At 55.0% G+C, this 57,671-nt stretch carries 54 protein-coding genes, 1 tRNA gene and 1 pseudogene (2 of these 56 only partly in view); 26 read left to right on the top strand and 30 right to left on the bottom strand.

What is annotated here, in order from left to right; all coding sequences use genetic code 11:
• From PGR09_RS01660 to PGR09_RS01650, 3 genes are all read right to left on the bottom strand, one after another.
• Positions 1-464 carry the 5' portion of a class II histone deacetylase gene (locus tag PGR09_RS01660; RefSeq protein ID WP_315709624.1) on the bottom strand. The gene continues 652 nt to the left of window position 1, outside the view, so 464 of the gene's 1,116 nt are visible here — the first part of the coding sequence; the start codon lies at positions 462-464; its stop codon lies beyond the left edge, outside the window.
• The gene (locus PGR09_RS01655; RefSeq protein WP_045393369.1) at positions 461-1,654 is read right to left on the bottom strand and encodes an MFS transporter; all 1,194 of its coding nucleotides are present in this window, start codon (positions 1,652-1,654) and stop codon (positions 461-463) included. The genes PGR09_RS01660 and PGR09_RS01655 overlap by 4 nt, the downstream gene beginning before the upstream one ends.
• 117 nt (positions 1,655-1,771) lie before the next feature.
• Complete coding sequence (locus PGR09_RS01650) at positions 1,772-2,455, bottom strand: helix-turn-helix transcriptional regulator (RefSeq protein WP_045393597.1); 684 nt, start codon at positions 2,453-2,455, stop codon at positions 1,772-1,774.
• A 426-nt stretch (positions 2,456-2,881) separates the two neighbouring features.
• Between PGR09_RS01650 and PGR09_RS01645 the strand changes: the two genes are divergently transcribed.
• The 5 genes from PGR09_RS01645 (at position 2,882) to PGR09_RS01625 (ending at position 7,878) form a co-directional block, all read left to right on the top strand.
• Positions 2,882-4,069, top strand: coding sequence for an anaerobic sulfatase maturase (locus PGR09_RS01645; protein WP_315709621.1), 1,188 nt, complete (start codon positions 2,882-2,884; stop codon positions 4,067-4,069).
• Between the two features lie 45 nt (positions 4,070-4,114).
• Positions 4,115-5,848: an arylsulfatase gene (locus PGR09_RS01640; RefSeq protein ID WP_315709619.1), complete on the top strand. Its 1,734-nt coding sequence runs from the start codon at positions 4,115-4,117 to the stop codon at positions 5,846-5,848.
• Positions 5,849-5,935: 87 nt separating this feature from the next.
• A complete protein-coding gene (locus tag PGR09_RS01635; protein WP_315709617.1) occupies positions 5,936-6,712 on the top strand; it encodes an SDR family NAD(P)-dependent oxidoreductase in 777 nt (258 codons plus the stop codon).
• 25 nt (positions 6,713-6,737) lie between these two features.
• A complete protein-coding gene (locus PGR09_RS01630; RefSeq protein ID WP_045393381.1) occupies positions 6,738-7,529 on the top strand; it encodes a MoaF C-terminal domain-containing protein in 792 nt (263 codons plus the stop codon).
• Between the two features lie 31 nt (positions 7,530-7,560).
• The gene (locus tag PGR09_RS01625; protein ID WP_315712903.1) at positions 7,561-7,878 is read left to right on the top strand and encodes a hypothetical protein; all 318 of its coding nucleotides are present in this window, start codon (positions 7,561-7,563) and stop codon (positions 7,876-7,878) included.
• A 44-nt stretch (positions 7,879-7,922) separates the two neighbouring features.
• Here PGR09_RS01625 and PGR09_RS01620 read toward each other — a convergent pair whose 3' ends face one another.
• The 3 genes from PGR09_RS01620 to PGR09_RS01610 form a co-directional block, all read right to left on the bottom strand.
• Positions 7,923-8,876 carry an aldo/keto reductase gene (locus tag PGR09_RS01620; protein ID WP_430915746.1) on the bottom strand — a complete coding sequence of 318 codons (954 nt, stop codon included), beginning with the start codon at positions 8,874-8,876 and terminating at the stop codon, positions 7,923-7,925.
• Between the two features lie 130 nt (positions 8,877-9,006).
• Positions 9,007-9,783, bottom strand: a complete 777-nt coding sequence (locus tag PGR09_RS01615; RefSeq protein ID WP_015367838.1) for an ABC transporter substrate-binding protein — start codon at positions 9,781-9,783, stop codon at positions 9,007-9,009.
• Between the two features lie 19 nt (positions 9,784-9,802).
• Complete coding sequence (locus tag PGR09_RS01610) at positions 9,803-10,981, bottom strand: M20 aminoacylase family protein (protein WP_315709611.1); 1,179 nt, start codon at positions 10,979-10,981, stop codon at positions 9,803-9,805.
• Between the two features lie 235 nt (positions 10,982-11,216).
• On the opposite strand from PGR09_RS01610, the gene PGR09_RS01605 reads away from it, so the two are divergent.
• On the top strand, positions 11,217-11,807 hold the full coding sequence (locus PGR09_RS01605; RefSeq protein ID WP_045393390.1) for a YSC84-related protein: 591 nt from the start codon (positions 11,217-11,219) through the stop codon (positions 11,805-11,807).
• A gap of 89 nt (positions 11,808-11,896) precedes the next feature.
• Here the strand turns inward: PGR09_RS01605 and PGR09_RS01600 are convergent, their stop codons facing one another.
• The 7 genes from PGR09_RS01600 to PGR09_RS01570 all read right to left on the bottom strand — a co-directional run bounded on the left by PGR09_RS01600 (position 11,897) and on the right by PGR09_RS01570 (position 16,946).
• Entirely contained in the window at positions 11,897-12,361 is a 465-nt protein-coding gene (locus PGR09_RS01600) for an RcnB family protein (RefSeq protein WP_045393392.1), read from the bottom strand.
• A 178-nt stretch (positions 12,362-12,539) separates the two neighbouring features.
• Entirely contained in the window at positions 12,540-12,965 is a 426-nt protein-coding gene (locus PGR09_RS01595; RefSeq protein ID WP_047068162.1) for a hypothetical protein, read from the bottom strand.
• A gap of 115 nt (positions 12,966-13,080) precedes the next feature.
• Positions 13,081-14,223 (bottom strand): HlyD family secretion protein, encoded by a 1,143-nt coding sequence (locus PGR09_RS01590; protein ID WP_213797377.1) that lies wholly within the window; start codon positions 14,221-14,223, stop codon positions 13,081-13,083.
• Positions 14,223-14,558, bottom strand: a complete 336-nt coding sequence (locus tag PGR09_RS01585; protein ID WP_045361908.1) for a DUF3302 domain-containing protein — start codon at positions 14,556-14,558, stop codon at positions 14,223-14,225. Before PGR09_RS01585 ends, PGR09_RS01590 begins: the two co-directional genes overlap by 1 nt.
• A 93-nt stretch (positions 14,559-14,651) precedes the next feature.
• Positions 14,652-15,293, bottom strand: coding sequence for a helix-turn-helix domain-containing protein (locus tag PGR09_RS01580; protein ID WP_430915836.1), 642 nt, complete (start codon positions 15,291-15,293; stop codon positions 14,652-14,654).
• 118 nt (positions 15,294-15,411) lie between these two features.
• On the bottom strand, positions 15,412-16,350 hold the full coding sequence (locus PGR09_RS01575) for a LysR substrate-binding domain-containing protein (protein ID WP_047049447.1): 939 nt from the start codon (positions 16,348-16,350) through the stop codon (positions 15,412-15,414).
• 101 nt (positions 16,351-16,451) lie between these two features.
• Positions 16,452-16,946: a DUF1097 domain-containing protein gene (locus tag PGR09_RS01570; protein WP_047049449.1), complete on the bottom strand. Its 495-nt coding sequence runs from the start codon at positions 16,944-16,946 to the stop codon at positions 16,452-16,454.
• A gap of 259 nt (positions 16,947-17,205) precedes the next feature.
• Between PGR09_RS01570 and PGR09_RS01565 the strand changes: the two genes are divergently transcribed.
• From PGR09_RS01565 to PGR09_RS01540, 6 genes are all read left to right on the top strand, one after another.
• Positions 17,206-17,811 (top strand): ankyrin repeat domain-containing protein, encoded by a 606-nt coding sequence (locus PGR09_RS01565; protein WP_316422892.1) that lies wholly within the window; start codon positions 17,206-17,208, stop codon positions 17,809-17,811.
• Positions 17,812-17,850: 39 nt separating this feature from the next.
• A complete protein-coding gene (locus PGR09_RS01560) occupies positions 17,851-18,714 on the top strand; it encodes a DUF2877 domain-containing protein (RefSeq protein WP_430915743.1) in 864 nt (287 codons plus the stop codon).
• On the top strand, positions 18,704-20,251 hold the full coding sequence (gene fdrA, locus PGR09_RS01555; RefSeq protein WP_430915742.1) for an acyl-CoA synthetase FdrA: 1,548 nt from the start codon (positions 18,704-18,706) through the stop codon (positions 20,249-20,251). The genes PGR09_RS01560 and fdrA overlap by 11 nt, the downstream gene beginning before the upstream one ends.
• Positions 20,251-21,669 carry a DUF1116 domain-containing protein gene (locus PGR09_RS01550; RefSeq protein ID WP_348874728.1) on the top strand — a complete coding sequence of 473 codons (1,419 nt, stop codon included), beginning with the start codon at positions 20,251-20,253 and terminating at the stop codon, positions 21,667-21,669. Before fdrA ends, PGR09_RS01550 begins: the two co-directional genes overlap by 1 nt.
• Before the next feature lie 127 nt (positions 21,670-21,796).
• Positions 21,797-22,747, top strand: coding sequence for a carbamate kinase family protein (locus PGR09_RS01545; RefSeq protein WP_045393418.1), 951 nt, complete (start codon positions 21,797-21,799; stop codon positions 22,745-22,747).
• A 17-nt stretch (positions 22,748-22,764) separates the two neighbouring features.
• Positions 22,765-24,153, top strand: coding sequence for an amidohydrolase family protein (locus tag PGR09_RS01540; protein ID WP_430915740.1), 1,389 nt, complete (start codon positions 22,765-22,767; stop codon positions 24,151-24,153).
• A gap of 58 nt (positions 24,154-24,211) precedes the next feature.
• Here PGR09_RS01540 and lysS read toward each other — a convergent pair whose 3' ends face one another.
• The 5 genes from lysS to cadC form a co-directional block, all read right to left on the bottom strand.
• Positions 24,212-25,729: a lysine--tRNA ligase gene (gene lysS, locus PGR09_RS01535; protein WP_015704650.1), complete on the bottom strand. Its 1,518-nt coding sequence runs from the start codon at positions 25,727-25,729 to the stop codon at positions 24,212-24,214.
• A 331-nt stretch (positions 25,730-26,060) separates the two neighbouring features.
• The gene (dtpD, locus tag PGR09_RS01530) at positions 26,061-27,536 is read right to left on the bottom strand and encodes a dipeptide permease DtpD (RefSeq protein ID WP_045393424.1); all 1,476 of its coding nucleotides are present in this window, start codon (positions 27,534-27,536) and stop codon (positions 26,061-26,063) included.
• Between the two features lie 60 nt (positions 27,537-27,596).
• Positions 27,597-29,744 carry a lysine decarboxylase CadA gene (cadA, locus tag PGR09_RS01525; protein ID WP_015367858.1) on the bottom strand — a complete coding sequence of 716 codons (2,148 nt, stop codon included), beginning with the start codon at positions 29,742-29,744 and terminating at the stop codon, positions 27,597-27,599.
• A gap of 82 nt (positions 29,745-29,826) precedes the next feature.
• Entirely contained in the window at positions 29,827-31,164 is a 1,338-nt protein-coding gene (gene cadB / locus PGR09_RS01520; RefSeq protein ID WP_045393427.1) for a cadaverine/lysine antiporter, read from the bottom strand.
• A gap of 365 nt (positions 31,165-31,529) precedes the next feature.
• Positions 31,530-33,056, bottom strand: a complete 1,527-nt coding sequence (gene cadC / locus PGR09_RS01515; RefSeq protein ID WP_047049462.1) for a lysine decarboxylation/transport transcriptional activator CadC — start codon at positions 33,054-33,056, stop codon at positions 31,530-31,532.
• Positions 33,057-33,262: 206 nt separating this feature from the next.
• On the opposite strand from cadC, the gene PGR09_RS01510 reads away from it, so the two are divergent.
• Entirely contained in the window at positions 33,263-34,369 is a 1,107-nt protein-coding gene (locus PGR09_RS01510; protein WP_045393433.1) for an alkene reductase, read from the top strand.
• 110 nt (positions 34,370-34,479) lie between these two features.
• On the opposite strand, the gene PGR09_RS01505 is transcribed toward PGR09_RS01510, so the two are convergent.
• The 3 genes from PGR09_RS01505 to PGR09_RS01495 form a co-directional block, all read right to left on the bottom strand.
• Positions 34,480-34,752: a DUF1471 domain-containing protein gene (locus PGR09_RS01505; protein WP_015367862.1), complete on the bottom strand. Its 273-nt coding sequence runs from the start codon at positions 34,750-34,752 to the stop codon at positions 34,480-34,482.
• 105 nt (positions 34,753-34,857) lie between these two features.
• The gene (locus tag PGR09_RS01500; RefSeq protein ID WP_032712783.1) at positions 34,858-35,778 is read right to left on the bottom strand and encodes a Kdo(2)-lipid IV(A) acyltransferase; all 921 of its coding nucleotides are present in this window, start codon (positions 35,776-35,778) and stop codon (positions 34,858-34,860) included.
• 287 nt (positions 35,779-36,065) lie between these two features.
• Entirely contained in the window at positions 36,066-36,902 is an 837-nt protein-coding gene (locus PGR09_RS01495; RefSeq protein ID WP_015367864.1) for an alpha/beta fold hydrolase, read from the bottom strand.
• Between the two features lie 625 nt (positions 36,903-37,527).
• Between PGR09_RS01495 and PGR09_RS01490 the strand changes: the two genes are divergently transcribed.
• Both PGR09_RS01490 and PGR09_RS01485 read left to right on the top strand, forming a co-directional pair.
• On the top strand, positions 37,528-38,394 hold the full coding sequence (locus tag PGR09_RS01490) for a GNAT family N-acetyltransferase (RefSeq protein ID WP_047076208.1): 867 nt from the start codon (positions 37,528-37,530) through the stop codon (positions 38,392-38,394).
• 118 nt (positions 38,395-38,512) lie between these two features.
• Positions 38,513-39,412 carry a LysR family transcriptional regulator gene (locus PGR09_RS01485; protein ID WP_015704636.1) on the top strand — a complete coding sequence of 300 codons (900 nt, stop codon included), beginning with the start codon at positions 38,513-38,515 and terminating at the stop codon, positions 39,410-39,412.
• On the opposite strand, the gene PGR09_RS01480 is transcribed toward PGR09_RS01485, so the two are convergent.
• From PGR09_RS01480 to PGR09_RS01455, 6 genes are all read right to left on the bottom strand, one after another.
• The gene (locus tag PGR09_RS01480) at positions 39,413-40,213 is read right to left on the bottom strand and encodes a substrate-binding domain-containing protein (protein ID WP_430915739.1); all 801 of its coding nucleotides are present in this window, start codon (positions 40,211-40,213) and stop codon (positions 39,413-39,415) included.
• A gap of 9 nt (positions 40,214-40,222) precedes the next feature.
• The gene (locus PGR09_RS01475; protein ID WP_047049470.1) at positions 40,223-41,530 is read right to left on the bottom strand and encodes an MFS transporter; all 1,308 of its coding nucleotides are present in this window, start codon (positions 41,528-41,530) and stop codon (positions 40,223-40,225) included.
• Between the two features lie 255 nt (positions 41,531-41,785).
• Positions 41,786-42,622 (bottom strand): 5-dehydro-4-deoxy-D-glucuronate isomerase, encoded by an 837-nt coding sequence (gene kduI / locus PGR09_RS01470; RefSeq protein WP_045393454.1) that lies wholly within the window; start codon positions 42,620-42,622, stop codon positions 41,786-41,788.
• 219 nt (positions 42,623-42,841) lie between these two features.
• Positions 42,842-43,840: a 2-keto-3-deoxygluconate transporter gene (gene kdgT, locus PGR09_RS01465; RefSeq protein ID WP_047049473.1), complete on the bottom strand. Its 999-nt coding sequence runs from the start codon at positions 43,838-43,840 to the stop codon at positions 42,842-42,844.
• Positions 43,841-44,242: 402 nt separating this feature from the next.
• Positions 44,243-44,644 (bottom strand): hydroxyisourate hydrolase, encoded by a 402-nt coding sequence (gene uraH, locus PGR09_RS01460; protein ID WP_047049475.1) that lies wholly within the window; start codon positions 44,642-44,644, stop codon positions 44,243-44,245.
• 160 nt (positions 44,645-44,804) lie between these two features.
• Positions 44,805-44,881, bottom strand: a tRNA-Arg gene (locus PGR09_RS01455).
• Positions 44,882-45,201: 320 nt separating this feature from the next.
• Between PGR09_RS01455 and folD the strand changes: the two genes are divergently transcribed.
• The 5 genes and pseudogenes from folD to PGR09_RS01430 all read left to right on the top strand — a co-directional run bounded on the left by folD (position 45,202) and on the right by PGR09_RS01430 (position 48,034).
• Entirely contained in the window at positions 45,202-46,068 is an 867-nt protein-coding gene (folD, locus tag PGR09_RS01450; protein ID WP_015367875.1) for a bifunctional methylenetetrahydrofolate dehydrogenase/methenyltetrahydrofolate cyclohydrolase FolD, read from the top strand.
• A gap of 1 nt (position 46,069) precedes the next feature.
• Positions 46,070-46,282 (top strand): ribosome-associated protein YbcJ, encoded by a 213-nt coding sequence (ybcJ, locus tag PGR09_RS01445; protein ID WP_015367876.1) that lies wholly within the window; start codon positions 46,070-46,072, stop codon positions 46,280-46,282.
• A gap of 118 nt (positions 46,283-46,400) precedes the next feature.
• Positions 46,401-46,767, top strand: a pseudogene (locus tag PGR09_RS01440) (metal-dependent hydrolase).
• A gap of 8 nt (positions 46,768-46,775) precedes the next feature.
• On the top strand, positions 46,776-47,207 hold the full coding sequence (locus tag PGR09_RS01435) for an STM0539 family protein (protein WP_430915738.1): 432 nt from the start codon (positions 46,776-46,778) through the stop codon (positions 47,205-47,207).
• Positions 47,204-48,034 carry a DUF2145 domain-containing protein gene (locus tag PGR09_RS01430; RefSeq protein ID WP_063415620.1) on the top strand — a complete coding sequence of 277 codons (831 nt, stop codon included), beginning with the start codon at positions 47,204-47,206 and terminating at the stop codon, positions 48,032-48,034. Before PGR09_RS01435 ends, PGR09_RS01430 begins: the two co-directional genes overlap by 4 nt.
• 45 nt (positions 48,035-48,079) lie before the next feature.
• On the opposite strand, the gene cysS is transcribed toward PGR09_RS01430, so the two are convergent.
• Entirely contained in the window at positions 48,080-49,465 is a 1,386-nt protein-coding gene (gene cysS, locus PGR09_RS01425) for a cysteine--tRNA ligase (protein ID WP_045393462.1), read from the bottom strand.
• A gap of 173 nt (positions 49,466-49,638) precedes the next feature.
• On the opposite strand from cysS, the gene ppiB reads away from it, so the two are divergent.
• The 6 genes from ppiB (at position 49,639) to mnmH (ending at position 54,152) form a co-directional block, all read left to right on the top strand.
• Positions 49,639-50,133, top strand: a complete 495-nt coding sequence (ppiB, locus tag PGR09_RS01420) for a peptidylprolyl isomerase B (RefSeq protein ID WP_015367878.1) — start codon at positions 49,639-49,641, stop codon at positions 50,131-50,133.
• A gap of 3 nt (positions 50,134-50,136) precedes the next feature.
• The gene (lpxH, locus tag PGR09_RS01415; protein WP_430915737.1) at positions 50,137-50,859 is read left to right on the top strand and encodes a UDP-2,3-diacylglucosamine diphosphatase; all 723 of its coding nucleotides are present in this window, start codon (positions 50,137-50,139) and stop codon (positions 50,857-50,859) included.
• 104 nt (positions 50,860-50,963) lie between these two features.
• Entirely contained in the window at positions 50,964-51,296 is a 333-nt protein-coding gene (locus PGR09_RS01410; protein WP_045393468.1) for a hypothetical protein, read from the top strand.
• Between the two features lie 96 nt (positions 51,297-51,392).
• Positions 51,393-51,902, top strand: a complete 510-nt coding sequence (gene purE, locus PGR09_RS01405) for a 5-(carboxyamino)imidazole ribonucleotide mutase (protein WP_047049486.1) — start codon at positions 51,393-51,395, stop codon at positions 51,900-51,902.
• Entirely contained in the window at positions 51,899-52,966 is a 1,068-nt protein-coding gene (gene purK, locus PGR09_RS01400; RefSeq protein WP_213292721.1) for a 5-(carboxyamino)imidazole ribonucleotide synthase, read from the top strand. Before purE ends, purK begins: the two co-directional genes overlap by 4 nt.
• Positions 52,967-53,075: 109 nt before the next feature.
• Positions 53,076-54,152, top strand: a complete 1,077-nt coding sequence (mnmH, locus tag PGR09_RS01395; RefSeq protein WP_320482305.1) for a tRNA 2-selenouridine(34) synthase MnmH — start codon at positions 53,076-53,078, stop codon at positions 54,150-54,152.
• 106 nt (positions 54,153-54,258) lie between these two features.
• Here the strand turns inward: mnmH and PGR09_RS01390 are convergent, their stop codons facing one another.
• Complete coding sequence (locus PGR09_RS01390) at positions 54,259-55,404, bottom strand: porin (protein WP_047049491.1); 1,146 nt, start codon at positions 55,402-55,404, stop codon at positions 54,259-54,261.
• 181 nt (positions 55,405-55,585) lie between these two features.
• Positions 55,586-57,671, bottom strand: partial view of a putative ABC transporter permease subunit YbbP gene (gene ybbP / locus PGR09_RS01385; protein ID WP_430915736.1) — the 3' portion only. Its footprint extends 329 nt past the window's final position; 2,086 of the gene's 2,415 nt are visible here — the last part of the coding sequence; its start codon lies beyond the right edge, outside the window — the gene reads right to left on this strand; its stop codon occupies positions 55,586-55,588.

The raw sequence follows: 57,671 nt of genomic DNA, 5'->3' as shown, positions 1-57,671 counted from the left end.
AAACAAAACCCCATCGACTGGTCCGGCAGGCAGTGGTGTCCGGGCGGCCGCGACAGCGAATAGGCGTTATCCAGTTCCCCCTTAAGCACCGCTTCCACGGCGGCACAGGCCAGTCCGGCGGAAAGGCAGGCGATTTCATAACTCCCCGGCCCCAGCGGCGCCTCTTTGCCGAGCATGCCGCCGCCGTTATCGCTGATTGCCTTAAAACGCTCAAGATAGCTATCAGGATGGATCCGCCGCAGGTCCTCAAGGCTCGCCGCCGCCGTGCTGCGTAGTTCCAGCTGCGGCGTCAGTCCGGAGACGTCCATCAGGTTTTTCATCCGCCGTTTGGTCTCCGGCGACTCGGCATGGCCGCCGCCGGCGGGCGGCTGTACCCAGCCACCGACCGGCAGCGTTACCGCGTGCAGGCCGGTACTGTGCCAGAAACAACGTTCATCAAAGAAGAAACCGGTTTTTCTTTTCACTCTATCCTCCCGTTGGCTAAACCTTTTCCGGCGGACGACGCCGCCGCAATCAAAATCAGAGACAGCAGCGCGCAGGCGCCTGCCGCCGCCAGCAGCGGATTGGCGCTGGCGAAATGTTGCAGTAAGGCCCCCGCGAGCGCCGGGCCGGCTGCCATTCCGCCGCCGATCACCAGATTGATGCTGTTCATCAACCGGCCGCTGTTATCGAGCGCGGCCACGCGAGCGAGGATAAAAGGCAGCACGAAAGTCCAGGTGAACTTAAACAGCAGCGCCGCGATGGCGTAACGCACCAGCAGCGGATGGCCCGTCAGTAACAGCACGCTGGCGATCAGCAGCGCGTATCCCAGCCACACCGCCAGCCGGTCCGGACGTTGGGTACCGCGTAGAGCCGCGCCGCCGGCGCCGATAATGCCGAACACCGTCGCCGCCGCCAGCACCAGACCGACCTCTGTCGGACTCAACCCCGCCCCGCTGCCGATGGTGCCGATAAAGGTCCATACCGCGCTGAGGCTGATATAGAAGGTGAGAACCGCGAGCACCGCCAGCGCCTTACGCCACGACGCTGCAGGTGGCTGGCGATGGGAAGCCGATTGCGCTTGAAAACGCGACGGGAAGGCGGAAACCAGCGGCAAACAGCAGAGCATGATGGCGGCGAGGAGCAGATAAACGACCTTCAGGCCAAAGGTCACGAACAGGCCGGGCAACACCAGCAGGCCAAGCATGCCTAATAGCAGCTGCCCCAGTACCCAGAATGCGTACACCCGCGATGGATTCGGCGTTCCCGCCGCGCAACTAATGCACAAAATCATTAGCGTGCCGCCCGCCAGGGAAGCAATAAAGCGTACCGCCAGCAGCGACGCATACTGGGTGACTACCGCCGAAGCAAGGTTAGCGAGCAGAAATACCGCGCAGGCGACGAGTGCCACCCGCCGCCAGTCGAGGCGGTTCATCCACCACCACGCCGGGAGCGTCGCCAGGCTCATCGCGCCGAGCTCCGCCGAAAATAGCCAGCCGATCTGTCCGGGTTTAAGGTGCCATTCGCTGGCCAGCTGCGCCGCCACCGCCGGCGCGGTCATTAAAATCCCCGGCGCAATGGCGGCGAAAATAACAATCGCCGCCAGCAAACGCAGCGACACCACCAGCCCGCCAGGCCGGGAAAGGCTATTTTCAGAAAGAGGTGTACTCGACATCGTAGGGCGTGCTCCAGTCAAAAAAGCCTCCCCCCGGACGGTTATCCAGGGAGTGATACCCACAGGCATCAGGAAAACGCCGTGCTGCCACGGCGCGCGCGGGATGCGATAGTCAGATTACAGATGCAGCGTACGCTGAGCGGCAGGCATCCAGGTTCGGGAAACGAGTTCAGTCCGGTTGACAACTTCAGTCTTGGCGAAAATATTGCGCAGATGGGTTTTCACCGTCGAGAGCGAGATATCCAGCTGGCGGGCAATCAGCTTGTTGCTGGCGCCTTCACGCACCATGCCGACGATTTCGCGCTCTTTGGCCGTCAGGATGGCAGGGAGTTGATCCTCTTCCTGCAGGAAATCGCGAATAGCCAGCTCCACCAGCGGTAGTACCGCCTGGGCCCGGAGGCGTTCCTCGCTGGAAAAAGGCACGTCGCGCATCAGCGAGATACCGGCAACGATCCGCCGTTCGCGGCGAATAAAGATTTCGGTCATGTCGCGTACGTTATTCGGCAACATAAATTCATGATAGTAGTGGCGGTTGCGGTCACAGAGTCGCGGCGTCATCGCTGCCATGGTCGTACTCTGGTGACTAAAGTGCGCCGGCAGGTGCGGATCCAACGGCTGGAAGCTTTCCAGATATTGTTGGTGTGTATTATCCGAAATATTATGCAATATATAGTTTTCAGGTTTTAAACGATTATTTACTCGATAAAAAACCGCTGAAGACAGTGGAATTAACTGTGAAATAGTCTGTAAACAACGGGCTATTATCGCATCATTACGACTGGCTTTTAATAAAGCAGACATGATATTTCCCCCCCGTCAAGGTGGTGGTGCGTAACACGCGGATTACCAGAGTAAGATGAAGCATACATTTCACATTTAAGTAACACAATCATTAACATGTTAACAATGTGATATCCATTACAAACTTTTCATCAATACATTGTTATTTAAAGCATTTAAAAATCACCCTGCTATCTGTTAACGTAGCGGCGTTAAAACATAAACAAAAGTTATTAACATCACGCGTTATTTTCCGGCAAGGATTAAAAACCCTTATATTGGCAGGTCCGATCTCATCCTTAAGAACGATAGTTTTTTGCATTTTTTCATTTATACCCTAAAAAGGATGTCGATAATTTAACGCCGCGGCTTAATCAACGGATTACGCCTGACTTGCTATTGCCCAAATATGCCGCCCCAGGCCAGCAATTAATAGAGGATAAGCCGATGCTGAATATCGCCGCCTTACGCCAGCAGCAAATTCCGCTGGCCGTCGAACCACGCTCATCGCTGCCGTTTCATATTCTGATGAAACCAATTGGCCCCGCCTGTAACCTCGCCTGCCGCTACTGCTACTACCCGCAGGATGAAACGCCGGTCAGGAAGATGGACGAAGCGCGGCTGGAGCAGTTTATCCACCGCTATATTGCCGCCCAGCCCGCCAGCGCGCGGGAAATCAACTTTGTCTGGCAGGGCGGCGAGCCGCTACTGGCCGGGCTACGTTTTTATAAAAAAGCGCTCGCCCTGCAGCAGCGTTACGCCCCTGACGGCGTAACCATCAGCAATAGCCTGCAGACCAACGGGACGCTTATCAACGACGCCTGGTGCCGGCTGTTTCGCGAACATCGCTTTATTATCGGCGTCAGCCTCGAAGGTAGCGAAGCGCTGCAAAACCACCATCGACCGGATAAACGCGGGCAGGCTTCCTGGCCGGCGGCGCTACGCGGTATCGCCCTGCTCCACCAGCATCAGGTGGAGTTTAATCTGCTGGTGGTGGTGCATAACGAGATGGCCGCCCACGCGGCGGCGATTTATGACCGGGTGGTCACGCTTGGCGCGCGCTATCTGCAGTTCCAGCCGCTAATGAGCGAAGGCGCCGCGCTGCGTGAGGGTTATCAGCTCAGCGCCGATAACTGGGGGCGTTTTATGGTCGGTATCTGGCGACAGTGGCAAAAGCGCTGCGATATGGGGCGGGTATTCGTCATCAATATCGAACAGGCGTGGGCGCAATATTTTACCCATACCAGCGGCAGCTGCGTGCATAGCGCCCGCTGCGGCAGCAATCTGGTGATGGAGTCTGACGGCCAGCTTTACGCCTGCGATCATCTGATCAACGCCGAACACCGTCTGGGCCGCCTTGACGAGCAGACGCTCGCCGCCGCGGTCGACGCATCCGTTCAGCTCCCTTTCGGCCAGCAAAAAAGCCTGCGCCGCGAATGTCAGACTTGCTCCGTAAAAATGGTCTGCCAGGGCGGCTGCCCCGCGCATCTCAACGCCGCTGGCAACAATCGGCTATGCGGCGGTTATTACCGATTCTTTAGCGAAATCCTCGCGCCATTACGTCCCTTTTCCCGCGACCTTAACGGCCTGAAAGCCTGGCGGGCCGCGTTTGTTGGGGCCGCGCATCCCGCGTAGCCCTTTGCCCTGATGGTTATCCCACTATGAACAGGAGAGTCAGTCGTGAACAAAAAAGCCATGGCCGCGGCGGTCAGCATGATCCTCGCCGGCGGCGCGCACGGCGCACAGAATGAGCATCCAAACGTCATCGTGATTATCGCCGATGATATGGGTTATTCCGATATTAGCCCCTTCGGCGGTGAGATCCCCACCCCCAACCTGCAGGCCATGGCGGAGCAAAGTATCCGCATGAGCCAGTATTACACCTCACCGATGTCGGCCCCGGCGCGTTCGATGCTGTTGACCGGCAACAGTAACCAGCAGGCCGGGATGGGCGGCATGTGGTGGTACGACAGCACCATTGGCAAAGAGGGTTACGAACTGCGGCTGACCGACCGCGTCACCACCATGGCCGAACGCTTTAAAGATGCCGGCTATAACACGCTGATGGCCGGCAAATGGCATCTCGGTTTTGTTCCCGGCGCCACGCCGAAGGACCGCGGTTTTAACCACTCCTTCGCCTTTATGGGCGGCGGCACCAGCCACTTTAACGATGCGATTCCGCTCGGAACCGTCGAGGCGTTCCACACTTACTATACCCGCGATGGCGAGCGCATCTCCCTGCCGGATGATTTTTACTCCAGCGAAGCTTATGCCCGCCAGATGAATAGCTGGATTAAAGCGACGCCGAAGGAGCAGCCGGTCTTCGCCTGGCTCGCCTTCACCGCCCCTCATGACCCCCTGCAGGCGCCGGATGAGTGGATCAAACGTTTTAAAGGCCAGTATGAGCAGGGTTACGCCGAGGTCTATCGCCAGCGCATCGCCCGTCTGAAAGCGTTGGGAATCATTCATGACGACACCCCGCTGCCGCATCTGGAGCTGGATAAAGAGTGGGAGGCGCTAACGCCAGAACAGCAGAAATATACGGCGAAAGTCATGCAGGTGTATGCGGCGATGATCGCCAATATGGACGCGCAAATCGGCACACTGATGGAGACGCTGAAACAAACCGGGCGCGATAAAAATACCCTGCTGGTATTTTTAACCGATAACGGCGCCAACCCGGCACAGGGTTTTTATTACGAATCTACCCCCGAATTCTGGAAGCAGTTCGATAACAGCTATGACAACGTGGGCCGCAAAGGATCATTTGTCTCCTACGGCCCCCACTGGGCCAACGTCAGCAACGCCCCCTACGCCAATTATCACAAAACCACCAGCGCCCAGGGCGGCATCAATACCGACTTTATGATCTCCGGTCCCGGCATTACCCGGCGCGGTAAAATCGACGCCTCAACCATGGCGGTGTACGACGTGGCGCCGACGCTATATGAATTCGCCGGTATCGATCCCAATAAATCGCTGGCGAAGAAACCCGTGTTGCCGATGATTGGCGTCAGCTTTAAGCGCTATCTGACCGGTGAAGTCCAGCAGCCGCCGCGCGGCAACTACGGGGTTGAACTGCATAATCAGGCAGCCTGGGTCGATGGTGAATGGAAGCTGCGGCGTTTAGTCAAGCTCGGACTCAACGCCGGCGACGCGCCGTGGCAGCTGTTTAATCTGCATGACGATCCGCTGGAGACGCATGACGTCGCGGCCCAACATGCCGACCGGGTCAAAGCCATGAGCGACGCCTACGAGGCATTTGCTAAGCGCACCATGGTTACCAAAGCGCAGGGCAAGATGATCGATTATGTCGGTATCGATAACAAAACCGGGCGTTATCTGGCGGTCGATCCGGCAACCATGAAGCCGGTGCCTGCGCCGCAGGCGATTCCTGTGAACGAGGGCCAATAAACAAACCCGGCTATCGTTCTTCCGGGCGATAGCCGGAAGTTGACTCGCTTTCTAAGGTAATCCTGAACCCACTACAGGAGAGAGCGGATGGCGAGAGTCGTGGTAATTACCGGCGGCGGAAGCGGGATTGGCGCCGCCTGCGCGCGGCTGATGACGGCAGCGGGCGATCGGGTGTTTATCACCGGACGGCGGCAACATCCACTGCGGACTCTCGCCGATGAGATAGGCGCCACGGCGCTGGTGGGCGATGCCGCCGACGGCGATGTCTGGCGGGAACGGCTGCTACCGGCAATTCTCGACCAAACCGGCGGTATCGATGTGCTCATCTGCAGCGCCGGCGGCATGGGCAATAGCGCCGCCGCCGACACCAGCGATCGCCAATGGCGAGAGGCGCTGGACGCGAACCTGAACAGCGCTTTCGTCAGCGTGCGCGCCTGCCTGCCTTCGCTTATCGCCAGCCGCGGCAATGTACTGTTCGTCGCCTCCATCGCTTCCCTTGCCGCCGGGCCGCAGGCCTGTGGCTACGTCACCGCCAAACACGCGTTAATCGGCCTGATGCGCTCCGTCGCCCGCGATTACGGCCCACAGGGCGTCCGCGCCAATGCCATCTGCCCCGGCTGGGTCACCACCCCGATGGCGGATGAAGAGATGATTCCGCTGATGCAGGAGGAAGGGTTGTCGCTTACCGAGGCCTATCAACGGGTGTGCCGCGACGTTCCGCTACGCCGCCCCGCCAGCCCCGATGAAATAGCGCAGGCCAGCCAATTTCTCTGCTCGCCGCAGGCCGCCATTATCAGCGGTGCGACGCTGGTCGCCGACGGCGGTTCCAGCATCGTCGATGTTCCAACGCTGGCGTTTACTTAACGCCCCACTCTACTCAGGAGCTCACATGACTTCAGAAGCCGTATTTATCCAGGTCGGCGCGCTGGCCGATGGTTTCGCCCCGCACGGCAACCTGCTGGCCACCGCCAGTCTGCCCGCAGGAGAACGCTTTACCTTTTATGCCGCCGGGAGCGAGCCGCAGCAGCTGATTATCGAAAATGACCAGACTCTGCTCTGGAACGGCAAACGCGCGCCCTGGCGGGCAACCGCCCTGCGCCCCGATATTCTGTTTATCGATTTTCTTGACCCGGAGCGCGATAACGCCAGTATCAGCGCGGTATGCAACCTGACGCAGCGCAACGCCACGCTGGTATACGGCCAGCTACCGGACGAAGCCGCCGCGCGGCTGGACGCCTTCAGCCGGGTAGAGCAAGGGTTGCCGCTGACCGCCGTCGAGGCGCGATTTGTCTTCGCCCGCCTGGATGCCCAGCCGGGGCCGCTGCCGGACTTTACCACCGCGCTGGTCGGCATGCGCAATCAGTACACCTATAGTCCGACCGAGCGTTATGAACACATCTATCTCAACGATAATTTTTACGCCTGGCAGTGTCTGGACGGCGTGGAAAAGGGGCTGGCGGATGTCGATCGCTGCCATTACGTACAGGTGGCGGAGGATCTCTATTTGTTCGTCTGGCGGGAGAAAATCATTCCCACGCTGGGGGCTATCTTGATCGATCTTCAGCAGATGCGCACCGATGGTAAGATCATGGGTTATCAGGGCAGTGATTTTGGCGCCTTGAGTAATTTCCCGGTCGGCGCGAGCGCGAAGATCCTCAACGTCACCCGCCATCAGGAATAATATTGCGTGGCCGGGAGAAGCACCCGGCGATATGGGAAGGGCCCATCCGGTTGAACGGGCCCTGCGGGCGCGGGTGCTTCGGCATCAGGCGCTGACGGAAATGCATGTTCAGGAGCAGAAACGGCGGGTGAGCCTGATGAGTAAAGGGGTCATGTGTCGCTACGCCGGGCAACATCCGCGGATAAGGAGCAGCTTTGCGCCGGATGGCGGCTGCGCCTTATCCGGCCTACCGTTCGTGCGGCCCGCCGTTAATTATTCACCACGCTGGCTGAAACTGCCGAGGTTGGGTGCCGCAAAATCCCCGGTGGCGCTACCGCTTACCGGGGCTACGCACTGTGCGATTTGGTAGCCCGGACAAGGCGCAACGCGCCGCCTCCGGGGTGAGGGACTGACTCAGGCGCTGGCGCTGTCGAGCCGCGCCAATTGTTCGCTGCTGAGGCTCAGCGCCGCCGCGTGGGCGAAACTTTCCACCTGCGCCAGGCTGGTGGCGCTGGCAATCGGCGCGGTAACGCCTTCCCGGCTCATCAGCCACGCCAACGCCACTTCGGCAGGCTTCGCGCGCTGTTCTTCCGCCACCGCGACCAGCGTGTCAATAATCCGCATTCCGCGTGGATTGAGATATTTAGCGATGCCGCTGCCGCGCTGGCTTTGCGCTAAATCGGACGGCTGGCGATACTTGCCGCTCAGGAAGCCGGAAGCCAGGCTGTAGTAGGTCACCACGCCTATATCGCGGCTTACGCAGAGATCGCGAAGCGCCCCTTCAAACGCGGAGCGGTGATAGAGGTTATATTCCGGCTGCAGCACCTGCCAGGCCGGAAGGCCGCCTTTACGCGCCACTTCCAGCGCCAATGACAGCTGTCCGGCGTCGAGGTTTGAAGCGCCAATCGCCCGCACCTTGCCGGCCTGCTGCACCGCCTGGAAAGCTTCTAACGTTTCATCGATCGGCGTTTCAGGATCCGGCCAGTGGGCGAAATAGAGGTCGACGTAATCCGTATTCAGGCGGCGCAACGAGTCGTCAATCGCCTGCTGGATCCAGGCTTTTTTCAATCCTTTATGGCCGGGTAGCCCCATATCAGAACCGACTTTGGTAAAGATTTTGACTTTATCGCGTATGCCGGGGCGCGCCTGTAGCCAGCGGCCAATAATGTTTTCGGATTCACCGCCCTGATTGCCTTCCGCCCAGCGGGAGTACACATCCGCCGTATCGATAGCATCAAAACCGTGGTCAACAAAAGCATCAAGAATGGCAAAACTGGTTTTCTCATCGATGGTCCAGCCAAAGACGTTGCCGCCAAATACTAATGGGGCGATGGAAAATCCGCTTTTGCCCAATGGACGTGTCATCATGCCGATTACTCCTTAGCTTATATTCTGTTTCCCTCAGATAACCGCAGGGGGTCTGAAGAGGATGTCGAGTGGATAATCAGAAAAGGAATCTTGCGGCGGGCAGTCCATGCCCGCAGGGTACACTCTGACATTATGTCCCGGAATAAACGTCAAAGCTAAAATATTTCCCGGCAAGTTTTTTGTAGGTGCCGTCGGCAAGCATTTTCGCAATCGCGCCATTTATCTCTTCGCGCAGCGCATCGTCGCCTTGACGCAGGCCAATCGCCGCCCCGGCGCCGAACAGTTTATTATCCTGCAGCTGTCCGCCAACAAAGGCGAAATCCTTGCCCTGCGGCTGCTGCAGGAAACTGTAATCGGCCATCATGCCGGAGAGCACCGCGCCATCGAGGCGGCCTGATTCAAGGTCGCGCACCACGCTATCGGCGCCCTGATAGGCGACAATGTTAATCCCCTGCGGCCGCCAGTACTGGTTCACATAAGTTTCCTGTGCCGACCCCTGTTCGACGCCGATGGTTTTCCCCTTCAGCTGTTCTGGCGTATTGCCTTTGAGGGTATTTTTACGCGCCACCAGAAATACCGGCCCGTTGTAGAGCTTATCGCTAAAGGCAATCTGCTCTTTACGCTTCTCGGTCATATACATCCCCGAAAGAATCGCATCGAACTTACGCGCTTTTAGCGCCGGGATAATGCCGTCAAAGTTGCTTTCCACCCACACGCACTTCGCCTGCAGCTGCTGGCAAATCGCGTTGCCTAAATCGATATCAAATCCCGCCAGCTTGCCCTGCGGATCTTTCCATTCAAACGGCGCAAAGGTCGGATCAACGCCAAAACGGATCTCTTTCGCCCCGGCGGCCAGCGCCGACGTCGACGCCATTAATGCCAAACATAACAACAGTGATTTTTTCATTCGAGATTTTCTCCTGGGATTAACGGCAGTGCGCTTGCACTAAACGCGCGAACAACGTCGCGCCGGTGCTGATAATGTCATCGTTAAAGTCATAACCGGGGTTATGCACCATGCAGCCGCCCTTCTCGCCTTTTTCACCGTTGCCCAGCAGGAAGTAGCAGCCCGGACGCTCGCGCAGCATAAAAGCGAAATCTTCGCTGGCGTTCATTGGCGATACCGACTCCAGCACCCCTTCGCGGCCAAAGACTTCCAGCGCCAGCGCCTGGGCGAAATCGGTCTCTTCATTACTGTTGGTTAATACCGGGTAAGAGTCGTAAATCTCGACGTCGCTGCTGGCGCCATAGCTTTTGGCGGTAAATTCGGTCAGCTCTTGAATACGCTTGATCAGCAGGTCGCGAATTTCCGGCTTCATCGCCCGCACGCTGAGCTCCATCACCACGTTCTCCGGAATCACATTCGAGGCGATGCCGGCCTGGAAAGTCCCCACGCTGACGACCGCCGTTTCACCCGGCGGCACGTTGCGCGCGACGATGCTTTGCAACGCCATCACCAGCGCCGCGCCGGCGACGATAGGATCGACGGTGCGTTCCGGATGGGCACCGTGGCCGCCGTAGCCGGTAATCGTGATTTTGACCGTGTCCGCCGAGGCCATAAAATTGCCGGCATAGAAGCCCAGCTTGCCAACCGGTAATCCCGGCATATTGTGCAGACCGAAGATGCGTTCGCAGGGGAACTGCTCAAACAGGCCATCTTTAATCATCAGATCCGCGCCGCCGATGGCTTCTTCCGCGGGCTGGAAAATCAGATGCACCGTGCCGTTAAACTGGCAGGCCGGCGAAGCGATATACTTCGCCGCCGCCAGTAAAATCGTGGTGTGGCCATCGTGGCCGCAGGCGTGCATTTTTCCAGGTACCGTACTGGCCCAGGGTAAATCGGTGGTTTCATAAATCGGTAATGCGTCCATATCGGCGCGCAGGCCAATAGTGCGCGGCGAGTCGCCTTTGCTCAGGCTGCCGACGACGCCGGTTTTACCGAGGCCGCGGGTCACCTGATAGCCCCATTCCGCCAGTTTGCCGGCAACCAGCTCGCTGGTATTAAACTCTTCCAGACTTAATTCCGGATTGGCATGTAAATAATGACGGATAGAAATCATTTCTTGTTCCGTGGCTTTAATTTCTGGAATTACACAATCAGACATGCCGTTCTCCGGGAATAGATTAAGAAGTTAACACGTTATCCTGGCTCAAAGTTTATGCAAGTAGCATTTCTAATTCCTGGAACGCCATTCGTCATATTTTTAATGCAGAAAAATCGCAGAACAAAAACCATTAAAACCGGCAAAATTTAAATATAAACGTTTATTTTCTGGGTTGGTCACCAACATTTAATCTACCATCCCCGCTTTGACTCAGTTTTAAATAAAATAAACAGCTATGAAATATCAATTACTTGTCGTTGCCTGCGCGCTGACGCTGGCAGGCTGCAGCGCTGAGGGCGACACCGCCAGCCAGCAACGCGCCAGCATTCAAAAGATGCGTACCAATACGCTCAGTAAACTCTATAGCCTGCGTCCGGAAGCACGCAGCGATATCCAGCATTCAAAGGGCTACGCGGTATTCGCCAGCAATAGCAGCAAAATATTCGTCTTCGGCTTCGGCAGCGGCTATGGTGTCGTGAAAAATAGCGCCACGGGCAAAGATACTTATATGAAAATGGCTCAGGGCGGCGCCGGTCTTGGTATGGGCGTGAAACAACAGCGCACCGTACTGGTATTTCACGACAAAGATGCGTTGAATACTTTCATTACTAAAGGCTATATGGTCGGCGCGGATGCCAACGCGGCAGCGAAATATGACGACAACGGCATCGCTCCGATAGGCGCATCGGCTAACGGCGTGGCGAAAGATACCTCTTCGCTGCCGTCAAAAGTCAACGTTTATGAAATCACCGAAAAAGGGTTGGCGGCGCAGGCGATGGTCAACGGTTATAAATACTGGCCGGATGACGAGCTGAATAAACGGTAATCCACTGCGGTCCATACAAGTTAGCATCAATAAGCCGGGTCAGACGTTAGCCTGACCCGGCGCTAATGCCATGCCGCAAGTATCATTATTTAATGACCAAGGGCGCCGCTTACCAGTATTGAGGTAATGATTCCGGTCGCCGCGGCGATCAGCACGTAATTGCCATCGATATAAGACCAGTGATGGCCCTCCGGCGGGCGCGGCAGACCACGCTCGTTCCAGTTACTGACGCGATATTCATCGCCGCGATAACGCTCCGGCGCCGGATGGCCTTTACGGAAATCGTTACCCCTCCAGGCGAAATGATCCTGTTCATGGCGCTCCTGGCGACGATCGTCATGACCGCTACGCTCCGGGCCGCGGTGGTCATTGTTGTCCTGATGGTTATCGCCAGGACCGCCCGGCTGGTGGCGTCCGTTTTGGTCACCCTGTTTCGGGCCATTCTGCCATACCTGCTGTTGCCCCGGACGATGGCCATCATTCGGGCCATCGGCAAAAGCCTGAGCGCTCAACACGCAGGATAAAATAACTGCCAGAGAAATAATCTTTTTCATAGTACACCTCCTGATATATTTCTTTTTTTACCCTGCAAATGTGGAGAAATAGTGATTAGCAAACTATCCAGGACTATTCCTGGCTAATTCAGGAGGGCAACAAAATTTAATTTCAGCGAGCGTCAGACGTAAAAAAGGCCGCTTGCGCGACCTTTTTTTGTTCTCAGCGAGTCAGTGATTACTCAGAGACTTTATTCTTTAACTCTTCAGCGCCTTGCTTGGTTTTATCCCAGCCTTTTTCGCTGACTTCTTTGGTTTTATCCCAACCTTTGCTGGCGCCTTCTTTAGTGGCATTCCAGCCTTTCTCAGTGCCTTCTTTGGTCTTATCCCAGCCCTTCTCGGCGCCTTCTTTGGTTTTATTCCAGGTTTTCTGCGTGCCTTCGCTTACCTGGCTGCCGACGCTATCGCTTTTCCCTTCAGCAGCGTGTTTGGACTTGAGCTTCAACTCTTCGCCCTGGTTCTGCGCCTGGTGCAGTTTTTCTTTTGCCGTGTTGGCATTTTCGTGGGCTGCGGCCACGGTATCATCGGTTGCATGTGTAGTGGTTGCCGCGAATACCGGAGAAGCGACCAGAATAGCGGATAGTGCAATCATTGCTTTTTTCATATTTTTCCTCTCTTAACGCGTGCTTTATGTTACGAGTCACATTCAGCATGGCATAAGCTTCTGCGCTTGGCATTAGGAAAAGTTCTTAAAACTGCCTTGCCGCTATTCCGTCATTTTAGTGATCGAGATAGAGATAGCTTTCCCAGCTTTTCATGCGGATGAGGATCTTTCTTATCAGCGACAGGTGCTCAAAATGCTGCGAATAGACGGCGGCTTCGACATCCGCCCCCTGCGGCAGCTGATAGTTTGCCAGACGGTCGTCAGTCACTTTTAATACCACCAGCGCTCGGCCGCGCGCCGCCAGATCGTTGGCCGTCAGCAACGTCCCCTGCCCCTGAAACTGGCTTTCGCCAATCGCCGGCAGCACTTCCGCTACCTGCGCTTTAAACACGGTTCCCGGAATAGAGGGGAACAGTAATTCAGCCTGCTCACCTTTTTGCAAACGCTGCAGCGCGTTCTGGCGGAATGCGGCGACGTATTCACGTGAATTCACATTATCCGTCGGCACAAACGTCATCACCGGCTTCAGCCCCAGCGCGGTGGACATCGTTCCCGGACGCAGGCCGACGGTACTGACGTAACCGTCAGACGGCGCGCGCACCACCGTGTTATCGAGCTTAAATTGCGCCTCGCGCAGTTGCGCCAGCAGCGAAGCGACTTTGGTGTTCTCACCGTGCACCACCGAATTGAGATCGTTACGCGCCTGTGCGACCTTTGCCCGGGCGGCGTCAACCGCCGCCTGCGTCGCTTTCCAGTTCTGGCGACGCGTATCGACCATCTGATCGGAAAAAGCCCCTTTATCATGACCGGCCTGGAAGCGGGCGTATTCACGCTGGGCCCGATCGCGCTCGGCGACCGCTTTGCTTAAATCAGCCTGCGCGCTGGTTAACCCCGCATCAAGCGACAACGCATCCTGGCTTGCCGCTTTCACCTGCGCGGTCAGGTCGTCGACTTTCGCCTGGAACGGGGTTGGGTCGATGGTGAAGAGGATGTCGCCTTCATGCAGTATCTGATTTGGTTTTACCGGCACGCTGGTAACTCGCCCGCGGGTTTGCGAAACAATGGGCACCGTGCGGTAAACCTGTTTCCCGACTTCGCTATAGGGGAAGTTATAATTCATACCGAGGATTAACATGCCAATCAGTATTACGCCGCCTAATACCGCCGTGGGAACCGTCCATTTATTTAATGGAATACGGAATACCTTAAATATCACGATACATAGTGCGGCATAACATAGCAGTAATAACGTCTCCATTATTTACCCTCCTGATTGACGGCGCTATTTTTCAGACGATTTAATTCCGCCTGCATCGCATCCAGACGCTGATGTAAATCGTGTTGTTCGGCGTTTAACTGTTGCATTCCCCAACCACGGTCTTCCCGCCACAGCGTGGCCCAGATCCACAAAAACGGCCACAGCACATGCAGTGTAAACAGGCTCACCCAGCCGGCGTAATGAATCGCATCCTGGTGCGGATGATTTCTTTTTTTGGCAATTTCATAGGGAATATCGTGGATCACGATAATTCCATAAAATAAAATCAGCACCACCGCAATCAGGATGGCTAAAGCAATATAATCCAGGGTCATAAAATAACTCCAGAATGTGTGACGTATTTCACATTCACTTTATACAGGCGTCAGCAAGCCCGGCATGATCGCCCTGACAACTGACCATATTAATCAGAATTTATCCGGTATTTTTCGGTCGATAGAAATCAGTTGACCTTTTTTCACCGTGATATAGCCGCCTTCTTTTAACGCGGCTAAAACCTGATAAACATAGCTGCGCGAAAGATTGGTCCGTTTAATAATAAAAGCGGACAGGCTTTCACGTTTTCCACAATCGATCTCGTTACGGTACAGATAACGCGATAGCATCGATTTTATGGTCTGAAAACCGGACAGGTTACCGCGCTCGTTGTGCGCATCGAGGGCAAAAATGCCCATGTAGGCCAGAATAGTCGTCAGCTCTTTCATATACTCCGGCGAAGAGTAAAAGAAGATACGCTCGAAATCCTCCACGCTGATTCTGGCGAAACGGCAGCGATCGAGGCATTGGTACAGCAGTTCTACCGCCGGGCAATAGTGCTCAAGCAGGCCAACCGGCATATGTTCGATCACGATCCCTAGCAGATTATCAGGCTCGCTTACGGCGAGAGTGATTTTCCCGGAAAGCAGAAAGTAAATAAACCCAGCCTGCGGCTGAAAACGCTCGCCAGGGGCCAATTCGATGCTTTCGCTACAGGCGGTCACATCCGGGAGATGCGCATTTAACTGCAGCTTCTGGTAGCAGGCATGAATACGACCAAAACTGCTGTTCAACTTCCCCGTATCCATTGCCGTACTTTCCCGTATCACCGACGTCATCAAATATATATAAGGCAAAGCGAGGGGAAAAGTCCACAGCTGGAGTTTTGGCGTAAAGATATGTGCAGCAAGACTATTTCGCCTCTCCGCGATGCAATAAATCAGCATATATCGCCGTTAAAATCCCGCCAGGGCGAAATTGCTTTTTAATCCACTGCGTCACCTGGCCGGTTGCGGCATGCTGTGTCGCCAGCAGCATGCCGGAATCCTGACGCGGGTTGTGGATCTGACGAATCACCAGCAGTTTCTCGGCTATCGCTTCGTTCACCATATAGTCCGGTAAAAAACCGATCCCCTCACCGAGGATCTGACACTGGCATTTAGTATTGAAGTCAGGAACCAGGATCGCTTCCTGGCCATGCAGCAGCCAACCGACCTTTTTATTGATCGTGCTGGCGGTGTCCTCAACCATGATATTGGGGTAAAGGCGCAGCTGGCTTTCCGAGATAGGCTCGGGCATAAACGCCAGCGGATGATCCGGGGCAATAGCAAACACCCAGCGGATCGCGCCGATCTCGGTATAATCGATACCGCCGCCGTCGAGCAGCGTGTCCGGCGCGCCGATGGCAATATTCGCCTGGTTATTGATGATCGAATCCCAGACGCCGTTGTACACCTCGGTGGTGACGGTTATCTGACAGGTGGGAAACTGTTTTTTCAGCACCTGCAGCAGGCGGGCGGTATGGCGAGGCGTGTATAGCAGTTGGTTAATGCAGATCCGCACCCGCGCTTCGATGCCTTGCGAGATAGTATCTATGCTGCGCTTTATCGCGTGGAAATCATTAAGCAGATCGGTGGCCTTGCGAAACAGATAGTAGCCGGATTCCGTCAGTTCAATGCTGCGGGTGTTGCGGGTAAACAGCACTACGTCCAGCCCGGCTTCCATCCGTTTGATGGTATAGCTGATGGCTGAGGTGGTTAACCCCAGCTCGTCGGCCGCCTTGCTGAAGCTGCCAAAACGCGCCGCGGTGGTGAATGCCAGCAGATTTTCTTCAGTAAAAATCGAGTTCATGCGCCCTTCCCGCTTCCGCTAAACCATACGTAAGCTGAATGTATTGGTTACTGTGGCGAGGGGCAATCATTTTTGAACAATGCTTAACACCCGTAGTGAATTCAGGCTCGCTCCTTACTGGTCGCCTCGCTGAGTTTGCGCCCGCTATATTCTGAAATAAAGCCGACGCAGTTGCCCGCCAGAAATCCCAACAGAGTCACCGTCCAGTTCAGACCGGTGGCGAAAAAGAGCGTCATGCCGAGGAAGCCGCCGGGAATAAACGAGGTTAGCGTGAAACGCCCCTGCCAGACGATGACTGCCGAAAATGGCACCGTGGTAATGACACTTGCCCAGAACCCCGACATACCGCTGGCCGAGGCGAGAGCGCCGGCGGCCAGCGCCGCCAGCCACGCCCACACCGCCCCGGAATAGTTAACGCACAGGCTTTTCACAAAACCGCTTTTACCGCCCCCTGCCGCATAGAAACTACAGAACGCGACGAAGCCGATGGTTCCCAATAATTCCCAACCGTGCTGCAGCCCGACGTGCGAGGAAATTAGCTGCCAAACGCCTGCGCAAATACCGACGGTGATCCCCGTAGCGGTGAGTCCGTTCATCTCTTTCCCCTCTGAAAAAAGATCGATGATATTGCTTTCTGACGGCAACTATATCGAAAGAAAACCCGATTGCGTTAAAGGACAAAGGCATAAAAGAAGTAAACATTGCTCTGCCGCACAGTCTGCATCAATTATTGAAATTTATTCAATAATCCCCCGGATTATGGCGAATAAAATTTAAGCGGGTTCTTTTATCTATTTCTGGTTGCTATGCTCAAGCCATCAAGAAAGTCTCAGCCGCAACAACAGGAGCAAGGTGATGGCGACGGAAAATATTATTGCTGACTATCTTTTGGCTGCAGAGCAGGGAAATATCGCGAAATTAAAAGCCTGCTTAGCAAGCGGCATCGATATTAATGCCAGTAATCGCCAGGGGCGAACCGCCATTACCCTCGCCAGCCTGAATAAACATTATGCTTGTGTTTCTATTCTTATTGCCGCTGGCGTAGATATTAATAAGCAGGACCAGACCTGTTTTAACCCGTTTTTAATCAGCTGTCTGAATAACGACGCCGAACTACTGCGCTTAATTTTGCCGGCAAATCCCGACCTCGAACGATTAACGCGTTTCGGCGGCGTTGGTCTGACGCCGGCCTGTGAAAAAGGCCATCTTGAAATCGTGAAAATATTGCTGACGGAAACGGATATTAACGTGAACCACACCAATTTCGTCGGCTGGACGCCGCTGCTGGAAGCGATTGTCTTAAACGACGGCGGCGCGACGCAGCAGGAGATCGTCAAACTGCTGCTGGATCACGGCGCCAACCCGCATATGACCGATAAGTATGGTAAATCGCCGCTGGAGCTGGCATGGGATAAGGGATTCAGTGAAATCGCCCACCTGCTGGTCGCCGTCGGAGCCTGAGGAAGGAGAATCGCCATTAACACCTCCTCGCGGTGGTGTGTGCAAGCGCTAACTGCGGATACCCGCTTTCTCGCACAGCGCGGCGGTGGACGGGTCGGGCAGGTTTTCACCCATGCGGTAAACCTGCTCACCCCGGGCAAACCAGGGCTTCTGACGCTGCTGTGCGAAACCTCTGACAATGCGCCCAATAGCTGTAGGTTAGCACTCACCCACTTTGACAACCTGTTCCGGCCAGGGGAAAGCGTCCGGTTTACCGATTCAGGAATTTACATTGGCGATAATAAATGGATAGACATCCACCGGTGTAAGCGCTGGCAAACGCCGCGAGCGGTATTAAACGCGGCAACATTTAACCTGATAGCCTGGCGACGATGGCACAACATTATCGTTACGCAGTTACATGAGGATGATACGTTATTTCTCTATCGCGGCGACAATCCCTTTTATCACGCAATGAGTCGTGAATTACAGCAGCGACGGGAAATATTATTTAAAGCACTTCACGAAAATAAAAATATCGGCGCCGCTGTGGCGAACATGATCGGATTAGGCATTGGCCTGACGCCATCGGCGGATGATTATTTGCTAGGTCTAAGCGTTATTTTATTCATAAAGGGACACCCGGCTAACCAATACCGGAATGCTTTTATAACCGCGCTGCAGAGCGCCCAACAAAATACTACGCCGCTCAGCGCGATTACGCTGGAGGCGGCGATTAATCAGCATTATCGAGAAAGTATCGCCGTGTTGATTAACCTGATGGTTAATCAACCGACAACCTTTTCTATTGAGGCTATTGCCAATATTAAAAATATTGGCTCAAGTTCCGGCAGCGACATGCTATTGGGTATGGCGGATGCCTGCGCGCTGAGCCAAACGTATGGAGGGAATAATGTCAGTTAAAATAGTGGTGAAGAAGAATACCTATTTTGATTCGGTCTCATTAATGTCGATTTCCACCCGCGCTAATAAGCTCGATGGCGTAGAGCAGGCATTTGTGGCGATGGCGACGGAAATGAACAAAGGGGTGCTGAATAACCTGGGGCTGCTGACGCCGGAGCTGGAAGCGGCGAAAAACGGCGACCTGATGATCGTCATCAACGTCAAAGACGGCGCCGATAGCGAACAGATACTCAGTGAAATAGAAGCGCTGTTCAGCAAAAAGGCCGAAAGCGGCCAGCACGAAGCGCGCTACGCCACCCTCGCCAGCGCCAAAAAACATCTTCCGCAAAGTAACCTCGCGATTATTTCGGTCAACGGTCTGTTTGCCGCTCGCGAAGCGCGTCAGGCGCTGCAAAACGATCTTAACGTGATGTTGTTTTCCGATAACGTCTCTATTGACGACGAACTGGCGCTGAAACAGCTGGCCCACGAAAAGGGATTGTTGATGATGGGGCCAGACTGCGGCACCGCCATTATTAACGGCGCGGCGCTGTGCTTCGGTAACGCGGTTCGCCGCGGCAACATCGGCATTATCGGCGCCTCCGGCACCGGTAGCCAGGAGCTGAGCGTCCGTATCCATGATTTCGGCGGCGGGATCTCGCAGCTAATCGGTACCGGCGGTCGCGATCTGAGTGAGAAAATCGGCGGCCTGATGATGCTCGACGCCATTCAGATGCTGGAAGCCGATCCGCAAACGGAAATTATCGTCCTTGTTTCCAAACCGCCGGCGCCGACGGTGGCGAAAAAAGTGCTCGAACGCGCCCGCGCCTGCCGTAAACCGGTGGTGGCGTGCTTCCTCGGCCGCGCCGAGCCCCCCGCCGATGAGCAAGGTCTGCAGTTCGCCCGCGGCACCAAAGAAGCGGCGCTGAAGGCCGTTCTGCTGAGCGGTATTAAGCAAGAGAACCTCGATCTGCATCCGCTAAATCAAGCGCTTATCGCCGAAGTGCGCGCGCAGCTCACGCCGCAGCAGAAATACATTCGCGGCCTGTTCTGCGGCGGTACCCTGTGCGATGAAACCATGTTCGCGGTACTGGAAAAACACGCGGATGTTTATAGCAACATTCAGCCGGATCCGGCTTATCGCCTGAGCGATATCAATCGCAGCATCAAACACACCTTCCTCGATTTCGGCGATGACGATTTCACCAACGGTAAGCCGCACCCGATGATCGACCCGACCAACCGTATCAGCCGCCTGCTGCAGGAAGCGCGCGATCCCGAAGTGGCGGTCATCGTCATGGACTTCGTGCTGGGCTTCGGGGCGCATGAAGATCCGGTGGGTTCGACGATCGCGGCGATCGAAGAGGCCAAAGCCATTGCCGCCGCCGATGGCCGCCCATTGACGATCCTCGCTTACGTGTTAGGCACCGACATCGATACGCCGTCGCTGGAGCAACAGCGCCAGATGCTGCTTGACGCTGGCGTCATTCTGGCCAGCAGCAGCACCAATACCGGTTTGCTGGCGCGTGAATTTATCTGCAAAGGGGAGCAAGCCTGATGAGCCAGTCGCTATTTAACCAGCCGTTGAACGTGATTAACGTCGGTATCGCCATGTTCAGCGACGATTTGAAAAAGCAGCATACCGCCGTCACCCAGCTCGACTGGACGCCGCCGGGCCAGGGCAATTTGCAGCTGGTTGAGGCGCTGGATCGCATCGCCGGCTCGCCGCTGGCCGATAAAATCGCCGCCGCCAACCAGCAGGCGCTGGAGCGTATTATTCAATCGCACCCGGTGCTGATCGGTTTTGATCAGGCCATTAACGTCGTGCCGGGCATGACGCCAAAAACCATTCTGCATGCTGGCCCGCCGGTGGAATGGCAAAACATGTGCGGCGCCATGAAAGGCGCGGTCACCGGCGCGCTGGTCTTTGAAGGGCTGGCGAAAGATCTGGATGAAGCGGCCGAGCTTGCCGCCTCCGGTGAAATTACCTTCTCACCCTGTCACGAACACGACTGCGTGGGTTCGATGGCGGGCGTGACGTCGGCGTCGATGTTCATGCATATCGTCGAGAACAAAACCTACGGCAATATCGCTTATACCAACATGAGCGAGCAGATGGCGAAGATCCTGCGCATGGGGGCTAACGATAAGAGCGTGATCGATCGTCTGAACTGGATGCGCGACGTCCAGGGCCCCATGCTGCGCGACGCCATGAAGATCATCGGCGAAATCGATCTGCGCTTAATGCTGGCGCAGGCGCTGCACATGGGCGATGAGTGCCATAACCGCAACAACGCCGGTACCACCCTGCTGATTCAGGCGCTCACGCCGGGGATTATTCAGGCCGGTTATCCGGTAGAGCAGCAGCGCGAGGTGTTCGAATTTGTCGCCAGCAGCGATTACTTCTCCGGCCCGACGTGGATGGCGATGTGTAAAGCGGCGATGGACGCGGCCCACGGCATTGAATACAGCACCGTGGTCACCACCATGGCGCGCAACGGCGTCGAGTTCGGACTGCGGGTCAGCGGCCTGCCGGGACAGTGGTTTACCGGCCCGGCGCAGCAGGTGATAGGTCCGATGTTTGCCGGTTTTAAACCGGAAGACTCCGGCCTTGATATCGGCGACAGCGCAATTACCGAAACCTATGGCATCGGTGGTTTCGCCATGGCGACGGCGCCGGCTATCGTCGCGCTGGTCGGCGGAACGGTAGAAGAAGCGGTCGATTTCTCGCGCCAGATGCGTGAAATCACCCTTGGCGAAAATCCGAACGTCACCATTCCGCTGCTCGGCTTTATGGGGATCCCGACCGCTATCGACATCACCCGCGTCGGCAGCAGCGGTATTTTACCGGTGATCAACACCGCTATCGCCCATAAAGACGCCGGGATCGGCATGATCGGCGCCGGGATTGTCCACCCGCCGTTCGCCTGTTTCGAAAAAGCGGTCCTCAGCTGGTGCGATCGTTACGACGTTTAACGTTGTAGCCCGGGCGAGGCGTTTGCGCCGACCCCGGGAAATCCCCGGCAGCCCTACGCCTGGCCGGGCGACTACCACGACCACACAATAACAATAACTACATCACCTTCTGTAGCGGAAGTCAGATATGAAAGAACTCATCGTCGTTGCCATTGGCGGCAACAGCATTATCAAAGATAACGCCAGCCAGTCGATCGAGCATCAGGCCGAGGCGGTCAAAGCGGTGGCCAGTACGGTGCTGGAGATGCTGGCATCGGACTATAACGTGGTACTAACCCACGGTAACGGCCCGCAGGTTGGGCTGGATTTACGCCGCTCGGAGATAGCCCACGAGCGTGAAGGTCTGCCGCTGACGCCGCTGGCCAACTGCGTCGCCGATACCCAGGGCGGCATCGGCTACCTCATTCAGCAGGCGTTGAATAACCGCCTCGCCCAGCGCGGCGAGCAAAAGGCGGTTACCGTCGTCACGCAGGTTGAAGTCGATAAAAACGATCCCGGCTTTACCCATCCGACTAAGCCTATAGGCGCGTTCTTCAGCGAAAACCAGCGCGATGAACTGCAGCAGGCGCATCCTGAGTGGCGCTTTGTGGAAGATTCGGGCCGTGGCTATCGCCGGGTAGTCGCCTCGCCGGAGCCGAAACGCATTGTCGAAGCAGAAGCCATCAAGGCGCTGACCCGGCAAGGCTTTGTGGTGATCGGCGCCGGCGGCGGCGGGATCCCGGTGGTGCGCAGCCCGCAGGGCGACTACCAGAGCGTGGATGCGGTGATCGACAAAGATCTCTCAACCGCCCTGCTGGCCCGCGAAATTGATGCTGATATTCTGGTGATCACCACCGGGGTGGAGAAAGTGTGCGTTAATTTCGGCAAGCCTGATCAGCAGGCGTTAGGTCGCGTCGGCATCAGCGAGATGAGCCGCTATATGCAAGAAGGACATTTCCCGGCTGGCAGCATGCTGCCAAAAATCGTCGCCAGCCTCGCGTTCCTGCAACACGGCGGCAAGCGGGTGATCATCACTACGCCGGAATGTTTGCCAGCCGCGCTACGCGGCGAAACGGGAACCCATATTGTGCATGACTGACACAAAAGGAAAAAAGAATGAATAAAGACAACAGCCGTCGCGAATTTCTTACCCAAAGCGGCAAGATGGTTACCGCCGCCGCCCTGCTGGCGGCGGGCGCGCCTGCGGCGTATGCCGTCGGAGGCCAGCCGTCCGCGGCCGCCTGCGATAATAAAGGCGCGGCCAGGGTCGCCGATAAGCACTACTACCTTGATAACGTCCTGCTGGAAAGCGGCTTCGAATATGAAAACGGCGTAGTGGTTCACACCCGGACCGAGCTGCAAACGCTGGAAATAAAAGACGGCAAAATCGTCGCCCTGCGCAGCAATCTGAGCCACCCGGACGCCACGCTGCCGCGCTACGATGCGGGCGGTAAACTGATGTTGCCTACCATGCGCGACATGCATATCCATCTGGACAAAACGTTTTACGGCGGCCCGTGGCGCTCGCTGAACCGCCCGGCGGGCACCACCATTCAGGATATGATCAAGCTTGAGCAGAAACTGCTGCCGGAACTCCAGCCTTATACGCAGGCGCACGCCGAGAAGCTTATCGACCTGATTCAATCCAAAGGCTCCACTATCGCCCGCAGCCACTGCAATATTGAGCCGGTGTCCGGGCTGAAGAACCTGGAGAATCTGCAGGAAGTGCTGGCGCGGCGTAAGCCAGGCTTCGATTGCGAAATCGTCGCTTTTCCGCAGCACGGGCTGCTGCTGTCGAAATCGGAATCACTGGTTCGCGAAGCGATGCGGGCCGGCGCCGACTACGTAGGCGGCCTCGACCCGACTAACGTCGATGGCGCGATGGAGAAATCGCTCGATACCATGTTCCAGATTGCGCTGGATTACGACAAAGGGGTGGATATTCATCTGCATGAAACCAGCCCGGCGGGCGTGGCGGCGGTGAACTATATGGTGGAAACCGTGGAGAAGACGCCGGCGCTGAAAGGCAAGCTGACCATCAGCCACGCTTTCGCGCTGGCGACGCTCAATGAACAGCAGGTCGATGCCATCGCGAGCCGCATGGCGGCGCAGCAGATCACCATCGCCTCCACCGTGCCGATCGGCACTCTGCACATGCCGCTCAAGCAACTGCGCGAAAAAGGCGTCTTCGTGATGACCGGTACCGATAGCGTGATTGACCACTGGTCGCCGTACGGGCTGGGCGACATGCTGGAGAAAGCCAATCTTTACGCGCAGCTGTATATCCGCCCCAATGAGCAGACCCTGTCGCGCGCGCTGGCCATCGCCACCGGCGACGTGCTGCCGCTGAATGACAAAGGCGAGCGCGTATGGCCAAAAGCGCAGGACGACGCCAGCTTTGTGCTGGTCGATGCCTCCTGCTCCGCCGAAGCCGTGGCGCGAATTTCGCCGCGCACCGCCACCTTCCATAACGGTAAGATGGTCTGGGGCAGCGTCGGCGCCTGATGCCAGCGTTATGTAAAAAACCCCGGCAAGCCGGGGTTATGTCATTTACCAGACGCGATTACTTCTGCGGACGCATGGCCGGGAACAGAATAACGTCGCGGATGGTGTGGCTGTTGGTGAACAGCATCACCATGCGGTCGATACCGATACCCAGACCGGCGGTCGGCGGCAGGCCGTACTCCAGCGCGGTAACGTAGTCTTCGTCATAGAACATCGCTTCGTCGTCGCCCGCCGCTTTGGCGTTGACCTGATCCTGGAAACGCTGCGCCTGATCTTCCGCATCGTTCAGCTCGCTGAAACCGTTACCGATTTCACGGCCGCCGATGAAGAACTCGAAGCGGTCGGTAATTTCCGGGTTCACGTCGTTGCGGCGCGCCAGCGGAGAAACTTCCGCCGGATATTCGGTGATGAAGGTCGGCTGGATCAGATGCGCTTCCGCCACTTCATCGAAGATCTCCGTGACGATACGTCCCAGACCCCAGCTTTTCTCTACCTGAATACCGATAGATTCCGCCAGCGCTTTCGCCGCGTCGAAGTTATCCAGATCCGCCATATTGGTTTCCGGGCGGTGTTTCTTGATAGCTTCACGCATGGTCAGTTTTTCAAACGGCTTGCCGAAGTCAAACACCTGGTCGCCATACGGCACTTCGGTTTTGCCCAGCACCGTCTGCGCCAGAGTGCGGAACAGCGACTCGGTCAGTTCGATCAGGTCTTTGTAATCCGCATACGCCATATACAGTTCCATCATGGTGAACTCTGGGTTATGGCGTACGGAGATCCCTTCGTTACGGAAGTTACGGTTGATTTCGAACACGCGTTCGAAGCCGCCGACTACCAGACGTTTCAGATACAGTTCCGGCGCGATGCGCAGGTACATATCCAGATCCAGCGCGTTGTGATGGGTGATGAATGGACGGGCGGAAGCGCCGCCAGGGATCACCTGCATCATCGGGGTTTCGACTTCCATAAAGCCGCGGGCAACCATGAACTGACGCATGGTGGCAAGGATCTGCGAACGGATACGGAACGTATGACGCGACTCTTCGTTGGCGATCAGATCCAGATAACGCTGGCGATAGCGGACTTCCTGATCCTGCAGGCCGTGGAATTTATCCGGCAGCGGGCGCAGGGCTTTGGTCAGCAGACGCAGTTCGGTGCAGTGAATGGAGAGTTCGCCGGTTTGCGTTTTGAACAGCTTGCCGCGGGCGGCAATGATGTCGCCGAGATCCCATTTTTTAAACTGTTCGTTATAGACGCCTTCCGGCAGGTCATCGCGCGCGACGTACAGCTGAATACGGCCGCCGACGTCCTGAAGGGTAACGAAAGAGGCTTTACCCATGATGCGGCGGGTCATCATACGGCCAGCAACAGAGACTTCAACGTTCAGGGAAGCGAGTTCATCGTTATCCTTCGCATCGAATTCAGCGTGCAATTGGTCAGAGGTATGATCGCGACGGAAATCGTTCGGGAAAGCGACGCCCTGCTCACGCAGCGCAGCCAATTTTTCGCGACGAGTTTTCAGTTCATTATTAAGGTCAATTGCCTCATCGGCACCTTGTGCTTGTTGTTCAGACATGTTGGTTCCTCATAACCCTGCTTTCAAACTAGCTTCGATAAATTGAACCAGGTCACCATTCAGCGCGGCCTGTCTCTGGTAACACACCAGAGAACAATCTTAACGACTCTGGATTCACTACAAGCTGATCTCACTCAGCTATGGCTTCACTAACGGTATTTTTTATCGTTGGCCTCCGCGCCTGCCAGAATATCCACCTCCTGTTCACTTGGCTGTGCAACGAACGACTTCGCGCTCCGCTGTTGATGTAATCCCCCCGGTCGCGCTGCGCTTACCGGGGCTACGAATCGCGGCCCGGATAAGGCGTTTACGCCACGAGCCGGGATGAGCATCAGGCGCCGCCGCCGGGAACTTCACCCGCAGCCGCACGGCGTTTGCCCACGCTACAGGCCGCGGCAAAGGCGATAACGACAATCACCGCCACGCAGCCGATGGTCCATTCGCCCATCTGCGAGAAGAAATGCTGATAGGCGGCAATCGCCGTGTCGCTGATTTGCGACTCGGTAGTTTGCTGCGCCACCACCCCGGCCAGCCAGTTGGCGACCGCGCCGGTGGCCAGCATATAAATGCCGGTCAATACGCCGGTGACGCCGGGCATGTTCAGACGGGTTATCTGCGCCATCGCCACCGGATCAATAAACAGCTCGGCAAAGCCCATCATCGCCAGCCCGGCGACCATCATGCCCATCGAGGCCTGACCGTCAGCCGCGCCGTGGCGGGCATTCAGCGCCAGCAGCATAAATCCGCCGCCCATCAGCAGCAGGCCGAATGCGAATTTCAGCCACACTTTTAACACCGAGCGGGTTCGCCCTTCCGGGCGGATCAGCCACGCCAGGATCACGCCTGCCGCCATCACCGCTACCGCATTAACCGACTGGAACAGCGCGGTCGGCACTTCAATATTGAACAGTCGACGATCAACAAAGTGGTCGATAAACAGGCTAATTGAGCTTCCGCCCTGCTGCGCCAGCACCCAGAACAGTGTCCCGGTCAACATCAGTAGAACGATTTGCCACAGCGCGCGGCGATGCTGCGGTGATTTGATCATGATCCGCGCCACCATTTGCGCGGCGAACAGGCAGACAATCGCCAGCAGATAACCGGACCAGTTGTTTTCCAACAGCAAGGTGAAGAACACCGGCGCCAGGCACAGCATCACCACCAGCCAGCCCCAGGTCGGCAGCGCGAATTTCACCGCGCACAGCGCCTGTTTATCGACGCCGCGGGTGTCGCGGAAATAGCGGCTACCGCTTAAGAAAATCATCAGGCCGATGAACATGCCGATCCCCGCCAGCGCAAAGCCGATATGCCAGCCGTACCACTGCGCCGCCAGACCGCAGGCAATCGGCGCGGCGATCGAACCGACGTTACCGGCGGCATACAGCAGCGAGAAACCGCCATCGCGACGATGGTCGTCAGCGGCGTACAGTTCGCCGAGCAGACAGCTGATATTGGATTTGAACAGGCCATAGCCGCAGATAATGATCGCCAGCGCCAGATAGAGGCTCCAGGTGGAATCAGATTCGACGCCCAGCACCACGTGGCCGAGGGTCATTAACAACGCCCCGGCTATCACCGCCGTGCGGTTGCCGAGCAGGCGGTCGGCAAGCCAGCCGCCGAGAATGGGGGTTACGTAAACTAAAGATGCGTAGGCGCTGAACAGACTGATGGCGTGGCTATCGTCAAAGCCAAGTTGGTGGGTGAGATAAAGGATGAGTAAGGCGCGCATGCCGTAAAAGCTGAAGTACTCCCAGATCTGGATCGCTACGATGTAGTAAATCGCGCGCGGCTGTGAGGGTGTTTTCATAGGTTCTCCTTGCAGCGTGAAAAAAGGGAAGTGGCAAGCCACTTCCCTTGTGTGCGTCTATTACTTGTTGTTTTCTTCTTTCAGCACTTTAACGGTGTAACGACCATCCGCCTGACGGTATGCGCCGTGGATATCGGTTTCGAAGCCCGGGTAGTGAGCGCCGATTTCGCACAGCATCTGCAGGAACTCCAGTACCGGGCGGCTTTCTTCGGTGATCATTTCACCAGGCATAACCAGCGGAACTCCCGGAGGATACGGCAGGATCATGTTGGCGTTGACGCGGCCTACCATCTCTTCGAGGTAAACCTCTTCAGTCTGACCGTGCAGCTCTTTCTGGAACGCGGCATACGGGGTCATCACCATGGATGGCAGCACTTCGAATGCGCGGAACATCAGGTCCGGCAGGTTGTGATGCTCAACCAGTTTATGAATGTTCTGCGCCAGGTCCTGAATACGCATGTTTTCATAGAATTCAGGATCTTCACGGTACAGCGACGGCAGCATGTTTTTCACCCGCAGGTTCAGGTCGAACGCACGTTTGAAGTCGGTCAGCGCGCGCAGCAGGCTCAGCGCTTTTGTCTTATCGATACCGATGCTGAACAGGAACAGCAGGTTGTACGGACCGGTTTTCTCAACCACGATGCCGTGTTCGTCGAGATATTTCGCCACGATGCTTGCCGGAATACCGAAATCATCCATGGTGCCGTCTTTCTTCATCCCCGGAGTCAGCAACGTGACTTTGATCGGGTCGAGGTACATATGTTCGTTATCGATGTTTTTGAAACCGTGCCATGCGCTATCGGAGCGCAGCGGCCAGCATTCAGCGCCATCGATATGTTCCGGCTGCCATACATCGAAGAACCAGCCTTCAGACTCGCCTTTCAGACGTTTGATCTCTTTACGGAACTTGATAGAACGTTCGATAGAACCGTCGATCAGGCGTTTACCGGCGTTACCGCGCATCATCGCCGCCGCGGTTTCGGTGGAAGCCACGATACCGTAGTGCGGAGAAGTGGTGGTGTGCATCATGTAGGCTTCGTTGAAGGTTTCTTCGTTAACGTCGCCTTTCACGTGGATCATCGAAGCCTGGGAGAATGCCGCCAGCAGTTTATGCGTGGACTGGGTTTCGTAGATCACTTTCCCTTCAACGCGGCCGCCGCTCATCCCGCATTTGCCTTCATAGATCGGCGAGAAGTTGGTGTAAGGCACCCATGCGGAGTCAAAGTGGATGGATTTCACATCCAGGGTTTTCTTGATGAAGTCGGTGTTATACAGCAGACCATCATAGGTTGAGTTGGTGATAACCGCGTGTACCGGCCAGGTCGCATTCGGCGTCTCTTTCACACGCTTGGCGATAGTCGCGTGCTGGAACTCGCTCTGCGGGATACCGCCGAGGATACCGTAGGCGTTACGGGTCGGACGGAAGTAGATCGGCGTAATGTCGCTCATCATCATCAGGTGAGTCAGCGATTTATGGCAGTTACGGTCAATCAGTACGGTGCTGCCGGCAGGCGCGGAGTACATACCGACGATTTTGTTAGCGGTAGATGTACCGTTGGTCACCATGTAGCTGCGTTCGGCGTTGAAAACGCGAGCGATATACTCTTCCGCTTCTTTATGCGGGCCGCTATGGTCGAGCAGTGAACCCAGTTCAGAAACCGAAATGGAGATATCGGATTTCATGGTGTTGGAACCAAAGAAATCATAGAAGATGCTGCCTACCGGGCTTTTCTGGAACGCGGTACCGCCCATATGGCCTGGGGTACAGAAGGTGTATTTGCCTTCACGTACATATTTGAACAGCGCTTTGGTCAGCGGCGGCAGAATGGTGTCGATGTATTCGTCAGTGTTCTGTTTGATTTTGTTCGCGATATCTTCAGCGGCGCCCAGCGCATATTCGAAGAAGCGAACCTGCATGCGAAGATCGTTCAGGCTAACGTCCAGGGTGGAGTAGGTGTTAGCGAAAGCGTACAGCGGCATGTACTCGTTCATTTTGCTGATTTCTTCGCACAGTTCGAGATTGTATTTATCCCAGTCGAAGATCACGCCGCACAGACGAGAGTTGTTTTCGATAAGTTTTAATAAGTCGTCACGGTCGTTCGGGTAGACAATACGGAAGTCCAGGCGTTCGAGAGCACGATGCAGTTCACGGATGGGTTCTTCTTTGAAGTAAACACCCATGTGATTCATGATTGCAATAACGTTCATAGTCAAATCTCCAGATGTAGAAAGCCCCTCCCGTCACGATGTGACAGGTGATGGAAGGAGCCTCAGGAAAACGGTTTACTGATTAGTGCGCGTTAGCGGGGCTGTTGTTATCCGCTGCGTTGTTCTGCTGGCGCTGGTGCATTTTGCGACCGTAGAACATCAGGATAATCAGGCTAACGATGAAGGTGCCGGCCAGTTCGAAGGAGCTTGCGCCCATCAGCGCGATGAAGCAGAACACGCAACCCAGTACCGAGCAAATCAGGCTAACGAAGTTGCGAATGTTGATGCCTTCGAAACGAATCAGGTCAACACAGGAGTAGAAGTAAGGCAGCATGGTCAGCAGTACCGCGATACCGGTCAGCTCGCCGAACAGGTCAGATGCTTTACCACCGGCGGAGTTCATCAGGGTAATCAGCACCATCAGCGCGGTCATTTTCACCGCCGCCAGCAGCAGGCCTTTTTTCGGGATACCGTTGCTATCGACTTCGCCATACACTTTCGGGAAGTTACCGTCGTTGGCGGCACGTACACCGGCCTGGCCAACCAGCATCATCCACGAGCCCAGAGAAGTCAGGCAAGCGAAGGCGGTGAAAGCGGAAACCATCGGAGCAGCCCAGCCGCCGAGAATGGTAGAGGCGCTAATTGCGAACGGCGCGCCGGACGCAGCCATCTGAGAAGCAGGATACATACCGGCGATAACCTGAGTCGCGGCGATATAGACGATACCGGCCATCGCAGTACCCAGCATGGTTGCCAGCGGTACGGTACGTTTCGGGTTTTTCACCATCCCGGTACTTACTGCGGCGGATTCTACGCCAACGAAGGCCCACAGGCAGAGCAGGATACTTTTAATAACCGCGTGGCTATCAGTGGTGCTGGAGGTGTTCCAGTTCGCCTGATAGGTTGCCGCGTCAAACCAGTGCCAGCCGACGACCGCAGTCATCACCACCGGAATAAGCACCAGTACCAGACCAATGGTGGTCAGACGGCTTACCCAGGTCCCGCCGAGCATATTAACGAAAGTAAAGATCCACACGATGGCAATACAGGCAATACCTGCTGGCACCGGGTTATTTAAAATTGGGAAGAACGTAGAGAGATAAGAGACGGCGGTAATACCGATTGCCAGGTTACCAATCCAGTTTGCATGATAATAAAGGACGCCGGTCTGGAAACCGAAGGCCGGAGAAATTTCCCCTGCGTACGCAATTGGACCACCCTGCTGCGGGTTCTTGGTCGCCAGTCGGGCATAAACATAAGCCAAAGACATCGCGCCAATAATAGAAATTACCCAACCCCAAATGGCAATACCACCGATGCTGGCGAGGTTCGCAGGTAATAGTGCAATACCGCTCCCCATCATATTACCGGCGACTACGCCGGTACAGGCAAATAGCCCGATCTTCTTGGCAGAACTCATGGTTGTTTTTCTCCTAAGTTTATTTGGGAGGTACAGATCATGATATAGAACCATTTATTGACCCGACCAACTGCCAACAAGATTACTGATTCGTACGAGATAAATCCTAAAGATAAAGTGAAATAACTACAAACATCAGACAAATGATATTTTGACCTTTTTCGATTAACATATAAACATGACATGTTGATATCAAAAAAATATAAACATCGCCTACTTACAAAGAGTTAGAGGAACTCATTGGTGTTGAAATTGTGTTACCAGGCAGGAAAATAACGCTTATTTCAGGTAACAATCAGAGTGCTCATGAGATACATAAATTTAACCTCATCATACTCAAAACCATGAGCATGATGAGGGTTTACTTATTCTGAAGCGAGGAAATTATCGAGATACGGTACTACGCGGGTGACGGAGGTCTGGAATACTCCATTTTCAATCCAGTACAAGGTGTTTTCGCCAGGGCGTAAATTAAACGCCGTCAGGTAGGCATCGGCAGCTTCGCGGTTCTGTCCTTTCATCTCATAGACTTTACCGAGCAGCACATAATTCATCCACGACATTTCTAAATCAATGCCCGTGTTGATAGCGCTGTACGCTTCATCTATTTTCCCTTTGCCTAACATATCTACCGTTTTTATCTGGTAGAAGATCGCCATATCTTTAATGCCGGGCATTTCACCTACTTTCCCAACCTCGGCATACAGCGTCGCTAATTGTTTTTCATCCAACGGCTGCTGCGAATGACGTAATACATCCACCAGCGCTTTTTCGGCGTAAGCATAAATAAAGTCCGGCGATTGTTTAATGACGTCATCAAGTATATCGCTGGCTTTACCGAGTGAATCGACATCGCCTTTCATTAATAGCTGATGGGCCTGATAAAGACGGGTTAACGAAGGGCTTTGCGCGGGTTGATACTGTTTCAGCATCGCTTTCATGCGATCCGGCCACGGCTGCATTAGCGCGGTTGATAGACTATCCAGCAGGTCATTCTGGATGGTGAGCTGGTTATCCATGGTAATAAAGTAGCGTTTATCGAGCATCGTCGAGCCGTCGGCGTTATCGACCAGTTTCACCGACATAAAGCACTGCTGGGCGCGATAGTGGCGCTGATTAACGAATTCGATGGTCAACGTTTTACCCGAACTGCTGGGTTCGTTGATGTTGTAGTTGGTTTTATCATGGACCATAAAGGTCGAGAAGGTATTGAGCGAAGTAGTAATCAGGCTGCCCAGCCCAACGGCATAAGCATGCTGCGACGCCCAGTTGTTGCATGAACTGCCGTTTACCAGGTGTATGTCGATATCGCGCGGGTTTAGCAGCAGGCGAGTTTTGGTTTCCGGCGGCCGCGATTCTATCGACGACAAGGCGACTAACGCGACGCAACTGCCCAACGCCAGCAGAAACAGCGTCCACACCCAGAAGGTGGTGATCCGTTTACGTTTTTCCGGCACTGCCGGCGCCGCTGGCGCGACAGATGGAGAAGAGATAGTCGGTGGCGACGTTTCAGGAACGGAGACAGGGGCCGCTGGCGGTACGACCGGCGCCAACTCTTCGCCCTCTTCCGTACACCAAATTACCGGGACCGTTAGCTTGTAACCGCGTTTTGGCACCGTCGCAATATATTCCATGCTGCCGTCATCGCCGTCTTTCAGCGATTTACGCAATTCGGAAATACTCTGGGTGACGACATGGCTGGTCACCACGTTGCGCGTCCAGACGTTATCGATAAGCTCGTCCCGGCTGAGTACCTCGCCAGGATGTTGAGCAAAGTAGACCAGAAGATCGATTAAACGCGGTTCGAGAGTAAGCTGACGTCCGTTCCGGCTAATTTGGTTTACAGAAGGAGTAACGAGCCATTCCCCAACGCGAACAACAGGTTGTTGCATAAAAAAAACCCCAGGACGAAAAGGGAAAGGCGCGATAATACCACATTTCGCCTACCTAATTATGCGGGTGGTCAATACCCCACACGTTTGGCATAAGCTACTCCCTTTATATACAAATTAGTTAACAGTCTATGAACATCGTTGTCATTTAATCCAAAATAGCCAGGGTCTATGCTGCGTCCATCAAGTCGTTAAGGAGACGCATTATGTTATTCGACCACTATTCCTTGCAGGCCCTGCCGTTAAACAACCGTATCGTGATGCCGCCGATGACGCGTTCCCGCGCCGGGGCCGGCGATGTCGCTACCGAACAGATGGCGGAGTATTACGCCCAACGCGCCAGCGCCGGTTTAATTATCAGCGAAGGCACGCAGATTAGCCAACAGGGACAGGGTTATGCCTGGACGCCGGGCATCTATAATGAAGCGCAGATCGCCGGCTGGAAAAAAGTCACCGCTGCGGTACACCAGGCGGGAGGCAAAATTTTTGCCCAGCTCTGGCACGTAGGGCGTGTCTCCCACACCGTCCTGCAGCCGGGTAATGCCGCACCGGTTTCCTCATCTGCTATTCAGGCTGAAGGGGTGAAGGTCTTTGTCGATGTCGAAGGCCGCGGTCCGGAAAATGGCGTCGGTGAAATGGTGCAGCACTCAATGCCGCGCGCCCTGACTCGCGCAGAGATCCCGGCGATTATCGAACAATATGCGCAGGCCGCGCGCAACGCTATTGCCGCCGGCTTCGATGGCGTTGAGCTCCACGGTGCAAATGGCTATCTGATTAATCAGTTTATTGATTCTCGAGAAAACCAGCGCACCGATGAGTATGGCGGTTCGTTAACCAATCGCCTGCGTTTCCTGAAAGAAGTGGCGCAGGCCGTTGCCGATGCGATTGGTAAAGAGAAACTGGGTATCCGCCTGGCGCCGCTGACCACCTTAATGGGGTCGAAAGACGATACGCCGGAAGCCACTTATCTGGCGGCGGCCAGCGTCCTTAATGATATCGGCATCGCCTATATTCATATCGCCGAAGCCGACTGGGATGATGCGCCGGTGATGCCCGCCGCCTTTAAAGAAGCGCTGCGTCAGGTGTTCCGAGGCACGATGATTTATTCAGGGAAATACACCGTAGAACGAGCCGAAGAGGCGCTGGCCAAAGGCTGGGCCGACCTGATTGGTTTTGGCCGTCCGTTTATCGCCAACCCGGATCTGCCCTATCGCCTGCAGCACAACCTGCCGCTGAACCAGCCAATCAGAGAGCAGTTTTTCGGCGGTGGTAAAGAGGGCTACCTCGACTATCCCACCGTCGATGCGAAGTAAACGGAGCAAATCGCTTCCTGGAACTTAAATAAAAAACCCGGCAGCGCTGTGGCGTGCCGGGTTAAAAATAAGACTCTCGACGTTTATGTATAATTAATCAATGTGATTAATTATTTATACACTTCCGCCGTTGCTTCAAAGTTCGGCCCGTGTTCGCGCGCCGCGGTAATAATATAATATTTACCGCCCTTCTCATCTGCCAGCTTAGAAAGCTGATCGTGAAGATCAGAAGGTGAAGAGAATTGCCCGCCAGACGGTCCCACAGAAATACTGCCCACGTGAGTCAGTTTGAAATGCGAGGCTTCTTCTTTAGTAATTAATTGCGCTGCCGAGGCGCCAAAGGCAACTGCTGAAAGAGCTAAAGCGACTAATACCTTTTTCATCCTACATTCTCCTTGGATTAGAGCCTTAATTGAGGCTCTTTCAGTATAGACACAAGATTAATAAGCGCGCTATTTATCAGATTATTTTTTTACCATCTGCCACGCTTAGTAACGCGACGGTACCCCTTCCGGACGGGTCTTAAAACGACGGTGCAGCCACATGTACTGTTCCGGCGCCATCAGGATACATTGCTCAATAATTTTGTTCATCCATCTGGCGGTGGTTTCCGGAGAATCCAGCGGCGGTGTCGCCTCAGGCTGCAGCGCAATCAGCTCATACCCGGCGCCGTTGGGCTTTCTTCGCGGAACAAAGGGAACGATAGTGGCTTTTGACATTCTCGCCAGCATCCAGGTGCCGGTGGTGGTCGCAGCATTATCAACATTGAAAAAGGGAACAAATACGCTGCTGGCGCGACCATAATCATGATCCGGAGCGTACCAGAGGATTTCTCCCTCTTTCAGTGACTTAACCATGCCTTTCAAGTTTTTACGATCCAGCATCGTCTTGTTAGAACGCAGTCGTCCCCAGGTTTGCAGCCAGTCGATCAGCGGATTATCGTTTGGCCGGTAAACGCCAATCCCCGGCGTGAACATGCCAAACATCCGCGCGCCGAGTTCCAGGGTCAGAAAGTGAATGCCAATTAGCAAAATACCCTGCTTCTGTTCCTGCAGTTCAACGACTTCATTGACGCCGCTGGTCTCGGTCCAGCGCTCGACGCGATGGGTTGGCCAGAACCATGCCATGCCGGTTTCCATCAACCCCATGCCCAAAGATTCAAAATTCTTAACCAACATTTCATGACGCTGCGCCGGGCTGAGGTGAGGAAAGCAGAGCTCAAGATTGCGCTGCGCAATACGTACCCTTCCGCGCAAAAAATGCATAGATAAACGCCCCAGACCATGGCCCAGACGATAGATCAGCGGATAAGGAAGTTGTACCACCAGCCACAATAAGCCAATGCCCAGCCATGCCGGCCAGTAACGCGGGTGTAATAATGAAAGAGAGAATTTGGGTAAATGCGACATCTGACTATTGCTCTTCAGGATCCTTGATTTACATGCCTGCGGGAGGCCTCAGTCCGAATTTGCGGATAAGGTACCCGATCCACAACATTTAGTTTTTTCCTATTCGTGCGGTAATACGCATTCAAGCGTAGACTATAACCTGTACGCTGCCCTGGTATTAAACCAACTGTGTAACAAATTTATTATTAATTTTTTCGTACAGTGGCACGCAAGCTAAAGTTTGCGTTATTCATCTTCAACAATAAATAAATAGCCTCCGAAGAAACGTCCCCGAAGGCTAAATATCGTTATGAACGAATGAAAGCCAGCAGATCGGCGTTAATCACATCCGCATGTGACGTGTGCATACCATGCGGTAAGCCCGGATAAATTTTCAGCTCGCTATTCGCTAAGAGTTTATCCTGCAAAATGGCGGCATTCTTATAAGGAACAACCTGGTCGTCGTCGCCCTGCATCACCAGCACCGGCACCGTAATCGCTTTCAGATCGTCGGTCTGATCGGTTTCAGAGAAGGCCTTAATCCCTTCATAATGGGCTTTCGCGCTACCGGTCATCCCCTGACGCCACCAGTTTTGAATGGTACCTTGCGAAACCTCTGCGCCATCTCGGTTAAAACCGTAGAACGGGCCACTGGCAACATCGAGATAGAACTGTGAGCGATTAGCAGCAAGCGCCTTGCGGAAACCGTCAAATACTTCGATGGGCGTACCGCCGGGGTTATTGTCGGTTTTCACCATTAACGGCGGTACGGAACTGATTAATACCGCTTTGGCTACCCTGCCCTGCGGCTGGCCATATTTAGCCACATAGCGCGCGACCTGACCGCCGCCGGTTGAATGACCAACGTGAACAGCGTTATGCAAATCCAGACTTTCGACCACAGCAGAAGCATCGGCCGCATAGTGATCCATATCATGGCCTTCGCTTACCTGGTCGGAACGCCCATGGCCGCGGCGGTCGATAGCGATGACGCGAAACCCTTGCGCGAGGAAAAACAGCATCTGGTTATCCCAGTCATCAGCGCTTAACGGCCAGCCATGGTGGAACACAATAGGCTGAGCCTCTTTCGGACCCCAGTCTTTAAAATAAATATTAACGCCATCTTTAGTTGTTACGAATGCCATATCACGAACTCCTCTATTGAAAATATGACAACTTCTCATTAACATTCAATTGGTTACATTCAGCGCTGATATGATGTTTTTCCCTTACTTGCGAAAAACCTCAATGGCAACGGTGCCACAAAGTGTAGAAGATGATGGCTCATTTAGCTCATCCCTCAGCAATTTAATATCATCGCAGAAGCTAAAATACGCCTTGTGCCGTTGAGAGTTAGTTCATATTACCTATTGATTAAATATGCCTTTTCGATATCTTTTATTTTATAGATAAATATCAGCGCGTTATGCCAAAAATAAATAATTAAAATATTTTTATCTTATACTTACGCTCTGCTGTAAATTTCTCTCAAATAGATTTCTTCAGATTATTCCCCGAGAAAAAAGAATAAACCAAATGCCCCACACGCTCATTTTTAAACCACTGCGTTTACGCCTTACTTACCTTATCCACGCAGAATGTTTGCTGTTAATTGTGAGCCAGGCAACGTCCTGAGCGATACCCTTCCTCCAATGCTGTACAAACTGCAGAAAACCGCCATACTCAGGCACAAAACCTGTGATTTTCAAGGGGTAAAATTTGCCTGTAGCAATCCCGGATAGCAAAACGAATAAGAAAGGAATGACTGCGATGCACTACAAATTGGTTAAGCAACTCAAAGATGATAATACATTAAGAAAAAGCTTTATTGATTTAGCCATCAAAACGTTCGATCTATCCTTTGACGCCTGGTATCAGCAGGGATACTGGAGCGAATCCTATATCCCTTACGCTTTCGTTGATAAGAATAAAGTTATCGCCAACGCCTCCGCGAATATTATTGATCTGGTCTGGCAAGGCCAACCCCGACGCTATATTCAAATAGGTACGGTAATGACCAATATTGATTACCGTAATAAAGGGCTTGCCGGACAGTTGATACAACATATCCTTGATGACTGGCGTGACAAAGCGGATGCTTTTTTCCTGTTCGCCAACTCTACTACCGTCGACTTCTATCCCAAATTTGGCTTTACGCGGACCGACGAATATCAATATGTGGCGCCCGTTTCGCCGACTCCCGGCGACTTCCGTAAACTGGATATGGATAGTGCGCAGGATATCGCCCTGCTTAAGCACTACTACCAGAAATCCAACCCCTTTTCACAGCTACGAGTGGAGAATAACTTCGGTCTGCTGATGTTTTACTGTTCGGCGTTTATGAAGCATTTTGTCTACTACTCGGAGAAAAACCAGGCCGTCGCCATTGCGATGCAAAGCGCCCATGAGCTTATCTGCTTTGATATTTTTTGCGATGCCGGACAATCCATGGCGACCATTATCAATGAACTCGCCCAGCCGCAATCGCAACAGGCGGTGCTAGGTTTTACGCCGAAGGAAGCGCGCCTGGGCGAGTACGAAAAAATAGACGGCGACGATATGTTGTTTATCTATGCGACTAAAGAGAACATCTTCCACGACAACAAATTGATGTTCCCGCTGCTGGCGCACGCCTGATGCCGGGCCGCAGGTCATCTATTTAACCTGCGGCTGGTCGGCGTTGTTTCTTCCTGGAAAACCAAATAAACAGTACAATTGATTGTTGTTTTTTTGTTAAATCCAGGAGAAGCGCCACTTGCCCCTTTTTGACCTGCAGGATCTCTACGCCTTTTTAGCCCTCAGCGAGCACGGCAGCTTTCGCTACGCCGCCGAGGCGATTTGCATTTCGCAATCGGCGTTAAGCAGGCGAATTGAGAAGCTGGAAACCGCTTTAGGGGTGAGATTGTTTGAAAGAACCACTCGCCGGGTGACCCTCACGCAAACCGGCAGAGCTTTCGCCCCAAAGGCGCAGCATCTGCTTTCCGAATTCGAAGATGCCCTGGACGGTATTAGCGACCGCGCCGCCTTCGGCAACGGGCTGGTGACGGTTGCCTGTGTCCCCTCAGCCGCCAACTATTTTATGCCGCAGGTTATCAGCCAATTCCGTCTGCGTTTTCCCAAAGCGCGGATCAAGGTCATTGATACCAGCGCCGGAAATGTTTATAGCGCCGTGCAGAATCACCAGGCGGATTTCGGCCTGAGTTTTCTCTCCGAAATCGCGTCCGAGGTGGTATTTACGCCGCTGGTCCATGAACGCTACCTGGCGGTTTGCCGACGAGACGATCCGCTGGCGCAGCGTAACAGCCTCAGCTGGCAAGAATTTTTTAACCACGATTACATCTGGCTTGATAAGATCTCCGGCAATCGCCACCTGCTGGACGGCGCCCTGAGCGACGTAGGGCCACGACGCACTGCAGTTTGTGAAACCCGCCATGTGACGACCATGCTGGGTATGGTTGATGCCGGCCTCGGTATTGCGGCCATCCCGGCGATGGCGCTGCCGGCCTATGCACACCACGCGTTAGCCAGTATTCCGCTAGTGGAACCAGAGGTGAAAAGGCAGGTGGGGCTGATAAAAAAAGCGGGCAGAGCATTACCTCCTCTGGCCGCCGAACTCGAAAAAGCCATTACCGATTTTTACCATCCCACCGCATAATTAGCCCTCTTCCGGTAATTCGCAGGCGTTGGAGGGTAAAGGATCCATGCCTGTGCGACGGATTTCCGCCTGCGCCGGGACTGAAGCCAGATAGCACAGCAACTGCTTCGCCTGCGACTGCGCGGATGAATCGGCAACTACGGCGCCCGCGAAGCGGGTAACGTATTGCACTTCATCCGGCAAACGGCCAACGAACGTCACGCCGCTGACCGGCAACAGTTCGCTAACCTGCTGAAACCCTATCGCGTAGTCCCCTTTTGCCACCAGCGAAGCAACGGGGATTTTTTCGATCATTTTTGCTTTGGGGCTCGCCTGCGCGGCAATATCCAGTTTGCTGAACAGCTCCTTTTCAACATAGCGCCCACTGGCGCTATCCGAATAGGCGATGGATTTCGCCTGCAGCAATGTTTGTTTCAACGCGGCGACGCTGCTGATATCCGGTACCGGGGCCCCTTTTGGCACGACGGCGCCAATACGTGAATCCGCCAGTTCAATACGCGACCCCGGCATCACTTTGCCCTGCTTCTGCAGATCATCCAGGGCGTATCCCACCATAATCACCACATCCGCCTTTTGCCCTGCCGCCAGGCGGTTCGGTATCGCCTCCGCGGATTTCCCCATCGAGGGCCCATGAATGATATGCAAGGTATTGCCGCTTTTTTGCTGATAGTCGGGCGCCAGTTTATCCAACGCCGCGGAGAAGCCGCCGGAGATCATCACCGTGATCTCCTGCGCGGCGGCAACTTGCGCATAGCCGCAGGTAAATACCAGTAACGAGAAAACCCATGATTTACGTTGCATATTCACCTCTTAACCCAAAGAATTTTGCGTTTTCAATGCCTGCCGGGAAACGCGTTGATAGAGATACAGCGTCGCTAATAGCGCGCAGATTGCCGCAAAACTCATCCAGTAGCCGGGCGCAGCCTTATCCCCGGTAACTTTAATTAACGCGGTGGACATCGCCGGCGTGAAACCGCCAAACAGCGCGGTAGCCAGGCTGTAAGCCAGAGAAAAACCAGCAACCCTGACCGACTTAGGCATAATTTCCGTCAGCGCCGGGATCATCGCGCCGTTATAGATGCCGTAAATGAAGGAGAGCCACAGCAGCACGGACAACATCATGGCGAAGTCCGGCATGCGGGCCAGCAGCGATAACGCAGGCCAACTGGTGAAAATGGCCAGCAGCGTCATGCTGACCAATACCGGTTTACGACCAAACCTATCGGAAAGCATGCCGCCGATAGGCAGCCAGATGAAATTAGAGATCGCCACCAACAGCGTGACCAGCAGGCTATCCGAGGCGCTTAATAACAGCACGTTTTTGCCAAAGGTTGGCGCGTAGACCGTGATCAAATAGAACGCGGTAGTGGTCATCGCCACCATTAACATCCCCGCAATCACCACCCGCCAGTTTGCCAGCAGAATAGTCAGCGATTGTCCCAGGGTCGGATGTTCCTTACGCTCCGTATACTCCGCGGTTTCATTCAGGTTGCGGCGTAAAAAGAAGATAAAAGGCACGATCAGGCAGCCAATCGCGAACGGAATACGCCATCCCCACTGATGCAGACTCGACTCACTGAGCAGCATATTGAGCAGATAGCCCAGTGAAGCGGCCACCATAATGGACACCTGCTGACTGGCGGATTGCCAGCTGGTATAAAACCCTTTACGCCCCGGCGTCGCCATTTCAGCGAGGTAAACCGAGACGCCGCCCAGTTCCGCACCGGCAGAAAAGCCCTGCAACAGTCGGCCGCACAGCACCAGCGCCGGCGCCCACAAACCGATAGTCTGATAACCTGGCACCAGCACGATCAGGATGGTCCCCATCGCCATAATCGACAGCGTGCCGATTAAACCTTTACGTCTGCCAACCTTGTCAATCCAGGCGCCTAACACCACCGCGCCAACGGGCCGCATCAAGAACCCGGCGCCGAAAACGGCGAAGGTCATCATTAATGAGGCGAATTCATTTTCGGAAGGAAAAAAAGTATGGGCGATATAGGTGGCGTAAAAACCAAATAAAAAGAAGTCAAACTGCTCAAGAAAATTCCCTGAGGTCACCTGCAGGATCACTTTGGCCCTGGCGCGAAACACTGAAGTAGCGGCAGTTGCGGACATCACACTCTCCCTGATTAACTGAATAGTTAACTCTCATTAACATTTAGATAACCGTAAGAGTGCGGGAAGTTGTAGCCAGGAATAAGCGCATTTTGCGCATCTATTGATGCGTCTGACACATTAATAAAGCCTGCGAGTTAAGCGACATCAACAATGACGGGGCGATGGGTCTCCCCCTCCGCCCCGCCTCTATACGCTGATAGTGTGAACTCCGCTGCATTTCCCCCCAAGGCAATCCGGGCTTGAGGGGGAGTTTTAACGAAGATCGCGTACGGCGACGTGATCCATATCGTCGAAGACCTGGTTCTCGCCGACCATCCCCCAGATGAAGGTATAAGCGCGGGTACCCACCCCTGAGTGAATCGACCAGCTTGGCGAAATCACCGCCTGCTCGTTATGCATCACAATATGACGGGTCTCCTGCGGCTGCCCCATCATGTGGAAGACGCAGGCGTCCTCATCCATGTTGAAATAGAAATAGACCTCCATCCGCCGCTCATGGGTATGGCAAGGCATGGTGTTCCACAGGTTGCCCGGCGCCAGTTCGGTCAGGCCCATGCTGAGCTGACAGGTTTCCAGTACATCCGGTACGAAATACTTATTGATGGTGCGGCGGTTACTGGTCAGGTTGTCACCCAACGTCACCGGCGCTACATCGGCAGGGGTGACTTTTTTCGTCGGATAAGTGGTATGCGCCGGGGCGCAGTTGTAGTAAAACTTCGCCGGTTTTGCATGGTCGACGCTGGTAAATACCACCTCTTTCGCCCCCTTACCGACGTACAGCGCCTCACGGTGGCCGATTTCATAGCATTGGCCATCAACGGTAATACAGCCCGGGCCGCCGATATTAATCACCCCTAACTCACGGCGTTCGAGGAAATAGCTTACCCCGAGCTGTTTGCCGACTTCGCCGCCCACCGACACGCCGCGCTGCACCGGCATGACGCCGCCAACAATAATGCGGTCAATATGGCTGTACACCATGGTGTATTCGTCAGCCACAAACACTTTTTCAACTAAAAATTCATTACGCAGCCCCTGGGTATCCAGAGTTTTCGCATGCGCGCTGTGGATACTTTGTCTTACGTCCACGTTCGCCTCCAGGCAGATACTTGAATGATAAAGCCCTCCTGCGGAGGGCAGAGATTAATGACAAACCTCATGCAATCATTGAGCTTGCAAATTGCACCAGGCAAATAACAAGGAAAATCAATTTATTGATTTTCGGCTGATAACCACAAAGAAGGAAAAACCACGCTTTTTTCCTTCTTTGTCAGCAGTCTGAGCCCTCCTGCGGAGGGCGAGAATAGATTAGTGATTCGCCGATGGCGCCACGCTGGCGCCAGGCGTTTTCACCACCTGCGCGTTGCCAAAACGTCTGGCGTACAGGGCGGTAATAATGGGCACTAAAATCGCGGTGACGATGACGCTTGCCGCGACCAGCGCCGTCGCCGAAGCGGCCACCGGTTCAAAGGCCGGATTAATCTGCGCGATGATCACCGGGTTCGCGACCGCCGCGCCCGCTGCGGAAGAGGCCGCGACGCCAGCCGTCCCGTTGCCGCCGCCGATAACCCGGTCAGCAATAATCAGTGGGATACCGGTAATGATGATGACCGCCACGCCAAGCACGATTCCCAGCAGTCCGGTATCCAGAATCACGCTCAGGTTGATAGTGTTGCCCAGCGCAAAACCAAAGAACGGAATCAGCACCGGGGTGGCTTTGCTAAAGAAAGCCCGGAAGTCGTGGTCGAGGTTACCTAAGGCAAAACCCACCAGGAATGGCAGCACCGCGCCGATAAAATGGTGCGGCTCGAAGGAAGCCAGCCCGGCGGAGCCAAGGATCACCATGGTCATCAGCGGCCCAGACTCCAGCGACATCAATACAAACGCGCCGGACTCTTCTTTACTGCCGTACTGATTCATCAGGCTGGCATACAGACCGCCGTTGGTCATATCCATTGCCGAGACAATAGCCAGCACCGACAGTCCGGCAAAGAAACCGGTCTGGACGCCATTTTCCGGAATGACCATCGCGGCGATAAAGGCCACAATCCAGGCGACGGCAATTTTGGTGATCACTAACGTGCCGGACTTACGTAATACGGTACCGGTGGCGCGCAAATCGATTGATGCGCCGATACAGAAAAACCACACCGCCAGGATTGGCACCGTCCCACCAATCATGCCTTTAGTGAATGAACCAAAGTAATTACCGGTATCCGGCGCCAGGGTATTAAGCACCGCGCCAAGCAGCAATGGGACCAGCATCATGCCGCCAGGGATACGTTCAATGGTTGCTTTGATTTTCATGTTTTATCCTCATCTCCACCCCACCTGAACGGCAAGGATGTGACTTATTCTTTCAATAGCGTTTGAAAAAATTCTTTCTGTTCATTGCATTACGAACAGATGAGAAAAGTCAGGAGTCTCAGGGTTGTGCGCACCACACTGATACCATGCCGTTATCATTGATCATGTGAAATAATGATTCAACGAAAACAAAACAGTGTTTTAGTTACCGTCATCACATATCAAAAAGAAATCGAACGAAGGATCGTTTATTGAAAACAAAAGGGAGGTGTAGCCACGACGTTGCGGCAATCAAGGGCGGGATGAAATGTTAGATAGATGTTTTAGTGAATTCGGTGACATGCGCCGGGCAAAGCAAGACACGACGGTCTTCGCTTTGCCCGGCCAGGAAAAGTGCGTGGATCAACTACCGCGGTAGGTTGAGTAGCCAAACTGGCTCAACAACAGCGGGATATGTAGCTTTTGGTTCTGTTCGGTTACGCTGAAAATAACCGGAATGACGGGAAAGAAGGTGCTCATATTATGACTTTTAAAGTAGTCACCGGTTTTGAAGGTCACTTTATACACCCCAGGTTCCATATTATCGGCCTGCGGATAGAGCGACTTGATACGGCCATCGGCATCCGTTTTACCGCTGGCGATATGCTGCCAGCCGCTGCCCTGCTGCTTATCGAGCTCAATCTGCACCCCTTGAGAAGGCAGACCGGTCTGCTGATTGAGAATATGTACGCTTAGTGTCCCTTCCGGCGCCGCAAGCGCGCTGAAGCTCAACAATGAAATAACGGAAGCGATAATTAACTTCATGAGCGATGACCTTATTAAGCAAGTGAATGTGTCATCACTATAGTCAGCGCGCTGGGAAATAAAATTAAACTTTTCGTTATTAATTAACGGGTAATAGCCGCGCGGATCTACGCCAAAGTCTTGTGTTGGATGGAGGAATAGAACGTAAGAGAAGCGATAATGGCACGCCCTACAGGATTCGAACCTGTGACCTACGGCTTAGAAGGCCGTTGCTCTATCCAGCTGAGCTAAGGGCGCACTGAGAAGCGGGAGCTTCGGGAGGTGCAATCGCGTGAAATTATACGGTCAACCTCCGGTGAGTCAATGCATTTTGCCGGGAAAAGACAGTAGCATAGCGAGCTTGTCGATTATTAACGCGATGTCTGGTTAAGGATTGTTCGCCCAACTCGTTGGCGACTCGTCCATTACGTCGCTATAGCGCGGGAAAATAGCCTGTTTTCCTCCGCCCCGCGGCGGAAAACCGATAAAAACGCAAACGATAACTGACAGCAGGGCTGGCTTCTGACAAAATATCCACATCCCCCTTTCGTAAAGTGACAGATGGAATCCTCTCTCTGATGGCAGCAAAAATTATTGACGGTAAAACGATTGCGCAGCAGGTGCGCTCTGAGGTCGCGGAAAAAGTGAAGGCGCGCGTAGCGGCCGGAAAACGCGCCCCCGGGCTCGCCGTTGTGCTGGTCGGCAGCAACCCTGCATCGCAGATTTATGTCGGCAGCAAACGCAAGGCATGTGAAGAGGTGGGCTTCGTCTCCCGCTCTTACGATCTCCCGGAAACCACCAGCGAAGCCGAGCTGCTGGAACTTATCGACACGCTTAATGCCGATAACACTATCGACGGCATTCTGGTGCAGCTGCCGCTGCCTGCCGGCATCGACAATGTTAAAGTCCTTGAGCGCATTGCCCCGGACAAAGACGTCGACGGCTTCCATCCGTACAACGTTGGTCGCCTGTGTCAACGTGCGCCGCGTCTGCGTCCTTGTACGCCGCGCGGCATTGTTACCCTGCTTGAGCGCTACAATATCGATACTTATGGCCTCAACGCGGTGGTGATTGGCGCTTCTAACATCGTCGGCCGTCCGATGAGCATGGAGCTGCTGCTGGCGGGCTGCACTACTACCGTCACCCACCGCTTTACCAAAAACCTGCGCCACCACGTCGAAAATGCCGATCTGCTGATTGTCGCGGTCGGTAAACCGGGCTTTATTCCGGGTGAATGGATTAAAGAAGGCGCCATCGTGGTGGACGTCGGCATTAACCGTCTGGAAAGCGGCAAAGTGGTCGGCGACGTGGTGTTTGAAGACGCGGCGGAACGCGCCTCCTACATTACGCCCGTGCCGGGCGGCGTCGGCCCGATGACCGTAGCGACCCTCATTCAGAATACGCTGCAGGCGTGCGAAGAGTATCACGACATTCAGGAGGCCTAAGATGGCGAATTTTTCTCTGGGCAAACACCCGCATGTTGAACTGTGCGACCTGCTGAAGCTGGAAGGCTGGAGCGAAAGCGGCGCGCAGGCCAAAATCTTCATCGCCGAAGGGCTGGTGAAAGTCGACGGCGCGGTGGAAACCCGCAAACGCTGTAAAATCGTCGCCGGGCAAACGGTGACCTTTGACGGTCAAAGCATTACCGTTATCGCCTAATCCTTTCTGGCGCCGGTCCCGGCGCCAGCGCTCTCCCGCAGGAAAATCAGAATAATGCGGGGATGTAATCCTCAAATACCCTACTGATAATAGGCTTTTATTTGTAGAATATAAGCCAATGCCAACCATCATCACTGATGCCGCCGTTCCGCTGTGTCTGGGGTTAGGGCTGGGATGCAAAATCATTCCCCCTCGCCTGCTGCTGGCTGGCGTGGCGTTGGGCATTTCTTAGTATCTGCCTCTTATCCCATAGCCTGCTCGATGCCATCACCGATGGTGGTAAAGGCGTCGGCTGGCTGTGGCCCTGCTCCGATCAACGCTTCTTCCTGCCCTGGCAGGTGATTAAAGTGGTGCCATTCGCGCTATCGCGTTATGCCACGCCTTATGGCCATCAGGTGATCCTCTCCGAGCTGCAGTGGGTCTGGCTGCCGGGAAGCGCACTGGCGCTACTACTCTGGCTATATCGTCAATCTATTCAACGTTAGGGATTAACATGTATAAAACGACCATCCTTGCCGCTGCAGCACTGCTGGCGGTTTCGTGCCCGATTCACGCCGAGGATCATACAAACGCCTATGCCGTCTCTTCGACCATTACCAGTATCGGCAGTTCGGCGCTGGTGAGCGGCATCATTCTCTCGCCAGTCCTGCTCCCCGCCGCACTGATTACCGCTTCTGTCGACAAAAATAAAGAGCAGAAAACCGCGCTGTTGACCACCAAAGCCCCTAAACAGAACACCGTCAAAATGGTGCTGCCGCTGCAGGTGGTGGAAGAGGCGGATCTCAAAACCGGGGACAAGCTGACGCTGGAGAAAGCCCCGGAAGGCACCGGCGCACTGCTGAAAAAAGAAGGTAAGGTCCTGACCCATATGGTGAATCAAGAGGACGCCTCGCTCTCCGCTAACCAACCGCTGTCGGCGAAATGAAGCGCCTGGCGCTCGCCTTGTGCCTGAGCGTGGCATCAGTAAGCGCGACTGCAGCCAGCACCGATTGCGGCACGGGGTCGCCATCGGCGGAAACCATTGCCGCAACCATGCATCAGGCACAGTTGCTCAAACAACAATTAAATAGCGAACCGGAAGCGGTGGTTATTTTGGTCCGCCAGGGGCAAGATATGTCCAGCCGTGGGTTAACCTGGTCACATGCCGGCTACGCCCTACGGCAGGCCGATAACAGCTGGCGGGTTTATCATAATCTGAATACCTGCGGCACCGCGCGATCGGCGCTGTACGTCCAGGGATTATATGAGTTTCTCGCCGATGAACTGGTTAACCAGCAGATTGCGATTTTACGTCCGAGCGGCGAACTTAACGCTGCGCTACAAGCGCTTTTGCACAACCCTGTCAAACTGAACCTGTTTCACAGCCCGCGCTATAACCTGATCGCCTGGCCCTTCTCCGGGCCGTATCAAAACTCTAATGGCTGGCTGCTGGAAGTCTTTGCCCGAGCGGGCGATAGCAACATCTGGTCACGCGAGCAGGCCAGACATTGGCTCTTACAGCAGGGTTATCAACCCTCGTTAGTTAAGGTCACGATTTTCGAACGCCTTGGGGCAAAAATAGTTGCCAGCAATGTTTTTACCGACGATCAGCCGGAACAACTATTGGCAAGTGGCAAAGTAGGTTTAAACAGTGGCGATAGCGTTATTCAGTTTATTGCCCGTTACAGCCGCAACATATCCTCCTGCCTGCATCTGAATCTGCCCGAATCCGTATGCGTTTTTCAGCCTACACCACTGGAAGTCAGTCCCTAACGCAAAAAGGCCACGCAAGCGTGGCCTTTTCATTAGCAATGGCGCTTACTTACGACGCCAGGTGGTGCCCTGCGGACCATCCTCCAGCACGATACCCATCTCGTTAAGACGATCGCGCGCCGCATCCGCCGCCGCCCAGTCTTTCGCTTTACGCGCATCCAGACGCTGTTGGATAAGCCCTTCGATTTCCGCTACTTCGCCATCATCGGCCTGCGCGCCGCTCTGCAGGAAAGCGTCCGGTTCCTGTTCAAGCAGACCCAGCACCGATGAGAGCTTACGCATATGGGCCGCCAGCGCGTTCGCGGCTGCCGCGTCTTCCGTTTTCAGACGGTTTACTTCACGCGCCATATCGAACAGCACCGAGTAGGCTTCCGGGGTATTGAAGTCGTCATCCATCGCTTCGATAAAGCGCGCTTCGAAGGCTTCGCCGCCGGCAGGCTGCGCGGATTTATCGGTTCCGCGCAGCGCGGTGTACAGACGCTCCAGCGCCGAACGCGCCTGCTTGAGGTTCTCTTCGCTGTAGTTCAGCTGGCTGCGATAGTGGCCGGACATCAGGAAGTAGCGGATGGTTTCGGCATCGTAGTACTTCAGCACGTCGCGGACGGTGAAGAAGTTACCCAGCGATTTCGACATTTTCTCGCGATCGACCATCACCATTCCGGAGTGCATCCAGTAGTTGACGTATTCGCCATCGTGGGCGCAGGTCGATTGCGCGATCTCGTTTTCGTGATGCGGGAACATCAGATCCGAACCGCCGCCGTGAATATCAAAGTGATTACCCAGCTGTTTGCAGTTCATTGCCGAGCACTCAATGTGCCAGCCCGGACGCCCTTCTCCCCACGGCGACGGCCAGCTCGGCTCGCCCTCTTTCGACATCTTCCACAGGACGAAGTCCATTGGGTTACGCTTAACGTCAACCACGTCGACGCGGGCGCCCGCCTGCAGCTGGTCGAGATCCTGGCGCGACAACAGACCGTAGTTCGGGTCGGTCGGTACGTCGAACATCACGTCGCCGTTATCGGCCACATAAGCGTGACCGCGGGCGATCAGCTGCTCGGTGATTTCGATAATTTCGGCGATATGATGGGTGGCGCGCGGCTCGTTGTCCGGGCGCAGAATGTTCAGGGCGTCAAAATCTTTGTGCATTTCAGCGATCATGCGATCGACCAGCGCGACAAAGCTTTCGCCGTTTTCATTAGCGCGCTTAATGATTTTATCGTCGATATCGGTAATGTTGCGCACGTACTTCAGCTTGTAACCAAGGAAGCGCAGGTAACGAGCGACAACGTCGAAAGAGACGAAGGTGCGGCCATGGCCGATATGACAGAGATCGTAAACGGTAATTCCACACACGTACATGCCAACTTCCCCGGCATGAATAGGTTTAAATTCTTCTTTTTGGCGCGTCAGTGTATTAAAAATTTTTAACATCGAAGATTCCGTGTAGACGTGTGTGGATATAAGTCGCTTATTCTAACCCTAATTCAAACCGGAAGCAGCACACATTGCAAGGTGCATCGACCCCCGCGGTTATGCTATAACAGCCACCTATGTCATACCCAACCCTGGGTTCAGCACTACAATCATCGGAACAGGATGCAAAAATGGTTACTTTCCACACCAATCATGGCGATATCGTAATCAAAACGTTTGACGACAAAGCGCCGGAAACAGTTAAAAACTTCCTGGACTACTGCCGCGAAGGTTTCTACGACAACACCATTTTCCACCGTGTTATCAATGGCTTCATGATTCAGGGCGGCGGCTTTGAGCCGGGCATGAATCAGAAAGCGACCAAATCTCCGATTCAGAACGAAGCCAACAACGGTCTGAAAAATACCCGTGGTACCCTGGCGATGGCCCGTACTCAGGCGCCGCACTCCGCCACCGCGCAGTTCTTCATCAACGTAGTAGACAACGACTTCCTGAACTTCTCTGGCGAAAGCCTGCAGGGTTGGGGCTACTGCGTCTTTGCCGAAGTGGTTGAAGGTATGGACGTGGTAGACAAAATCAAAGCGGTTGCCACCGGCCGCAGCGGCATGCACCAGGATGTGCCGAAAGAAGATGTTGTAATCAAAAGCGTCACCGTCAGCGAATAATTCGTGGCGACACTTTTTATTGCAGACCTGCATCTGCAAACAGAAGAACCGGCGATCACCGCCGGTTTTCTGCGCTTTTTAGCCGGCAGCGCCCGCGAAGCGGACGCGCTGTATATACTCGGCGACCTGTTCGAGGCCTGGATCGGCGATGACGATCCGAACCCGCTGCATCAGCAAATCGCTTCGGCCATCAAAGCCGTCGTCGACGCCGGCGTTCCCTGCTACTTCATCCACGGCAACCGCGATTTTCTCGTCGGCCAGCGCTTCGCCCGCCAGAGCGGCATGATCCTGCTCTCTGAAGAAGAGCGGCTGGACCTCTATGGCCGTGAAGTGTTGATTATGCATGGCGACACCTTATGTACCGATGACCCCGGTTACCTGGCGTTTCGCGCTAAAGTCCACACCCCGTGGATCCAACGTCTGTTTCTCGCCCTGCCGCTGTTTATCCGCCGCCGCATCGCCGCCAAAATGCGCGCCGATAGCCAGGCCGCCAACAGCAGCAAATCGATGGAAATTATGGATGTGAATCCGCAGGCGGTCGTCGACGCGATGGAGCGGCATCAGGTGCAGTGGCTGATTCACGGCCATACCCATCGTCCGGCCGTCCATGAACTCCAGGCCAACGGGCAGCCCGCGTGGCGCGTGGTTCTCGGCGCGTGGCACAGCGAAGGGTCAATGGTGAAAGTCAGCGCCGACGGCGTCGAACTTATCTATTTCCCGTTTTAATCTCCCAGGCACAATTCCGAAAACCTTCTTCTGAAGGGGGAATGACTGACGCTATCTGTTCTCCGCATGCTAGCCTTTGGCTAAATCTCACTCAAGGAACGAGTATGAAAAAATGGAACCAACCCCTAATCTGGGGAATGATCATCGCGATCCTCAATCCGTTAGGGGTAAGCTATATCGCCTTAATCGGCGTCGCTATCGGCAACACACTGGCATTTGTCTGGTGTGCAATGCTGGCATGGGCAATTTATTTTTATGCTATTTATTTGCTCTGTACCCGGCCCCACGATGGGCGGCTGGTACAAATCTATTTACTGATCATGGGTACCCTGATGCTTCCTTGGGGGTTAGTGCTGCTTATCACCTGTATCATGAATGAGATAAAGGCAAATAAACAACGTACTTCATCGTCGGCAAGCGAGACAAAAGACGGCTAACCACGCGTACGCAACCGTTTTCCTTGGCGGGATATCGTGCTATTCTCTGTGGCCTCTAAAGCAGTGTGAAGCACACCCACAGGAGTTTTCAGACGCATGTCTTCCCGCAATAATCCGGCGCGTATCGCCATCGTGATGGGGTCCAAAAGCGACTGGACTACCATGCAGTTCGCCGCAGAAATCCTTGATACCCTGAACGTTCCGCACCATGTTGAAGTGGTTTCCGCCCACCGTACGCCCGATAAACTGTTTAGCTTCGCCGAAAGCGCCGAAAGCAACGGTTATCAGGTGATCATCGCCGGTGCGGGCGGCGCGGCGCATTTGCCGGGCATGATTGCAGCGAAAACTCTGGTGCCGGTGCTTGGCGTGCCGGTTCAGAGCGCAGCGTTAAGCGGCGTTGACAGCCTCTACTCTATCGTTCAAATGCCGCGCGGCATCCCGGTCGGCACGCTGGCCATCGGCAAAGCCGGCGCCGCTAACGCCGCCCTGCTCGCCGCGCAAATTCTCGCCCAGCATGATGCTGAGCTGCACCAGCGTCTGAGCGCCTGGCGTCAGGCGCAAACCGATGAGGTGCTGGATAACCCGGACCCGCGAGGTGCGGCATGAAACAGGTTTGCGTCCTCGGTAACGGACAGTTAGGCCGCATGCTGCGTCAGGCCGGTGAACCGCTGGGCATCGCCGTCTGGCCGGTCGGCCTGGAAGCCGACCCGGAAGCGGTGCCGTTCCAGCAAAGCGTCATCACCGCCGAAATCGAACGCTGGCCGGAAACCGCTTTAACCCGTGAGCTGGCGCGCCATCCGGCGTTCGTTAACCGCGACGTTTTTCCGATCATCGCCGACCGCCTGACCCAGAAACAGTTGTTCGACAAACTTGGCCTCGCCACCGCGCCGTGGCAGCTACTGGCGGATAAAAGCGAGTGGCCCGCCGTGTTTGCCCGTCTGGGCGAACTGGCTATCGTCAAGCGCCGCGTTGGCGGCTACGATGGCCGCGGCCAGTGGCGTTTACGCGAGAACGAAACCACACAACTACCCAATGATAACTACGGCGAGTGTATCGTTGAGCAGGGTATTAACTTCTCCGGCGAGGTGTCGCTGGTCGGCGCCCGGGGCCGCGACGGCAGCACGGTGTTTTATCCGCTGACCCGCAACCTGCACCAGGACGGCATTCTGCGCGCCAGCGTCGCCTTCCCGCAGGCCAATGCCCGCCAGCAGGCGCAGGCGGAAAGCATGCTGACGGCGATCATGAACGAGCTCGACTACGTGGGCGTGATGGCCATGGAGTGCTTCGTCACCGCCGAGGGACTGCTGATCAACGAGCTGGCGCCGCGCGTACATAATAGCGGCCACTGGACGCAGAACGGCGCTTCCATTAGCCAGTTTGAACTGCACCTGCGCGCCATTACCGATCTACCGCTGCCGCCACCGGTGGTCAACAGCCCGTCGGTGATGATCAATCTGATCGGCAGCGATCTGAACTACGACTGGCTAAAACTGCCGCTGGTGCATCTGCACTGGTACGACAAAGAGGTTCGTCCGGGGCGTAAAGTCGGCCACCTGAATCTGACCGACAGCGATACCGATCGCCTGAGCGCCACGCTGGAAGCGCTGAAACCGCTCCTGCCAGCCGAATACGCCAGCGGTGTTTTCTGGGCGCAATCGCAGCTTAATTAAGCCATTCGTGCCGGGGATTTGATCTATCCCCTTCCCCGGCACGCCCTTCGGCGCGTAGAATCCCCACCTCGCAGTAAGCACATCTGGTTTTAACTCAAAAGGACGACCCATGGAAAATGGGACACACTATCGCGCCATCCTCAGCGCGGGTACGCCGCTTATCGACGTCCGCGCACCGGTGGAATTTCAGCAAAGCGCGATGCCCGCGGCGATTAACCTACCGCTGATGAACGATGACGAACGCGCCGCCGTCGGCACCTGTTACAAGCGCCAGGGGCCGGAAGCGGCATTAGCCCTCGGCCATAAGCTGGTCGATGGCGACCTGCGAGCCAGCCGTCTCAAGGCGTGGCTGGAGGCCTGCGCCCGCTATCCGCAGGGCTATCTGTGCTGCGCCCGCGGCGGCCAGCGCTCGCATATCGTGCAGCAGTGGCTGCGGGAAGCTGGCGTCGATTATCCGCTGATTGTCGGCGGCTACAAAGCGCTACGCCAGGCGGCAATACAGGCTACCGAGGAGCTGGTACAGCGCCCTATCGTGCTGATTGGCGGCTGCACCGGCAATGGCAAAACCCAGCTGGTTTGCTCGCGCCCGGACGGTATCGATCTTGAAGGTCACGCCCACCACCGCGGTTCGTCATTTGGCCGAACGCTACTGCAGCAACACCCGCAGGCGACGTTCGAAAACCATCTGGCGGTCACCCTGCTTAAAAAAGCTGAACAACAGACACGCTGGGTGCTGGAAGATGAAGGCCATATGATCGGCGCGAACCACCTGCCGGAGTGCCTGCGTATCCGCATGGCGCAATCGCCGCTGGCGGTGGTGGAAGATCCGTTTGACGTTCGTCTGGAGCGACTGCGCGAAGAGTACTTCGATCGTATGCATCGCGACTTTATTGCCGCCTATGGCGAAGAGAAAGGCTGGCAGGAATATAGCGAGTATCTGCATCACGGGCTGTTTGCCATCCGGCGTCGGCTAGGGCTACAGCGCTTTGCCCAGCTAAGCGAACTGCTCGACGCGGCGCTGTCGCAGCAGCAGCGTACCGCCAGTACCGAGGCGCACTTCGCCTGGCTGGTTCCGCTGTTAAATGAATACTACGACCCGATGTATCGCTATCAGTTGGGGAAAAAAGCCGGGAAGATTATCTTTCGCGGTAACTGGCAGGATGTCGCCGCCTGGCTGGCGAAGTAGTTCCCCAACCAGACGGCTTCCCGGGTAGCGGCTGGCGCCTTACCGGGGCTACTCCCGCTTAGCGCAGCGCAAGCCGGGGAAATTCCCGGCTTGCGGCGGCTCATCGTTAGAAGTCGTAGCGCAGACGCACCAGGTTCATATCGCCCAGATCATCGGTGCTGGAGGTAAACACGTGCTCGTAATCAACACGGAAACCGTAATCCAGCTGGAAGCTAATACCCAAACCGTTATCAATACGCTGGTAGTTGCGGCCATTCACGTACTCCAGGCGGTCGCCCATAAAGTACGGTTGAATAGATTTAACAGCGTATTGATTAATCGGGAATTTATAGCCGGCAAAGTATTCAATACCCCAGGCATCGCCGGCGAAATAGTTATGAACATCGGTTTTCTTGGTAGTCAGGAAGTTCTGATACCAGCCGCCGCCGAAGGAGAAGGTCCAGTTATCCGGAGTCCAGCTCAACGCGGTACCGACAATATTCTGGTCGTAGGTTTTGCTATTGGAGCTTGACGGGTCGCGCATTTCGGCGCGGGTGTAGTTCCACGCGGTACCCCAGGTCAGGTCCTTCATGATGTGGTAATCCACGCCGATAGAACCGCCTCCTTTACGCTTGTAGCGCAGACCATCGCCCGGCAGATATTCGCTATCTTCAAACAGATAGGAGCCATACAGATCGACATCACCGACGGTTTTCTTATATTTCAACATATTGCGTGAACGATAAGAACCATCGTAATCGCCGTTAATACCGTTACCCGGAGCCTGACCGATCATATCATAGTCCCAGATATCGGTTTTCACGCCGACGACATCATAGTAAATACTGTTTTGCTGACCGTAGGTTAAGGTACCCCAGGTATCGCTCTTCAGACCGGTGAACAACATACGGCGGGTGGTATTATTCGCCCCTTCCGCGTAGTGATTGTCCCAATCGAACAGCGCCGGAATATTGACGCCCAGTTCGTAGTAGCTGATCCAGCTAATATCATCAAAGAGATAGTAATCAGCCGCGAAACGGAAACGGGTGCCGCCATCGAAACCGTTACGCTTGTAGGAACCTTTATCGCCATCGCCGGTCATCATATTGAACTGCGGACGAATACTCCCGCCGACGGTAAAGTTAAGGCGACTTAACGGATCGCCCGCCTGCGGATCTTGTTTCAGCAGCGTAATCTCAGCCTGGGATGCAAAAGAGGTTAACGCTAATGCTGCGCCGATCGAGATCGCCAGCGCTTTTATTTTATGTGCCATGCTTTTTCCTTGAGTAATAAGCAACCTTATATTTGCCAGTTGAATATTAACTGCGAATTAGCACGACGTGTTGTTGGGTTTTTAATGTTTTGTGCGCTTAAAAATCAAGGAATTATCATTTTGTGCCGTTAAAATAAAAGCGCCGCGAAATTGCGCGGCGCTTCATAAAAATGAAATCTATTTACTGGTTAAATTGTCGGAATAACGCTTTACCTTTTAATAAGCGTAATCCCAACCAACCGCCGCACAACGATAATAAAATAGCGCCGGATAATGGCAGCATCACCCACAGCCGCCAGTCCGGCGTCCATGGAAAATCAAACACTTTGGTTTGCAGCATCGCCAGCGCCACCTCGGCGCCAATGGCCGCCACCAGCCCCGAAACCACGCCAAGCAGGGCGAACTCCACCCACAACGTGGTGCGCAGCAAGACTTTACCAGCCCCCAGCGTCCGCCAGACGACCAGCTCCTGATGCCGCTGGCGCATCCCGACCTGCACCTGGGCCAGCAGCAATAGCACGCCACAGGCGGTGACCAGCACCACCATGACCTCCAGCGCCCGACTGACCTGCGTCAACACCTGGCCGACCTGGCGCAGGATGGCGCCGATATCCAGCAGGCTGACGGTGGGAAACTCGCGGTTAAGCTGGGTCAGCATCGCGTTGCCATTATCCCAACGGAAGCTGGTAAGCCAGCTTTGCGGCTGCCCATCCAGCGCCCCCGGCGGGAAAATAAAGAAGAAGTTTGGCCGCAGGCTCTCCCAGTCAACTTTGCGCACGCTGGTCACCTTAGCGCTAAATTGCTGGGTATCGCCGGTAAAGGTGACGCTATCACCGATCCTGACGCCCAACCGCTGCGCCAGCCCCTCTTCAATCGACACCTCGCCCGCCTTCGGCGGCCAACTGCCGGCCACCAGCGGATTATGATCCGGGCGCTGCTCGCTCCAGGTGAGATTAAGCTCGCGGTTTAGCGCTTCGTCTTTATTGCCCTCGGTGGTTTGACCGTTAATCTGCGTCAGCCGCGCGCGCACGATGGGATAAAACTCCGCCGCCCGGGTCTGGTGTTCGGCGAGGAATGTCTTCACCGGAACTACCTGTTCGGGAGCGATATTAATCAGAAAGTAGTTCGGACTTTCCGGCGGCAGCTGCTGCTGCCAGCGTTCGAGCAAATCGCCGCGTAACACCAACAGCAGAGCCAGCAGCATAAACGACAGTGAAAACGCCGCCAGTTGGCTCAGCGTTGACCACGGCTGGCGCAACAGACGGTTCACCGCCAGGCGCAGCGGCAACGCTTTTAGCGTGACGCGCTTGAGCAACCACAGCAAGGCCCAGCCTACCAGCCCGCATAGCAGCGCCAGCACCAAGGCCCCGACCAGCACCGACCACAGTAGCGGGCTACCGCCCATCAGCCAGGCCAGTCCGCCGACAACCACCGCGCAGACCACGGGAATATAGTGTTTTAGCGGCCAGACGTTAGCCACCACATCTTGCCGCAATACCCGCAGCGGCAGAGTCGCCAGCAGCAGCCGATAGGGCCGCCAGCCGACCAGCAACGAAATCACCACCATCGCGCCGATAGCCCACAGCCACGGCCAGCCGCTGGCGGGCGGCAGCGCGGCGGGCAGCACCGGTTTAAGCATCAGCAGCAGGGCTTTTTCCAGCAGCAGCCCCATCGCGCCCCCCGCCGCAACCGCCAGCATCAGCAACATTAGCCACTGACCGATGATAAGTTTACGCAGCTGCGCCCGCCCGGCGCCTAAGGTTTTGAGAATAGCGACCAGATCGTAGCGGCTGCGGCAGTAATGCCCCATCGCGACCGCCACCGCGGCGACCGCCAGCAGCAACGTTAGTAACGCGGACAGCAGTAAAAATTGCTGCGAGCGCTCCAGCGATTTACCCAACGCGCTATCATCCTGCTCCAGGCCAATCCAGCGATGTTCCGCGCCAAGCTTCGGCAATAGCCACCGCTCGTAGGCCGCCAGCTGCTGCGCGCTACCGGCAAACTTATAGCGCCAGGAGACGCGGCTGCCGGGCTGTACCGCGCCGGTTTTCGCCACATCGGCGATATTCATCATTAGCCGCGGCGCCATCTGGAAGGGGTTGAAGCCGGCGTCAGGCTCCTGAATGACCTCGCCGGCGATGCGCAAGGTAGCGTCGCCAACATCAATGTTATCGCCGGTTTTCAGATTCAGCAGCGCCATCAGCCTCGGCGCCAGCAGGACGCTGCCGCGCTGCGGTTTTAATCCCGCCGGAGAGGTCTCCAGCGTG

This window comes from Klebsiella sp. 141251 (assembly GCF_050600725.1).
Classification (GTDB): Bacteria; Pseudomonadota; Gammaproteobacteria; order Enterobacterales; family Enterobacteriaceae; genus Klebsiella; species Klebsiella aerogenes.
The sequence above is the reverse complement of the archived record's forward strand: the minus strand, read 5'-3'. Positions and strand labels throughout refer to the sequence as shown.

Coding starts and splice junctions, on each gene's coding strand:
- PGR09_RS01655 (WP_045393369.1), bottom strand. CDS start 1,654: ATGTCGAGTACACCTCTTTCTGAAAATAGCCTTTCCCGGCCTGGCGGG.
- PGR09_RS01650 (WP_045393597.1), bottom strand. CDS start 2,455: ATGTCTGCTTTATTAAAAGCCAGTCGTAATGATGCGATAATAGCCCGT.
- PGR09_RS01645 (WP_315709621.1), top strand. CDS start 2,882: ATGCTGAATATCGCCGCCTTACGCCAGCAGCAAATTCCGCTGGCCGTC.
- PGR09_RS01635 (WP_315709617.1), top strand. CDS start 5,936: ATGGCGAGAGTCGTGGTAATTACCGGCGGCGGAAGCGGGATTGGCGCC.
- PGR09_RS01630 (WP_045393381.1), top strand. CDS start 6,738: ATGACTTCAGAAGCCGTATTTATCCAGGTCGGCGCGCTGGCCGATGGT.
- PGR09_RS01625 (WP_315712903.1), top strand. CDS start 7,561: ATGGGAAGGGCCCATCCGGTTGAACGGGCCCTGCGGGCGCGGGTGCTT.
- PGR09_RS01620 (WP_430915746.1), bottom strand. CDS start 8,876: ATGATGACACGTCCATTGGGCAAAAGCGGATTTTCCATCGCCCCATTA.
- PGR09_RS01615 (WP_015367838.1), bottom strand. CDS start 9,783: ATGAAAAAATCACTGTTGTTATGTTTGGCATTAATGGCGTCGACGTCG.
- PGR09_RS01610 (WP_315709611.1), bottom strand. CDS start 10,981: ATGTCTGATTGTGTAATTCCAGAAATTAAAGCCACGGAACAAGAAATG.
- PGR09_RS01605 (WP_045393390.1), top strand. CDS start 11,217: ATGAAATATCAATTACTTGTCGTTGCCTGCGCGCTGACGCTGGCAGGC.
- PGR09_RS01600 (WP_045393392.1), bottom strand. CDS start 12,361: ATGAAAAAGATTATTTCTCTGGCAGTTATTTTATCCTGCGTGTTGAGC.
- PGR09_RS01595 (WP_047068162.1), bottom strand. CDS start 12,965: ATGAAAAAAGCAATGATTGCACTATCCGCTATTCTGGTCGCTTCTCCG.
- PGR09_RS01590 (WP_213797377.1), bottom strand. CDS start 14,223: ATGGAGACGTTATTACTGCTATGTTATGCCGCACTATGTATCGTGATA.
- PGR09_RS01585 (WP_045361908.1), bottom strand. CDS start 14,558: ATGACCCTGGATTATATTGCTTTAGCCATCCTGATTGCGGTGGTGCTG.
- PGR09_RS01575 (WP_047049447.1), bottom strand. CDS start 16,350: ATGAACTCGATTTTTACTGAAGAAAATCTGCTGGCATTCACCACCGCG.
- PGR09_RS01570 (WP_047049449.1), bottom strand. CDS start 16,946: ATGAACGGACTCACCGCTACGGGGATCACCGTCGGTATTTGCGCAGGC.
- PGR09_RS01565 (WP_316422892.1), top strand. CDS start 17,206: ATGGCGACGGAAAATATTATTGCTGACTATCTTTTGGCTGCAGAGCAG.
- fdrA (WP_430915742.1), top strand. CDS start 18,704: ATGTCAGTTAAAATAGTGGTGAAGAAGAATACCTATTTTGATTCGGTC.
- PGR09_RS01550 (WP_348874728.1), top strand. CDS start 20,251: ATGAGCCAGTCGCTATTTAACCAGCCGTTGAACGTGATTAACGTCGGT.
- PGR09_RS01545 (WP_045393418.1), top strand. CDS start 21,797: ATGAAAGAACTCATCGTCGTTGCCATTGGCGGCAACAGCATTATCAAA.
- PGR09_RS01540 (WP_430915740.1), top strand. CDS start 22,765: ATGAATAAAGACAACAGCCGTCGCGAATTTCTTACCCAAAGCGGCAAG.
- lysS (WP_015704650.1), bottom strand. CDS start 25,729: ATGTCTGAACAACAAGCACAAGGTGCCGATGAGGCAATTGACCTTAAT.
- dtpD (WP_045393424.1), bottom strand. CDS start 27,536: ATGAAAACACCCTCACAGCCGCGCGCGATTTACTACATCGTAGCGATC.
- cadA (WP_015367858.1), bottom strand. CDS start 29,744: ATGAACGTTATTGCAATCATGAATCACATGGGTGTTTACTTCAAAGAA.
- cadB (WP_045393427.1), bottom strand. CDS start 31,164: ATGAGTTCTGCCAAGAAGATCGGGCTATTTGCCTGTACCGGCGTAGTC.
- cadC (WP_047049462.1), bottom strand. CDS start 33,056: ATGCAACAACCTGTTGTTCGCGTTGGGGAATGGCTCGTTACTCCTTCT.
- PGR09_RS01510 (WP_045393433.1), top strand. CDS start 33,263: ATGTTATTCGACCACTATTCCTTGCAGGCCCTGCCGTTAAACAACCGT.
- PGR09_RS01505 (WP_015367862.1), bottom strand. CDS start 34,752: ATGAAAAAGGTATTAGTCGCTTTAGCTCTTTCAGCAGTTGCCTTTGGC.
- PGR09_RS01500 (WP_032712783.1), bottom strand. CDS start 35,778: ATGTCGCATTTACCCAAATTCTCTCTTTCATTATTACACCCGCGTTAC.
- PGR09_RS01495 (WP_015367864.1), bottom strand. CDS start 36,902: ATGGCATTCGTAACAACTAAAGATGGCGTTAATATTTATTTTAAAGAC.
- PGR09_RS01490 (WP_047076208.1), top strand. CDS start 37,528: ATGCACTACAAATTGGTTAAGCAACTCAAAGATGATAATACATTAAGA.
- PGR09_RS01480 (WP_430915739.1), bottom strand. CDS start 40,213: ATGCAACGTAAATCATGGGTTTTCTCGTTACTGGTATTTACCTGCGGC.
- PGR09_RS01475 (WP_047049470.1), bottom strand. CDS start 41,530: ATGTCCGCAACTGCCGCTACTTCAGTGTTTCGCGCCAGGGCCAAAGTG.
- kdgT (WP_047049473.1), bottom strand. CDS start 43,840: ATGAAAATCAAAGCAACCATTGAACGTATCCCTGGCGGCATGATGCTG.
- uraH (WP_047049475.1), bottom strand. CDS start 44,644: ATGAAGTTAATTATCGCTTCCGTTATTTCATTGTTGAGCTTCAGCGCG.
- folD (WP_015367875.1), top strand. CDS start 45,202: ATGGCAGCAAAAATTATTGACGGTAAAACGATTGCGCAGCAGGTGCGC.
- ybcJ (WP_015367876.1), top strand. CDS start 46,070: ATGGCGAATTTTTCTCTGGGCAAACACCCGCATGTTGAACTGTGCGAC.
- PGR09_RS01435 (WP_430915738.1), top strand. CDS start 46,776: ATGTATAAAACGACCATCCTTGCCGCTGCAGCACTGCTGGCGGTTTCG.
- PGR09_RS01430 (WP_063415620.1), top strand. CDS start 47,204: ATGAAGCGCCTGGCGCTCGCCTTGTGCCTGAGCGTGGCATCAGTAAGC.
- cysS (WP_045393462.1), bottom strand. CDS start 49,465: ATGTTAAAAATTTTTAATACACTGACGCGCCAAAAAGAAGAATTTAAA.
- ppiB (WP_015367878.1), top strand. CDS start 49,639: ATGGTTACTTTCCACACCAATCATGGCGATATCGTAATCAAAACGTTT.
- PGR09_RS01410 (WP_045393468.1), top strand. CDS start 50,964: ATGAAAAAATGGAACCAACCCCTAATCTGGGGAATGATCATCGCGATC.
- purE (WP_047049486.1), top strand. CDS start 51,393: ATGTCTTCCCGCAATAATCCGGCGCGTATCGCCATCGTGATGGGGTCC.
- purK (WP_213292721.1), top strand. CDS start 51,899: ATGAAACAGGTTTGCGTCCTCGGTAACGGACAGTTAGGCCGCATGCTG.
- mnmH (WP_320482305.1), top strand. CDS start 53,076: ATGGAAAATGGGACACACTATCGCGCCATCCTCAGCGCGGGTACGCCG.
- PGR09_RS01390 (WP_047049491.1), bottom strand. CDS start 55,404: ATGGCACATAAAATAAAAGCGCTGGCGATCTCGATCGGCGCAGCATTA.